Here is a 57,671-nt window from a genome sequence, read left to right as displayed (position 1 = left end):
TACACTTCCATCGGCATTAATGACATTAGGAGCTAGGTTTTTGGCATTGGAAAAGATCACGGTTAACGGGTTCTCTGCATACTCAATTAAATCATAAGCAACATCTGGAATTTCCGTAACGTAACTTTGCAGTTTATTATCCGTGTCGAGCAATACAATCAGGCTTTTTTCAGCAGGGCGATTCTTGATTTTAAGTAATTTGTCTACCGCTGCGGCATTGGTAGCATCACAGCCTAAGCCCCAAATGGTATCGGTAGGATAGAGGATTACCCCGCCCGATTTCAGCACTTCCAAAGCCTTGTTTATTTCTTCTTTAAGCATGTACAAAGTTAATTTTTTAAGTTCAAATGTTAAAAATGGTTAATCCATTGTAATAAAGGTATTAAGATGAAACAAATGGCGAATACCAATCGTTTTTTAACAAAGAAATAAGTATATTTATTTAGGTTATTAAAATATAAATTACACATAATGAAAACAGCTCACAAATTGTTAATGCTCATTGCAGTTGTAATGACATTAACTGCATGTACCACATTACGGACATCGTCTGATTACGACAAGAAAATTGACTTCACAGGTTATAAAACTTATAACTTCTACGATAAGGGAATTGCGAGGGTAAAATTAAATAACCTGGACAAAAGGCGTATGCTTTCAGCCATTGAAGCCGAAATGAATGCCAAAGGATTTACTAAAGCTGCCAAGCCCGATTTACTGGTAAACCTGGTCGTTGTAGCGAGAGAAAGAGTTGATGTTTATAATTACGGACCTGGTTATTATGGCTGGGGCGGCTGGGGCTGGGGTTGGAGATCTCCTTTCTGGGGGCCAAGTATGAACAGCGTGGATCAATACATGGAAGGCACCATCATTATCGACTTTCTAGATCCTAAGCAAAAAATATTAATCTGGCACGGAAGAGGAAGTGGCTTCAACTTAGATAATATGAGCAAAAGAGAAGAACGTGTACAAAGCGGAGTTAAAGAGATTCTTGCACAATATCCACCAAAATAATTAAGCGATTGGTTTTAATAATTGTAGATAACAATTCATTAACTGATCAGTAACCAAAGGGCTGTTGAATTTTTGAACAAATTCCAGCCCTTTTGCTTTCATCTCTTTTTGCTTTGCAGGCGAACTTAAAACGTCATTGATGGCAATAGATAATTCTTCGGCATCTTCGGGGTGTACGTAGAGGCTATTTGGGCCACCAGCTTCTTCCAGACAAGATCCTGTAGCCGCGATTACTGGAACCTGAGAATATAAAGCTTCGATAACAGGAATGCCAAAGCCTTCGTAAAATGAGGGGTAAACAAATAATTTGGCCATTTGATAGATACCGGGAAGATCTGCAAAGGGGATATTTTTTAAGAAAATAATTCTATCCTTTAAATTTAATTGCTCAATCTCTTTTTCTACCGTCTTATAATATGGGGTGGGTTTGCCAATAACAACCAATTTATAATCTGTGGGTACATTTTTTAATGCCGTAACTAAAAGCTTAAGGTTCTTGCGCTCCTCAATAGTGCCTACATTTAAAATGTATTGTTCGGGCAGTTTATAGCGGTGACGAATTTTACTTAACCGTTCGGCTTCAAAGGCTGTTTTGAAACTGTCGTCGCAACTTTGGTAAATCACTTCAATTTTATCCGGATCGGTACCAAAATAGGAAATAATATCTTGCTTTGTCTTCTCGCTGATAGCGATAATTTTATCTGCATTTTTACATGCAGCCTTACTTTTGATGTGATAAAATTTCCGGTCAATAAGTTTGTAATATCGCGGAAAACGCAGGAAGATTAAATCGTGTATGGTAACTACAGATTTGATGGTGGTATGTTGAATAGCAAAAGGAATCTCGTGGCTCAGCCCATGATAAAGCTGTATGCCATCCATGGCCATATCTTTCAATATGCCGAAACTCCGCCATAGAAATCCTCCGGTAATGGGGAGCTTTAATTTCAGCTGATCGTTTTCAAGAAAAGAGTCGATTTGCCTGGCCGATTTGACTTTTGGCGTATAAATGAAATATTCATTTTCGGGGAAACGCGTTGCTACCTGTCCAATTAAGAATCTGCTATAATTACCCAATCCGGTTAGGTTATTGGCTGCTCGTTTGCCGTCGAATCCGATTTTAAAGCTAAAAGCTGAAAGCATCGAGCTTGATTTTTCAAGCTCGGTACTTTCGACTTTATCAGTATGATCTATGCTTTCAGCTTTCAAATTTTTATTCTTTTAGCTTACACCGCTACGTTATTTTCTCTCAACGCGTCGTTAAGGGAAGTTTTCTTATCTGTACTTTCTTTACGTTTGCCAATAATTAAAGCACATGGAACCTGGAAATCTCCAGCAGGGAATTTCTTAGTATAGCTTCCAGGGATCACTACCGAACGTGCAGGAACAATTCCTTTATATTCTACTGGTGTAGGACCAGTTACATCAATAATTTTTGTTGATGCTGTTAAAACTACGTTTGCCCCTAATACCGCTTCTCTTTCTACTTTAACCCCTTCCACAACAATAGCTCTCGAACCCAGGAAAGCATCATCTTCAATAATTACGGGAGCAGCTTGAACAGGCTCTAATACACCACCAATACCAACACCACCGCTTAAGTGAACACGTTTTCCAATTTGTGCACATGATCCTACAGTAGCCCAGGTATCAACCATTGTACCTTCATCTACATAAGCACCGATGTTTACATAAGAAGGCATCATAATAACACCTTTAGCTAAGAAAGAGCCGTAACGTGCACTTGCCATTGGTACTACACGAACACCTGTAGCTTTATAATCGGTTTTCAAATCCATTTTATCGTGGTAAACAAATGGGCCGCTTTTAATTTCTTTCATCTCACGGATTGGGAAATACAAGATTACGGCTTTTTTTACCCACTCATTAATGCCCCAAGAGTTTAGAACAGGTTCTGCAACACGGATTTCACCTTTATCTAAGCCCATAATTACGGCTTCGATGGCTTCACAATAGTTGCTATATTTCAAAAGACTTCTGTCTTCCCAAGCGGCTTCAATTAATTTCTTTAAATCTGAATACATGATGTTTTTAAATTTTACGCAAAATAAATCAATTTTTATCTATTTGAAAGGGAATATTGTTATTTAAGTCGAAATCGAATGTAGGTGGCTATTGATTGCTAAATGGCCTTATTTTTCTATCGTTACTATACTGGCGGCCAAGTATGCAGAATCATCAATCAATGCGCCTGAAACAATTGAACAATTCAATAGTAAGCAATTCAACAGTTTCAAGTTCTCATTGCTGAGTGGCTTTATTGTTCAATCGTTACCAAACTAGGGGGTGAAGTCTACAGAATCTTCAATCAGTGACCTCAGCAATTGAACAATTAAGCAATTGAACAGTTAAACAATTCAACAATTTTAGCGCCCCCCGACAATTTAACAGTTTAGCAATTGAACAATTAAACAGTTAAGCAATTAAACTATCCAGCAATTAAACAGTTAAACAATTCAACAATTACCCAGTTCAACAAGACCGTCCTGAAGTCCCAGATATTTATTAATTTTGGCTGTCATGGGAGAAGTAGAAAAACTTAGGATAGATAAATATTTGTGGGCGATAAGGCTGTTTAAGACGAGGAGTTTAGCCACTGATGCCTGTAAGGCCGGGCGGGTAAAGTTGAATGGTCAGAACATCAAACCATCTGCAATTGTTAAGATTGGCGATGTTTATCAGGTTTCGAAAGGAATTGAGAAGAAGATAATCGAAGTGGTAGATTTCTCTTACAACCGAACAGATTCGCCAACGGCCCTAACGAAATATAAAGATTTAACACCTCCTGAGGAAACCCATGCCTTTAAAAGTGCTTTTCATTCACCTGTATTGAAGCGTGATCGGGGAGCAGGCCGCCCCACGAAAAAGGATAGGAGGGAAACTGATGATTTAATCACTGGAATGTTTGAAGAGGAAGATTAAGTGCCTTGGAAAGACAGCTTAGTTTTTAATTTGCAAGGGTTTCGTTTCCTGAATCGTTTGCATGTTAAAATAACGCATCCTGTAACTCATCATTGCTGTTTTTCCTAATTTTTCAATTAATTTATAATTGGCAACGGCCCCAACCGCTGCGCCAACAAAGGGCAAAAGCTGTGCAAGCTTAGCCAGATCGATATAATCACGATATTGTTGTTGAAAGGTTAGCCAATCAAATTCATCAATATTTGTAGGTAACAGATGTGCTTTATTATCCCAATCCTGCATTTTTATGAAAACATTTTTGCTTTCTTCCTTACTGGAAAAGGCGAGTTGGAAGATATGTAGGATATACAAACGCTCCCGGTAATCTTTTACATCGTAACCGTAAATTGCGGCGATATCAAAAAGCATTTTCATTTTAATGCCCAGTAAGATAGGGAAATCGGCCATGCTCATTAAGAAACCTCCCGCTCCGGTAATACCTCCCTCGGCAGCCCCCGTTTTTTTAAAAGTCTCTATTTTTTGTCTACTAAGCGATTCCCTATGCATGATACTTAGATCACTGAGGGCCTTTGAGGTAGTAAAGGTTGATCCGAAGAGTACTGCCTTAACCATTTGTTTAATGGTTGCAGTAATGCCCTGATGTATTTTGTCAGGAATATAACTATTGATCTTTTTTTGAACCTTATCGGTAACCTTATTCAATAGAGAGGGTTTTTGCAAAATCTTAAATTTCCAAAAATCCAGTTCGGTAGCTATTTTTTCGTCATAGGTCATAACATTAAGACGGAATGCAAGCTTTATTGTTTCAAACAATGGCTAATATTCGATTCTCATGGGGGAGGTTTCCCATAGCTTAAAGGCTTCAAGTCCTTCTTTACGCATCATTTGGATAACAGGAAGCGTTCTTTTTTGCATTGGCTTTTCCAGTTCATCGTAAATAAACTTATCACTGAAGCCGATTTCCTCTGCATCATTTTTAGTGTTGGCGTAATAAATGGTTTCGATCTTTGCCCAGTAAATAGCACCTAAACACATGGGGCAAGGCTCGCAACTGGTGTAGATCACGCAGCCACTTAAATCGAAAGTTTGCAGGGCAGAACAAGCCAGTCTAATGGCAGATACTTCTGCGTGTGCGGTTGGATCGTTGGTTGTCGTTACTTTATTGGCCGATTGGGCAATAACCTTCCCGTCTCTAACGATAACGGCACCAAAGGGCCCACCAATATTTTCTTGTACATTATTTACAGATAGCGCAATGGCCATCTTCATAAAATCTTCGTGTGTATGTTCCATGTGAAAAAAAGCACAAAAAAAATGCCCCGATTTTTACGGGGCATCATCTTAATTGTTGTTAAAATTATTTTTTGCTGTATTCAGCGTTTAATCCCTTAATTACATCGGTGGTAACGTCTAAGCTCTCATCAGCGAATAGAATTGCACTGTTGCCTTTAGAATACGTTAAAACCATTTTGTAGCCTTTTTCTTTAGCATAAGTTTTAAGGTAACCCGCAACTTTATCATACAATTTTTCAGTTTCTACTGCTTGCTCGTTTTGCAAAGCACCACCTGCATTTTGTTGGTAAGTTTGCAATTCTTGTTGTTTACGGGCTAAGCGTTCTTCTGTTTCTTTACGTTGATCGGCAGATAGATTGCCAGCAGTTTGTTGGTATTGTGCAACTTCTCTTTGGAAAGCTTGCCCTTTAGCCTGCATATCAGACTGAGCACTTTTAGTTTTTCCTTCAAATTTAACTTTAAGATCTTTATAGTATTCGTATTTGGTTAACAATGAATCCTGGTTTATAAATACAATCTTATCAGTAGAGGAAACAGCTTGAGTGCTATCTGTTTTTTTAGTTTCTGTGGTTTTAGTCTCTTTGTTTTGGCACGCAGAAAATGCAGTAATTAATGCTGCCGATGCGAATAAACCAAAGGTTTTAAAGGTTTTTCTTTCCATTATTGTTTAATAAATTTTAGCAAACTTATATAAAATTGGCATCAATCGCAATTTTATCAATGGGTTAAAGCGATCATATCCGCATTAATAATTTTAAATCAGACTTAACCCGAAAAGGTAATGGTCTTTTCTTTATCGATGCATGGCAACTTAGCTCCTGTGAAATGAGAAGTGTAAGCCATAGGTTTGATAATCTACTCAGCATGCCAGCTGATTATCAGGATTTAAAGCTTTTTAATTTATGATCGGATCTATTTACGTTAAACGTTTTTTTTACTCATTTTTAACGCTTTTTATCGTGTAAAACTTATCCACATATTGGGCTATATGGCTAAAATTTCGTATTTTTGATACTTATTGTTTTATCATTATTTATGAGCGAAGAATTAGAACAGAAGTCGAATTATTCGGCGGATAATATACAGGTTTTAGAAGGATTAGAAGCGGTGCGTAAGCGCCCTTCAATGTATATAGGCGATACTGGTGTAAAAGGTTTGCACCATTTGGTTTATGAAGTTGTAGATAACTCTATTGATGAGGCTCTTGCAGGTTACTGTACCGATATTTTTGTAACCATACACGAAGGCAACTCTATCACAGTGGAGGATAACGGTCGTGGTATTCCTACAGGAATTAATACCAAAGAAGGTAAATCTGCTTTGGAAATTGTAATGACGGTTTTACACGCCGGTGGTAAATTCGACAAAGACACTTATAAGGTTTCTGGTGGTTTGCATGGTGTGGGGGTAAGTTGTGTGAACGCTTTATCTACCCATGTTAAAACGGTAGTACACCGTGAAGGTAAAATCTTTACCCAGGAGTATGAGCGTGGTAAACCGATGTTTGATGTTAAAGAGATTGGTGTTTCTGATCGTACTGGAACTATTCAAACCTTCCAGCCGGATGCAGAGATTTTTACGCAAACTTTAGAGTATAAGTACGATACACTTGCAAGCCGTTTACGTGAATTAGCTTTCCTGAATAAAGGAATTAAATTAAGCTTAACCGATGAACGCGAGCAACTGGCTGATGGTTCTTTCTTATCTGAAACTTTTCATTCTGAAGGTGGATTGAAAGAATTCGTTGCCTTTTTAGATGGAACCCGTACTTCATTTTTAGCCGAGCCGATTTATATCGAAGGTATCAAAAATGGTGTTCCGGTTGAGTTGGCTTTCCAATACAACGACAGTTATTCTGAAAACGTTCACTCTTATGTGAACAACATTAATACACATGAAGGTGGTACCCATATTGCAGGTTTTCGTCGCGGTTTAACCCGTACGCTTAAAAACTATGCAGATAAAGAGGGCTTACTGAAAAATGTAAAAATGGAAATTACCGGTGATGACTTCAGGGAAGGCTTAACTGCAGTAGTTTCGGTAAAAGTAGCAGAACCTCAGTTTGAAGGACAAACCAAAACCAAGCTGGGTAACAGTGAGGTAATGGGCTCTGTAGATGTTGCAGTAGGAGAAGCATTAGGTAATTACCTGGAAGAAAACCCGAAAGAAGCCAAGTTGATTATCAATAAGGTAATTTTAGCTGCTACAGCCCGTGCCGCTGCGCGTAAAGCTCGCGAGATGGTTCAGCGTAAGAGTGTAATGGGCGGTTCAGGTTTACCTGGTAAGCTGGCCGATTGCTCTGACAGTGATCCTGAAAAATGTGAGATTTTCTTAGTAGAGGGTGACTCGGCAGGTGGTACTGCTAAACAGGGTCGCGACCGTAACTATCAGGCTATTCTACCACTAAAAGGTAAAATCCTGAACGTAGAAAAGGCGATGGAGCACAAAATCTACGAGAATGACGAGATTAAGAATATGTTTACCGCTATTGGGGTGAGCATTGGTACACCAGAGGATGATAAGGCTTTGAACTTAACTAAACTGCGTTACCACAAGATCGTAATTATGACGGATGCGGATATTGATGGTTCACACATTACCACACTGATCTTAACTTTCTTCTATCGTTATATGCGTGCGTTAATCGAAGCTGGCTATGTTTACATCGCTTCTCCACCACTTTATCAGGTGAAGAAAGGTAAAGATTTTGAATATTGCTGGAATGATGTACAGCGTGATGCTGCGGTACAACGCTTAAAAGGGGCAGGTAAAGAAGATAGTGTACACATTCAACGTTACAAAGGTTTGGGTGAGATGAACGCTGAGCAGCTTTGGGATACTACCCTAAATCCTGCAACCCGTACATTAATGCAAGCAACTATTGAAAGCGCTGCAGAATGCGATCATACTTTCTCTATGTTAATGGGCGATGAAGTTGCTCCTCGTAGAGAGTTTATTGAACGTAATGCCAAATATGCTAAAATTGATGCTTAGTAAGCTGAGTCTTCAAGGCTTCACGCTGGAAGACTAAAGCACAAGCTGACCATAAAAAAAGCTCTTCAAGGTTTCCTTGAAGAGCTTTTTGTTTAAAAGATAAAATTATAGGATGTAATAAGAGCCAACCTGGGCCAATTCGGTTTGAGGTTTATCCTCATACAATTTATTATCATCTAACATTTGACATAAATCCCTTTCTATGTTTCTGCAAATGGTGGTGGTTGGTGTATCAGTTGGTTTGTTTTCAAACGGATCCTGAAGGTGAACAGCCATTTTTTCTACCAGTAGAAAGAATGCGGCAATGGCTACTACCAACGGGATTTCCATATAGCCAAAGTACTCAATCAAACCAAAAGGTAAAAGCACAATAAACAAGTGGATAGACATGTTGATGTACTTGCTATAGGTAACGGGGAATACTGTATTTTTAATCCTTTCAGATCCACCCATGTGGTTACATAATGCTGTAATCGTTTTATCGATCTCAATTTGCTGATATTTATTAATCCAGCCCTCGTTCAGCGCTTTTTTTAGATCCATGCCGTGGAGTTCTAAAATAGAAGTAGTTACATTTTTGCGCTTCTTTAAGAAGGCAAGTTCTTCTGCATCTAAATACCTTTCGAGTCCTTTTGTTGCCGAAAAGCCTCTCAATGCTTGACTTAGGGCATAACACCAGGCAATTTGTCGTTTAATGAACTTCTCCTTGAACTCGTCTACTTCCTCTAAACCATATGGGTTTTCAACAAAAGACAGGATTTGGCGGGAAATTGATCTTGAGTCGTTTACTATTGCACCCCATAGTGTTCGGGCTTCCCACCATCTATCGTAAGCCTGGTTAGATCGAAAGGCTAGCAGTAGAGAGATTATCGTTCCAAGTAATGCTGGTACCGCTACAGGTATTGAAATACGGGTAACGTGAAAGTTCTGGTATAAAACTACTATGCCGATAGAATACGCTATGACAAAAAGTAGCTCTTTTTTAATTTTTCCAAAAATATAGGTGAGCGGAATATTATTTCGTAACAGCATAATATAAAGGTTTTAAGTGATTAATTAAGCATTTGCATCCTGCAATTGCTTTTCTTCAATGCGAGTATCAATTAGATTTTCTTTTCTGCGGATGTTAGTGGTATCCAATACTAATAATTTGCATCCTGATCTTTCGGTTAAATACTTTGGATCAATGCTGAACTTGTTGATAGGTTTAAAGTTGTAGTTTTTGGGATAACCAATATATTCTACCTCAAAGTGTTCAATAAAGTTTTTAAATGCGGCAACAGTGCTCCCATAAAAGTATTCTATGCCTACGCGGCTTAACTGATCCTGGTACTTACTTTTGTAATCGTTTAATGATTGATAAAACTCATCGCTAACATTTTCATAATCTCTGCTTCTTCTGTTAAGCATTAACATGTCTGTTATCGAATCGGATATTTTGAAAGCGTGAATGAAAATGATATTGAAAGTTTCATGAGGTTGATCCTGGATTAACGCATCTATAATTTGAACACTTTCTAAGTTGAAATCTGTTGGGACAAGTACTGTTTTCATAGCTTTTATCTTGTTTAAATAATTAATTTATACAAGTTTACATCGATGAAATAAGAGTAGAATAAGAACAGGATTAAAATGAGATTAGAATTTACCTCATTTTAGGCTGAATGCAGCCTGGATGGTTATAAATTGTAAAATAAGTGATTTATTTTGACATTGAAACCATTTAAGATAAATTTTATCGCAAAATACCTGTAAAACTTATGGCAATTAGAAAAAAATGAGCGCTCGAACTGCTTTTTTGCTTGATAGCTAGATGGGTGAATTAGCTTGAGGTGAAAAGCCATCCCGAGTGGGGTAACAGGATTTTAATTTCTGTTCCAATACCTTCTTGCGACTTGATGGCAATGCTCCCACGATGAAGCCTGATAATATTTAATGATAAGGGGAGGCCTACACCGTAGCCTTTATAGTCGTTGGTATTTGAAGCACGGAAAAAAGGTTCGAAAATATGCTGAACATCTGTTTGTGGTATTCCAATTCCCTGATCTGTTACTGCAACGGAAATGGTGTTCCCTGTATTTTCTATGAGTACATGTACGGGTTTGTAGTTAGAATACTTGCAGGCATTACTTACAATGTTGCTGATGGCCAGTTTGATCAGGTTTTTATTTACGCGAGCCGTTAACAGTTCCTCATTTTCTGGAAGCCTACTCAGGTCTATATCTATGATGCTATCCGGATGTACCTGATGTACAGATTCTTTTATCTCCCAAAGCAATTCATCCATTCTCACTTCTTCCCAGGGCTGATTTTTTCCATTGAAACCAGATTGTGCTAAGCCCAGCAAACTGGTTAAAATGTGTTCTAACCTGTCTGCCTCATCTTTAATTTTGTTAAGAGCAAGTTGTTGCTTGGCTGGATCCTGGTTTGATTTGATAGCCAGTTCCACTTCTCCGCTAATAATGGTGAGGGGTGTTCTTAATTCATGTGAGGCGTTGCTGATAAAATTGTTTTGAGTTTCGAAGGCCGTTTCCAACCTGTTTAGCATATTGTTGAATGTTTCTGCCAGTTGCGACATTTCATCGCTACCTTTCTTTACATCTAATCTTAAATGTAGGTTCTCTGCCTTTATCCTTTTAACACTTTTAATGATGTTTCTTAAGGGCATGAGCATGTAATTAGAAAAACGCCAGCCTACCCAAAAGGATAAAACGACAGAAAGAAAAAAACCGATAATTAAGATTTTTTGCAGATCTTTTAATTCTCTAAAACCAAAGGGATCGTTTGCAGAAACAATAACGATGTAGTCTTTATTTCCTATTTTGAAATATTTTCCTGCATAAAAGTGGTTCTCTATCCTATAACGAGCGGTTTTGCCAGAATTAATACTTTGTACAAAAGTTTTAGGTAATACAATGTCTGCTTTTAAGCTATTGTTTTTTTTAGGATTAGCTTCAATTATAAATGCCCTTTCAGCGGGTAATCTTTCCAGGTACTGGTTTCGCATTTGTGCATAGGCCTTATTGTTTTCGTCTTCATAAAGCTTAATTTGAGCCGTGATTTTTACCCTGGCTTCCAATCGCTTGTAAAAATCTTCGAAAGCAAAATCATTAGCAAAATACCATACAAAACCACTGAGAAGTGAAATAATAATTGCGGAAAGAATGGCAAATAACAGGGTGATCTTCTTGGCTATTTCCATTATTTTTCTTTTAATACATAGCCTAATCCAACAGCCGTATGGATAAGTTTTTGTGTTGCATTTTTATCTATTTTCTTCCGCAGGTAATTAACATATACATCTACTACATTGGTGCCTAAATTAAAATCAATGTCCCACACACTTTCCAGGATATCAATTCGGGATAGGATTTTGGATTTGTTTTTGGCCATAAACTCCAACAAACGATATTCTGTTGCCGTTAGAATAATATCTTCCTGGGCTCTTCTTACCGATTTCGCCGTTAAATTGATTTGTAAATCTGCAATATTGATGATCTGATCCTGGTTCACAATTCCGCTATATCTTCTCAGTAACATTCTGATTCGTGCGAAAAGTTCGGCAAATTTGAAGGGCTTAATCAGGTAGTCATCTGCCCCGTTATCCAGCCCGTTTACCACATTTTCTGTAGTGCCCAGGGCGGTAAGCATAATAATAGGGGTATTGGGTTTTTCCTGCTTAATAATTTTGCAAAGTTCCAACCCGTTTATCCCCGGAAGCATAATATCGAGTATAATCAGATCAAAATTGTTTTCGAGCGCCATTTGTTTACCTGTAGAACCATCAGGAGCAATACTCACGGTGAACCCTTCTTCAGTTAATCCTCTTGAAATTACTGATACCACATTGGGCTCATCTTCTACTAGTAATAAATTCATTTACTGCAAATAATCTAAAAAATGGCAGATAACAAAATTCTAAAACAAACTTGTGTAAGTTTTTACCCCTTTTTAACCAAACTATGAGATAATTGTTTGTAGTTAGCTGCTGTATGATGATTTTGAAACAGGAACTTCCTTTAGATGTAACATGTAAGAATGGATGACCTGGTGAATATTGGTTCATCTGACTTCGAAAAAAAATGCCTGAAACATAGGTATTTCAGGCATTTGAATGTTAAGTGAACAGGAGTTTTAACTTCCTTTTTCAGATTTTTCCTTTAGTGATTTCAATCCATCTTCAAAATCTTTACCAATCATTTTATCCATGCTTACAAAAACGCCCATCCATTTGCTGATTAGATTATTTTCACCAGTCATGCTCCAGGTTACTTTATTGCCAGCTCCATCTGGTTGAATGGCAAATTTTGTATCTGCAAGGCTTTCAAAAGGCTTAATGAATTTCAGTTCAATGTCAATCATTTTGTCTGGCTCAACTTTAACAATTTTCATCTGGCCGGTTCCGGTTTCTTTACCTTCCCATTGATACAAATGCTCTGGCTGAGCAGTTGGTCCGGAAACTGTGATTTTAGCAGAAGGTTCCATTTTAGACCAGGGATTCCATTTTACGAATTGGTTAAAATCTGCAATGTTCGTGTAAATGGTGCTATCTGGAGCATTGATTACAGCGCTGCGACTAACGGAATAGGTTTCGGGTAAAAACAACCCTCCAATTACAAAGATTAAGAGTAGTATGACAATAATGCCACCGAAGATTTTTAGGAATTTCATAATAAGTTGATTTGGTTTACTTAAAGTTAAAAAATAAACCTCGAATTAATATCAAATTCTATACTAAATTATGGGGAACTTAGGCTTTGGTGAATTGATTTTGAAATGCATGAGGTCTGCAATAGATTGGGCTTTTTGCTTAATGGTATCAGCATTTTCACCTTGAAATAAATCATCTACGGTAGTAAAGAAAATGTCTTTCCAGGCCTCAAACTGAGTAGCCTGTAATGGAGCTTTATCGTTAATATCAAAGTGCCTGATCATTGGGTTTCCCTTATAAACAGCCTTGCCAAAAAGGATACTTTCCCAAAAATCGTACATTTTAGGTAAATGGTGCGCCCAGTCCACTTTGGCGATATCGGTGAAAATTGGGCCAATTACAAGGTTTTCTTGTACTCTGCCGTAAAAAGTATCTACCAGTAAAATCAGGTCGTTGCGATCATTAATGTCTTTTTTCATGGGAATCTTTAAGGTTTAAAAATCCTAAAATGAGAAGCGCTAAGAGCTTAATGCTTTCGAAAATGATGTAGAGGATATGGTGATAGCTCGCTTTTACTGAAACTCCTTTGAGTACTAAAATGGCTCTTTTATCTAACAAAGGTAACAACCAAAAGGTGTCAAACAGCATAACGGCTAATAGAATAGCATATAAAATACCTTTGTAGTTTTTTAGGTTCATTCCCAGCATACAACAGGAGAGCACAAGGAAGAAAGCAATTTCAATTTTATTTAAAGCTTGAAATACCAGCTGGCCAATTCCAAGTCCGAGGGGAATGGTTATGCCTGGTGCCTGAAATTTTAACGGTGCTTCTAGAAAGCTGATACCAGCAATTAAACCCGCCCAAAAAAAAGTGCAAAAAACAGCTAAATATCTTTTCATTTTCAAAGACAAATATCCAATTAACGGGCAGTTAAAAAATGATGGAGATCAGAAAAATAAATTATTTTCTTAGCAGCAGTTCCATTTTTTCATAATCGATAATGGCTTTGTATTCCCAAAGAATATCGCCGCCAATGATACTGGAAATAGGGGGGTGACCAAACTGCAGATAGGTTTCGCTAACGGATTGCAAATCAAAGGCAACAGTTTCATAGTCTTTAATTTTTAGCTTACCAATTTTTAATTCAGGGATGGTGGCCTGTATGGTTGTAGTGGTGGTAAATAAGGTAGCTGCATTGATTTCTTCGGAGGTTTGCAAGGTTTCTGAAAGATGCTCCTCAATCAAAGCTTTATCGAAAACACTTCTTGATGCCCCTGTATCTACTACGGCAAAGTGCTTTTGTTTAAAAACAACAACTTCCACCAAAAGATGGAAGCCGTCGTCTTGTAAGTTAATCAGTTTTAAAGGTATTGAAATGGTTTTCATGGTTACTTATACCAGATTCATTTCTGCTAAAACATTATTCATATTTCTAACCGCATCAGCGCTCTTGTTAAAGGCTGCCTGCTCGTCGTCATTCAATTTAAAGTCAATGATTTTTTCCCAACCCTTGCGACCAATAATTACAGGTACGCCTAAACAGATATCGTTTTGTCCGTATTCGCCTTCTAATGATATACAACAAGTAAAAAGTTTCTTTTCGTCGCGTAAAATCGCTTCAACTAATGCTGCTCCTGCTGCTCCCGGTGCATACCAGGCAGAGGTACCAATAAGGCCTGTTAAGGTTGCGCCCCCAACCATCGTATCGGCAGCTACTTTATCCAGTGTTGCCTGATCTAGTAAATGGCTTACTGGTAAGCTTTGATAGGTAGCTAACCTGGTTAGTGGAATCATAGTGGTATCACCATGGCCTCCAATAACAAAACCTTGTAAATCGCCTGGGTTGCAATTTAGTGCTTGTGAAAGATAGAATTTAAAACGAGAACTATCCAGTGTTCCACCCATACCAATAATACGGTGTTTAGGTAGTCCAAGAGATTTCAATGCCAGGTAAGTCATCGTATCCATAGGGTTACTGATGATGATAAAAATGGCTTCGGGTGAAAATTTTAATATGTTTTCTGCTACTCCCTTAACAATACCAGCGTTAATCCCGATCAATTCTTCGCGGGTCATTCCTGGCTTACGTGGCAAACCGGAAGTAATGACCACTACATCAGAATTAGCGGTTTTACTGTAGTCGCCGGTTACGCCTGTAATTTTGGTATCAAAGCCTAAAAGCGTAGCGGTTTGCATCATATCAATGGCCTTACCTTCGGCAAAACCTTCTTTAATATCTAACAAAACCAGCTCATTCGCTAATTCTTTCCGGGCAATATTATCTGCACAGGTTGCGCCAACTGCGCCTGCGCCAACAACCGTTACTTTCATATATCTGTATTTAAGGTGTGCTCATCCTATCCCAAAATGGGATTAATTTGTTGTTTAAATATTAATCGAAGGTAGAAATAAATATAAGGTTAAAAAATGCTTTTCAAAACTTTATCCACAGCTTGGCTAGCATAGTCTTTTTTATGCGACATAGGGATGCTGGATTACGAAATGATAATCGCATTTGTGAATTATTTTTTGTGTATTTTTTTGGGTTACGCATTAAAAAGTACACCAACTAGTAACATAATTTCTTGTAACATTTTTTTATGTTACAAGAAAAAGGTTACAAAACTTGTAACATATTTTTATGTAACACTTTTTTATGTTACGAGAAAAAAGGTTACAAAACTGTAATCTTTTTTTATTTCTCAAGAAAACAGGTTACCAAACTATTTTAAAGCATTTTCGCTTGAGTATGCGCTAGCGCAGTAAACTAAGTTCAAGTAAGAAAAACTTTTCGGTCTGAAAGCAGGTTGTTTAGTTAAAGTAAACGCAATATGGAAAATAAGCCAATTCACAACCTGGACCTTAAGGCATTTGAAGGCAAGTGGTATTCTCTTTATTCTATTCCAACTTTAATGGATAAGCACTGGAAAGAAACAACCGAAACCTATACTTTGAAAGATGGAGGCCATTTTGATGTACTGACAACCTATCATAAAGAAGGTAAAACGGAAGAAAAAACGATTACCTCGAAGTTATTTTTTGATACGGCGCAACCTGATGGTGATATGAAGGCCCAATTTTTCTGGCCCTTTAAAATAGGTTATTGGATAATTGAACTGGCAGAAGATTACAGCTATGTAGTGGTTGGCCATCCTGACGAAAAATACCTGTTTATTATGGCCAGAAAGCCAGAAATGGATCCGGAATTATTGGTGGATATTATTGAAAGGTGCAGGCAGAAAGGTTACAAGGTAGAAGAGTTGGTAAGCCAGGAGCATTTTTAAGTTAAGGTTAGAAAGTAAGGCAGAAGTAAGCTAGCCCTGATTGACGGGAAAGCCCCCGGTTCTTCGCCGGGGCTTGTACAGAAAGCAGGACTGCTGTGGCCGAAGTATTACTGTAATTGCGCTTCAAAACAATTGGTAAACATTACAATCCCTCAGCATCAGGTGGTTGAGTAGTTGCGAATTCTGAGCACTGTTTTTGTTGATAAAATGTGACAAAATCCCTTTCCAAAATCCTTATTTTTGAAGAACCGTTCATATTCTGGAACGGCTAATTCTTTACAATAGCTTATGTACTTAATTTTTGATACTGAAACTACGGGTTTGCCTCGTAATTACAATGCACCGATTACCGATACCGATAACTGGCCGCGTTGTATACAAATTGCCTGGCAGCTACATGATGAGATGGGGAGGATGATTGAGCATCAGGATTATTTAGTTAAGCCAGAGGGATTTAACATTCCATATGATGCAGAGCGTATTCACGGAATTTCTACAGAATTGGCCACTGAACAGGGAATAACTTTAGCAGAGGTTTTAGAAAAATTCAATATTGCACTGTCTAAATCGAAGTTTATAGTAGGGCAGAATGTGGGCTTTGACGTGAACATTATGGGCTGTGAATTTCATCGTTTTGATGTGGCCAACGCCCTCGCCGAGCTTCCTGTTTTAGATACCTGTACGGAAGTTACCGCAGATTTATTGAAACTGCCCGGAGGTAGAGGCGGGAGATTCAAATTGCCTACACTTACCGAGCTGCATTCGTACCTTTTTGGTGTTCCGTTTAGCGAGGCACACAACGCAACTGCCGATGTGGAAGCAACTACCCGTTGCTTTTTGGAATTGATAAAAAGAGAGGTTTTTAAAAAGGAAGAATTACTGGTTGATGCGGAGTATTTTCCACGTTTTAGGGATGTTAACCCGGATACGATTGGAAGTTTCGGTATTCAGCATATTAACTTAAAAGCTGCTTCTGAAGAGATCCGCAAACGCATTCAAAAAGCCGAAGGTGGTGGCGTTTCTAAAAAGGAACTGGAAGAAAACAGGCAGGAACTGGCTGCGGCAACCTTTGTGCACTTACACAACCACACACAATTTTCGGTTCTTCAAAGTACCACCAGTATTTCTGATTTGGTAAAGGCGGCGGCTTCGCAAAAAATGCCTGCCGTGGCAATGACCGATCATGCCAATATGATGGGGGCCTTTCACTTTGTAAACCATGTTTTAAATCACAATAAAGCTGCGGAAGCTAAAAATGCAGCTGCTATTGAAGCAGGAGAACGCCCTACTGAAATAGTGATGAAACCGATTGTGGGTTGCGAGTTTTTCGTTTGTGAAAACCATACCGATAAAACCCGGCAAGACAATGGCTATCAAATGGTATTGTTGGCTAAGAATAAGAAAGGCTATCATAACTTGGCTAAAATGTCGTCAATTGCTTATACCAAGGGTTTTTATTACGTTCCGCGTATCGATAAAAACGTAATTGAACAGTATAAGGAGGATATTATTGTACTATCGGGTAACTTGTATGGTGAGATTTCCAACAAGCTCCTGAATATGGGTGAAAAGCAGGCAGAGGATGCATTGCTGTGGTGGAAAGGACTTTTTGGGGAAGATTTTTATGTGGAGGTGATGCGCCACAACCAGGAAGATGAGAACCGTGTTAATACTGCTCTTGTTAACCTGGCCAGGAAACATAATACGAAGTTAATTGCGACCAACAACACCTATTACATTAATAAAAAGGATGCCAACGCACATGATATTTTATTGTGCGTAAAAGATGGTGAAAAGCAAGCTACGCCAATTGGTCGGGGTAGAGGTTTTCGCTTTGGTTTGCCTAATCAGGAATATTATTTTAAACCTGCAGATGAAATGAAATCGCTTTTTACCGATTTACCGGAGGCGATTTTAAACATTCAGGAGATTATAGATAAAATTGAAATTTATAAACTCGCACGTGAAGTATTGTTACCTAAGTTCGATATCCCTGAAGAGTTCCAGGTAGAAGAGGATTTAGCTGACGGTGGAAAGCGTGGTGAGAATAAATTCTTACGTCACCTAACCTATAAGGGAGCAGAAAGACGTTACGACGAAATTACAGAAAGTATTAGAGAGCGACTTGATTTTGAGTTGGCTACGATTGAAAAAACAGGTTACCCGGGTTATTTCCTTATTGTACAGGATTTTATTGCCGAGGCCAGAAACCTGGATGTATCAGTTGGGCCAGGAAGGGGATCTGCCGCCGGATCTGCGGTAGCATATTGTTTAGGGATTACGAATATCGACCCGATTAAATATGACCTCCTTTTTGAGCGTTTCTTAAATCCCGACCGTGTGTCTATGCCCGATATTGATATCGATTTCGATGATGAGGGCCGTGGAAGGGTAATGGATTATGTAATCAATAAATATGGTTCTAATCAGGTAGCACAAATTATTACTTATGGTACGATGGCTGCAAAGTCATCTATTCGCGATACTGCCAGGGTATTGGATTTGCCACTTTTTGAAGCCGATAAGATTGCCAAGCTGATTCCGAATATGAAGCTGGCCAAAATCTTCAATCTGGATGAGAAGAGTTTGAAGGATGCTTTGCGACCTGACGAATATGAGCGTGTACTGGAGCTAAAAGCACTAGGTAGCGCCAAAGATTTAAGTGCAGAAACCATTCAACAGGCGCAGGTTTTAGAAGGATCGGTACGTAATACCGGTATTCACGCCTGTGGGGTAATTATTACGCCCGATGATATTACGAATTTCGTACCTGTATCTGTAGCTAAGGATTCTGATTTATATGTTACCCAGTTTGATAACTCCGTTGTAGAAAGTGCCGGATTATTGAAAATGGACTTTTTGGGGCTTAAAACCCTTACCTTAATTAAGGATACCGTTAAGCTGGTCAAAAAACGATACAACATTGATCTGGATCCGGATAAAATTCCGATTGATGATGTAATGACTTATGAACTCTTCCAACGTGGTGAAACCATCGGAATCTTCCAGTACGAGAGTCCGGGTATGCAGAAATACATGAAGGAGCTTAAGCCTACAGTGTTCGACGATTTAATTGCCATGAACGCCTTATATCGTCCGGGACCAATGGAATATATTCCGAGTTTCGTTCGCCGTAAAAATGGAGAAGAAGAAATTCAGTATGACTTAGATGCCTGTGAAGAATACTTAAAGGAAACTTACGGTATTACCGTTTACCAGGAGCAGGTAATGCTTTTGTCGCAGAAGTTGGCTGGTTTTACCAAAGGTGAGGCCGACGTTTTGCGTAAGGCAATGGGTAAGAAACAGAAGGAAGTATTGGATAAGATGAAGCCTAAATTTGTTGCGCAAGCAGCAGAGAAGGGTCATGCACCAGCTACTTTAGAAAAAATCTGGAAAGATTGGGAGGCCTTTGCATCTTATGCCTTCAACAAATCGCACTCTACCTGTTATGCATGGATTGCTTATCAAACCGCCTACTTAAAAGCACATTATCCGGCAGAATATATGGCTGCGGTACTTTCCAATAACATGAGCGATATTAAGCAGGTAGCTTTCTTCATGGAAGAGTGTAGGCAAATGGGCGTAGTGGTTTTGGGGCCTGATGTGAATGAATCTGATCTTAAGTTCTCGGTAAACATGAAAGGCGAAGTTCGTTTTGGTATGTCGGCAGTTAAGGGGGTTGGAGAGAAAGCCGTAGAAAGTATTATAGAAGAGAGAACGGAGAAAGGACCATATCACAGTGTTTATGATTTTGCAAAACGATCTAACACGCGTATCGTAAATAAAAAGGCTTACGAGAGTTTTGTGTATAGCGGTGCCTTTGATGCATTTGGCAACCATAGGGCACAGTATTTTTATATCGGGCCCAATGATAAGATGAATGGGATAGAAAAGATCATTAAGTATGCTAATGATTTTCAGAATAATGAAAATACTTCTCAGGCATCATTATTTGGGGGCTCAAAGGCCGAACTCATTTTGGAACCAACACTACCTGTTTCGCCAGAGTGGGCTTTGATTGACCGATTGAAATATGAAAAGGATGCCATCGGGATTTTCCTTTCCGGCCACCCTTTAGATAACTACAAGTTAGAACTGGATCGGTTCTGTACGCATAGCGTGAGGCAGCTGAGTATCATTAACAAGGTGCGTATGGGCGATACCAATGAAGAAGTACTGGCAGAATTTAATAAATTAACCAATAGGGAGCTTTGTGTGGGGGGCTTGGTAAATACAGCTTCACAACGAATCACTAAAACAGGTAAGCCATTTGGTACTTTTGTTTTTGAAGATTACGACGATAGTTGTGAGATGGCCTTATTTGGGGAAGATTTCTTAAAGTTTAAATCATTTTTAACTGAAGGATACTTCTTGCAGATTCGTGGCCGCGTGGGTGAACGTTTTGGTAAAGCCGGCGATTGGGAGTTTAAAATTACAGCCATTAACCTGATGTCCGAACTGAGAGATAAACTGGCGAAGAGCATTACCATTCAGGTGCCGATAGAACGGGTAAATGAAGAGCTGATGCGGCAAATAGAAGAGATTTTAGCAGACAATAAGGCGAATTCTGAACAGCAAAACTGTCAGCTGAATTTCGCGATTTATGATAGGGAAAAGGAATTTATGCTTGATCTTCCATCTAAAAATTTAAAAATAAATCCAAGTAATAAGTTTCTGGAACAATTGACAGGATTAAATGTTGTTAATTACAAGTTAAACTAGGTTTTTCTGTGCTGTTGATGTCGATTTAGATTTATTTCCATCACTCCATAGGAGAGCAGTAGAAATTTGATTATAAACCTATCGCAGTAGAAGAGTTTCCTAAATGTCAAATTGGCATTATAATTTAGCTGGCATTACAATTGAATACCTATATTTGAACATAAAAAATTAATTATGGCATTAGAAATCACAGATGCAAACTTCGAGGAAGTTGTATTAAAATCAGATAAACCCGTATTAGTAGATTTTTGGGCAGAATGGTGTGGCCCTTGTCGCATGGTTGGTCCGGTAGTAGAAGAAATCGCAAAAGAATATGATGGTAAAGCGGTAGTTGGAAAAGTTAACGTAGATAACAACCCTCAGATTTCTACGCAATTTGGTATCAGAAATATTCCTGCTTTATTGTATTTCAAAGACGGTCAGGTTGTAGATAAGCAAGTTGGTGCAGTTCCAAAATCAATTTTAGCAGAAAAATTGAACAAGCAATTAGCTTAATCAAGCTGAAATAGTACACCACAGCCTCAGGGCTTGTAACATATTTAAAACCCGGATTCATTTCGTGCATCCGGGTTTTTTATTGTCCTATTTTTTTTGTTGTTTTAGATAAAACTAACATCCCATGAAATTAAATAATCAGCAAAATATTAGATTGCTAACAGCAGGTTTATTGCTTACCTGTGCAAATGTGTTTAGCGTGTCTGCCCAGGTAGAAACTGGAGCAGCATCTGCAGATTACAAACCTGCATTTGCAGGCCAAACCCGAGTTGCAGCGGTTAAAACTAAAACGCCATTAAATATTACAATAATAAACAGTAAGCTCGAAAATCCCTGGGGAATTTCGGTTATGCCTGATGGCCGCTTTTTCATCACTCAAAAGCAAGGAACAATGGTTATCCTTGGTGCTGATGGAAAGTTGCTAAAGAAAATTACAGGCTTACCAGAAGTAGATGCATCAGGGCAGGGCGGGCTTTTAGATGTTACCCTGGCACCTGATTTTGCTAAAAGCAGAATGGTTTACTGGGCATATTCAGAAGCTCAGCCTAAAGGAGTGTTGCTAGCCATTGCTAAAGGAAAACTTTCTGCTAATGAAACCAGTATCGAAGATCAGAAAGTAATCTATAGGGCAACACCAGCATACAATGGCAAGCTTCAATATGGTTCGAGGATTGTTTTTGATAAAAATGGAAATCTTTTTGTAAGTACCGGCGAAAGGTCGGGTTCGGATATTAGAATTCAGGCGCAATACTTAAATTCTTCATTGGGTAAGATTCTTCACCTCACTACAGATGGAAAACCCGTTGCTAATGGCCCTTTTGCGGGTAAAGCAAATGCCCGTCCGGAAATTTATGCTTATGGATTACGTAACCCCGATGGCTTAGCCATTAATCCTCAAACAGGTGATTTATGGGAGGCAGAATTTGGACCTAAAGGCGGTGATGAGGTAAATATCATTAAACCAGGTAAAAACTACGGTTGGCCGATTATCACTTATGGAGTTGAATATAGTGGCAGAAAAGTGGGCGATGGTATTCAGCAAAAGGAGGGGATGGAACAACCGGTTTATTATTGGAATCCAAGTATTTCTCCTGGAAGCATTGCTTTTTATAATGGTGATGCACTGGCAGAATGGAAAGGAAACCTTTTCGTGGGCGCTTTAAGTGGCTCTCATATTATCCGATTGGTAATAAAAGACAATAAAGTTGTAGGGGAAGAAAGAATTCTTGAAAATAAGGGAGAAAGATTTCGCGATTTAGTAGAAGGAAAAGATGGTGCCTTATATGCTGTTACCGATAACGGGAATCTGTTTAAAATTTCCAAAAAATAAATTTATTAAGCCCTGTAAGTTATCATTACAGGGCTTATTTTATTATTCCCCAAATTTGTAGGTTAAGCCTACACCTAAGGTTTCTTTTAACTGAAGTTTGCCAATCTGATTATCATCATAAAATAAATCGGCTGTAATTTGAGTAGAAATAAAGCGATTTACTTTCATATCCAGCAGGGCAGAGTAGGCGAGAACCAAATTTTGCGGATCTTTTAGGTAATTGCTAAAAACGCCAAAACGGTTATCCAATACTATGTTTTCCATTAATTTGGCCCTGTAACGTCCCCCAACATAAGCACCTAGCTGGTACACAAAATGGTTTCCGGGTGTAACACCGAAAGCATCAGTGAGGATGCCATTTTGATCTGGATCAAAAACCATTTTATCCTTTACATACGTTAGTCTCGAAGTTAATGGGTGCAAACTAATCTGAAAACGATCGTTTGGAATATAATCTACACCAAGGCCCAGTGCTAAATAACCCGGAGACAAGAAGTTTGAAAGATAACTTTGACCGGGTTTACTGTAATCAAAGCCTTTACTGAATTGAGTTTTCAGATTTATAGCGGCAGTAGCAAACCAGTTGCTTTGCTTAATTTGATAGCCGTACTTGGAGGTCAGGTCTATCAGGTCTTCTACCTTCGTGGTTCGGTTTTGTTGCTCTGAGCGTAGGCCATATCCCGAAAGGACACGGTTTTCCCAAAGATTTTTTCCGCGCTTCAGATTAAATTCATAATCCGCTCTGGCGGTTAAGGCTACAGCATTAATTCCTCCTGCCACCCAATTGGAAAATGCAGCCTGATTAAGTAAGAGTGTATTGGAACCTCTGATGGTCCAGCCCTCTCGTTTTTTAGCAGTGTCTATTCTGCTCAACATTTTTGTACTTTCTGTGTTTAAACCTCCGTTTTTTAAGTTTTGACCAAAACTATTATAACTGATCAGGGATGATAGTGATAATAATAAATACTTATTCATTTTTTTTGGTTAAGCAATAAAGGTAATCAAATCGATTAATTTTTTAGATTTACATTATGCAAGCAGTAAATTACGAGAACGAAACCAGTTATGGCAATTTAGAATTGTTAGCTAAACAAGTTGTAGAGGGATTTATTACTGGCTTACATAAAAGTCCATTTCATGGTTTTTCGGTAGAATTTGCAGAACACCGTCAGTATAATAATGGTGATAACGTTAAAAATATCGATTGGAAGTTGTATGCGAAAACCGATAAGCTCTACAGCAAACGTTTTGAAGAAGAAACCAATCTTCGTTGTCAGTTTGTTATCGATGTTTCATCATCGATGTATTTTCCTGAACCGAAGAATAATAAACTTACTTTTGCTATTCAGGCCACAGCATCTTTAATGTATTTGCTTAAAAGGCAGAGAGATGCTTTTGGGTTGAGCTTATTTACCGATGAGATTCTATTGAATTCGCCTGCTAAATCAACTACTGTTCATCAAAAATATTTGTTCACTCAATTAGAGGATCTTTTGCAAAAGCCCAAGGTCAATGCAACAACTAATTTGAGCGAATCGCTCCATCAGGTTGCCGAATTAATTCATAAAAGGTCGTTGGTTATTATTTTTAGCGATTTGTTTAATACCCAAACCAGTCCAGAAAAAACTGATCAGTTTTTTGATGCCCTTCAGCATTTAAAATTCAATAAGCATGAAGTAGTAGTTTTTAATGTTGTGGATCAATCCAAGGAGGTTGAATTTAATTTTGATAATCGACCTTATCAATTCGTTGATATGGAGACTGGAGAAAGCATTAAGGTTCACGCCAATCAGGTTAAGGAGAATTACGTAGAGGCTATCAATGCTTATCGCCAGCAAATTGAGATGAAGTGTAATCAATATAAGATTGATTTGATCAATGCAGATATTAACCAAGGCTTTTATTCCATTTTACAGGCATACTTAATCAAAAGACAAAAACTGGGATAAGTTTTGATCTGCTTTTGCGATAAACATTTGTCTATGACAAACATCTCGCTGATTAAGCTGTTATTTTTAAATATCATTTATTTTAAAGGTTCGTTATGTTAGAAAAAGGCGCAAAGGCACCAAATTTTGAGTTAAATGCTACTCCAGATCAAAGAGTAAGCTTAGCAGATTTTAAAGGCAAAAATGTAATATTGGCTTTTTATCCTGCAGATTGGAGTCCTGTTTGTAGCGACCAGATGGCGCTTTATAATGAGACCATGAAATTTTTTAGTAAATATAATGCACAGGTAATTGGCATTTCTGTCGACAGTGTTTGGTGTCATTTGGCATTTTCCCAGAACCGGAACCTTCATTTTCCATTGTTGGCAGATTTTGAGCCTAAGGGTGAGGTGTCTAAGGCATTTGGCGTATATGATGAATTGGTAGGGGAAAGTAAGAGAGCTCTTTTTGTAATCGACAAAGAAGGGAATATCGCCTGGAGCTATTTATCGCCAACCGCTATAAATCCTGGAGCCGATGGCATTTTAGATGCACTAGAACAATTAGAAAAAGACTAATATGAGCACATTAAAACCAGCAGTAAATAACGATGATCATATTGAAGGATCATTGTCAGCACCCGTAGAAATAGTTGAATTTGGTGATTACCAGTGTCCATATTGCAGGCAGGCTTATCCCATTATTAAGGATATTCAAGTGCTTTTTGAGGGGCAGATAAAATTTATTTTTAGAAACTTTCCTTTAGCAGAACTCCATCAGTATGCTTTTTTGGCTGCACAATCTGCCGAAGCAGCAGCATTGCAAGGTAAGTTTTGGGAAATGCACGACGCTATTTACGAAAATCAAGCTCGATTGAGTGACGATCTTTTTTTGGAATTGGCTGGTGGGCTGGGATTAGACCTGGAAAAATTTAAGCAGGACGTAGCATCTGCCGAAGTAAAAGAGAAAGTGGAGGGTGATTTTGAAAGCGGCGTTAGGAGTGGAGTTAATGGTACCCCTTCGTTTTATGTTAACGGAGAGAAATTTGACGGCGGTGCAATTGATTTGCGCAACATGCTAAACGAAAGCGCTGAGTAGTTAATGAAAAAACCTCATGTATTTTTCAATACATGAGGTATCAGATAAGGGTAACCGGAAAACTAAAAAACTAATTATGAGTTTTTAGAATTTAACAAAACTGAAATCGCTTCTGGTGTTTTGTTAATCAAAGATGCACTTCAATTATGAAGTTTTAGTGAAGAAAATTCATCTTCAGCTAAATTGATGGAAAGCTATTTTTCCAGTTCAGGCATTTATGATTAATGCCATATTCAACAATAAACAATTTTGCCTCAATCTTCCTTTGTATTTCAATCCTGTCCGTCGAGTTCCGCAGGAGTTCTACGGATTGTTTAATGGAGGAGAGTCTTTGACTCGGTTTAAGTAATGTTGAGTTCTGAAACTCAACGGTATGTTGTAATCCGTAGAGGCGCTGCGCTTAACTCTACGGACAGGGTAGAAATTAGTCCTTAGTCTGAAGTCCTTAGTCCAAAGTCTGGACATAGCAGACTCCTGACTCAGTGTTGTCCAGTAAAATCAATCCTGTCCGTCGAGTTCCGCAGGAGTTCTACGGATTGTTTAATGGAGGAGAGTCTTGGACTCGGTTTAAGTAACGTTGAGTTCTGAAATTCAACGGTATATTGTAATCCGTAGAGGCGCTGCGCTTAACTCTACGGACAGGCCAGGAAGAAAATTCATCTTCTGGCTAAATTGATGGAAAGCTATTTTTCCAGTTCAGGCATTTATGATTAAATGCCCATATTCAACAATAAACAATTTTGACTCAATCTTTCTTTGTATTTCAATTACTCCAATAGCTTTTAAGTTTCAGCATCTCCAAAAGCCTGTCCCTTCAATTGAGCAAAATATTTTTGTCAGCAATTTATATTTATTTGATTTTAGAATAGAGTTTATTTAGGTGATTCAAAGCTGCAACTAACTTTTCTTCATCGCCCGAGAGACAATAGTATTTTAAACTATTATGTGTAGAAAATTCATTTTTTTTGATCTCGATAATGGGATATATAGTGCTTAATGATGTACTGTTTTTATCAGGTATAATTTTGAACCCTTTCCAGTCACTTATAACAGTAGTACTCGTAATTTCTTCTTTGTTGGGATTACCATAGTTTTTGGCTACTTTAAAGAAGCCATAGTTTTTTGAATCATCAACAGAAAATGAATTTTTGGTTAGCTTAAACTCCATTTTAGTGCCATTAATAATAGCACAATCTTTTTCCCCAACGGCTTTGGCCAATAGTTGGTTAATGGTTTTGATGGTTTCCTCCTTGCTTTGAGCAAAGCATTTAAATGAAACTACGCAGAACAGAATTACGATCAGTTTAATTTTCATGATTCTAAGTTTAAGTGTTTACCTAATTTAAGAAATTAAAAACAATTAAACGAAAGAGTTTGAAACTGAAAGTCATTCAGAAGCAGATTGTGAAATTTATTGTCTGTAGTAGCTTTTCATTATACTATTTGCCCCCTTTTACTAAAATATAGGCCTAAAATAAATATAGGGTGACAACCATCATACAGGAATGTCACCCTAAAGGGATTTGAAAAAAATAACTTTATGCTTCGAATACACTTCCATATTACATCAGGAAGTTGAATATAGCCTGCTTCAGAAGTGTAATTGTATCACTTCCATAATGAAGCAACTACAAATTACCTCTCAATTCCTGCTCGCGTTCAAGAGATTCGAATAGTGCTTTGAAATTTCCAGCCCCAAAACTCTGAGCTCCTTTTCGTTGGATGATTTCAAAGAAAAGTGTTGGTCTGTCTTCAACCGGTTTGGTGAAAATCTGAAGTAAGTAACCTTCTTCATCACAATCAACCAAAATACCCAGGCTTTCCAGTAAGGCGATTTCTTCATCAATCTTTCCTACACGTTCTGGCATCATTTCATAATAGGCTTCTGGTGGAGCACTTAAAAACTCTACACCTCTTGATTTTAGTTCTTTTACGGTATGCACAATATCACTGGTTGCTACTGCGATATGCTGTACACCCTCACCTTCATAGTATTCTAAATATTCTTCAATTTGTGATTTCTTTTTTCCTTCGGCTGGTTCGTTAATAGGAAATTTAGAATATCCGTTGCCGTTACTCATTACCTTACTCATTAAAGCAGAATACTCAGTATTGATCTGTTTATCATCAAATGAAAGGATATTTACAAAACCCATTACATCTTCATACCACTTAACAGCATCATTCATTCTGTTCCATCCTACGTTACCTACGCAATGATCAATGTATAACAAGCCTGTTTGTGTAGGTTGATAGTCGCTTTTCCAGGGCTGATAGCCTGGCATGAAAGTACCGCTGTAATTTTTTCTTTCAATAAACATGTGGATCGTTTCGCCATAAGTGTAAATACCACTCATTTTTACTTCACCAAATTCGTCGGTTAAAGTTTGAGGTTCTAAATATGGCTTCGCACCGCGTTTGGTTGTTTCTTCAAAGGCACTGTAAGCATCATCTACCCAAAGCGCCAATACCTTTACACCGTCGCCATGTTTTTTAACGTGCTCGGAAATAAAATGATCAGATTTGAGCGCTGTGGTGAGTACCAATCTGATTTTTCCTTGTTGTAAAACATAAGAGGCACGATCGCGAACGCCCGTTTCAGGACCAGCATAGGCCAGGCTCTGAAAGCCAAAGGCTGTTTTGTAATAGTGCGCAGCTTGTTTCGCATTACCTACATAAAATTCGATATAATCTGTTCCGTTAATTGGCAGAAAATCTTGTGCTTTAGATATTTTTTCTGCAAATGTTAATGATTCCATATTGTGGGGTTGATTTATTTTTTGTTTAACTGTGTAACTGGTTTGTTGGTTAGGATTTAGCTGCTGAGCTGGCTAGGGATTTAGTTGTTTAACTTTCAACTGTCTAACTGTCTAACTGGTTAGTTGGTTAGGGTTTAGTTGGTGAGCTGGCTAGGCATTTAGTTGTTTAACTGTTAATTGAAAACTGTCAACTGCTAACTGCCATCTGCCATCTGCCAACTGAACTACTCAATATTTTCCTGCCAGCTTTTGTGATAATTTTCATCTTCAATATCTAAGGCCTCCTGAGTAAGCATTAAAGGTTGGAAAGGGTCGATCATGACTGCTAGTTCGTCAGTTTTTTCTTTTCCAATAGATTTTTCAACGGTTCCAGGATGAGGTCCGTGAGGAATCCCGCCCGGGTGAAGCGTTATCTGTCCTTTAACTACACTTTTCCTACTCATAAAATCGCCATCTACATAGTAAAGTACCTCATCACTATCTACATTACTATGATTGTAAGGGGCTGGTATAGAATCTGGGTGATAGTCGTACTTTCTGGGTACGAATGAACAAACGACAAAGTTATGCCCTTCAAAGGTTTGATGAACTGGGGGAGGTTGATGTAAACGGCCTGTAATGGGTTCAAAATCGTGAATAGAGAAAGCGTAAGGATAATGATAGCCATCCCATCCTACATAATCGAATGGGTGTGTGCCGTAGGTATAAGGATAAATTAAGCCTTGTTTTTTTATTAGCACTTTGAAATCTCCATACTCATCATAAGTTTTTAGATTTTCAGGTAATCTCAAATCACGCTCACAATACGGTGCATGTTCCATCAATTGACCGTACTGATTTAAATACCTTTTCGGCGAACGCAGCGGACTAAAACTTTCAACGATAAACAACCGGTTTTCTTCTGTATCAAACTCAATTTGGTAGATAGTTCCCCGTGGAACGATCAGATAATCACCATATGAAAATTTAATTTCCCCGAAACCAGTTTTAAGTTTGCCAGATCCTTCGTGGATAAAAATCATTTCATCGGCCTGACTATTTTTATAGAAGTAATCGGTCATTGATTTTCTTGGCGCTGCCAAAATAATGTGAAGATCACTGTTTACCAGAATAGGTTTCCGGCTTTTTAAGAAATCGTCTTCAGGTTTAATCTTAAAACCAATTAAACTGGTGTGTTTTAAATGTTTTTCGCGGGCAATTTTAGGCTCAACGCTATAAGCTTCCCCTAAATGCTTCACCATGGTTGGCGGATGACAATGATAAACCAAGGAGTATAGACTTGAAAAGCCTTCGGTGGAGACCAGTTCTTCCGCATACAATTTCCCGTCAGGTTTGCGAAAAACCGTATGTCTTTTTGCTGGTATCTGCCCCAATTTATGATAAACAGGCATAATGGATAGGTTAGGTTAGAAAAAAATCTAATTAATAAACAATTCAAACGCGAATGCGTTTCAACTCAAAAGAAATAAGCAGGTATTAAAGAGAATATTGAGCCATGATCAGCTTGGATAGCATTTTATAGCGACGTACAGCGATTGCGTCGTTCACTAAATCAATATGTAATGCTTTTAAGATCATGGTTTGAATGGGACCAAGTTAGGTATTTTATTTAAAAAACTAAATTTTATTTATCTGGCCATTTACATACGCTAAATTAAAAACTTCTAACTGCCCCTTTTATTTTGCTTAATTAATTCGCTGATGTTTAGTGTAATGTGTTTTGTAAATATAGTCTGTAGAAATACTCGCCTTTAAAATTTTCTTTTGACTGCTTGTTTTTCACATGCTTAAATCACTAGCTTTACCCCGAACTTTTTAACCAATAGATTATGAAATTAGTATCCTACAAAACCGAAGATAGAGAGCATTTGGGCATTTTTGTAAATGGACACATTTACAATTTAAACAGTTGTGATAAACTACTTCCCGATAATATGAAGGACTTTTTAGAAGGGGGAGAGGTGCTAATGGAAAGGGCTAAAAGGGTAGATGATCAAATTAAAGAGGGAAGTTTGGAGGCAAAGGAAGAAATCTTCTATGAAATTCTGGCTCCAGTTCCGCATCCAACCAGTTGTAGAGATGGCTACGCTTTTAGGCAGCATGTGGCTGCAGCACGTAGAAACCGTAAGGTAGATATGATTCCACAATTCGATGAATATCCCATTTTCTATTTTACCAATCACAATGCTATTCAGGGACCAGGTGAAATTGAATGTATGCCCGACCATTTCGAAAAGCTCGATTTTGAATTGGAAGTAGCGGTTGTTATTGGTAAAAAGGGAAGGAATATTAAAGCTTCAGAAGCAGATGATTATATTGCCGGATTTATGGTGATGAATGATATGAGCGCCCGAACTTTGCAAATGGAAGAGATGTTATTGAATTTAGGTCCGGCAAAGGGAAAAGACTTTTCTACCGTGATTGGCCCCTGGTTAGTTACTCCAGATGAATTATTGCAGTATAAAGTTAAGCCAAAGGAAGGCCACACGGGTAATAGCTACGATTTAAAAATGACTTGCCGCGTGAACGGGATTGAAGTTTCTAAAGGAAATGTTGCTGATATGGACTGGACCTTTGCCGAAATCATAGAGCGCTGTGCCTATGGCGTAGATATTCTTCCCGGTGATGTAATTGGTTCGGGCACTGTAGGAACAGGTTGTTTTCTCGAACTTAATGGAACCGGTTTGTTAAACGATCCAAATTATAAACCACAGTGGTTGCAAGACGGCGATGTGGTAGAAATGGAAATTACAGGCTTAGGTGCCTTAAGTAATATCATAAAAAAGGCAGATAGCGATTTCTCTATCCTTGCACTAAAGAAATAATTTAAGGAATTAAGAAGATGCTCACGCTTAAAGCTGCTGATTTAAGCGCAGTGCAAATGCAGGATTACCTGCAATATGCCATTGCGCCCAGACCTATCTGTTTTGCTTCTACAATTGATGCTGAAGGGAATGTTAATTTAAGTCCTTTTAGTTTTTTCAATATGTTTAGCACGAAACCTCCAATCTGCATTTTCTCACCAGCAAGGAGGGTTCGCGATAATACTACCAAGCATACATTAGAAAATGTAAAAGAGGTTAAGGAGTGCGTAATCAATATTGTAAATTACGATATGGTTCAGCAAATGAGCCTGGCCAGTACAGAGTATGCTAAAGGTATAAATGAATTTGAGAAGGCGGGCTTTACCATGTTGAAATCAGAATTGGTAACGCCTCCAAGAGTTGCAGAAGCTCCTGTTCAATTTGAATGTGTAATTAATGATGTGATCTCTTTAGGAGAAAACCATGGTGCCGGTAACTTAATTTTGGCAGAAATAAAACTCATTCACATCAATGAGGCCATCTTAGATGCACAGGGAAAAATTGATCAGCAAAAGATAGATTTAGTAGCCCGCCTGGGTGGCGACTGGTATTGCAGGGTTACCGAAAATAATCTCTTTAAAGTGGCTAAACCCTTGGCCAAACTAGGAATTGGCGTAGATAGTTTACCTAAATCGGTTAGGCTTTCTAAAGTGTTAACAGGTAATGACTTAGGGATGTTAGGGAATATTGAGCATTTGCCAACAGATGAGGAAATTGATCTTGTTCGCACATTACCAGAAGTAAAGGAAGTTTTAGACGCAACCATTGGCGATGCGACTAACAGAGAGCGGGAACTCCATCAACTGGCTCAACAATATTTGTTACAAAACGAGGTTATACTTGCTTTAAAAATTGTTTTGCTCTAAATTTAGGTAAGCCTAATTTCCTTACCATGAATACAATTGTACAGGTAGATCAATACATTGCAAATTCGGCAGAATTTGCAATTCCTATTTTAGACCATCTTAGAAGTCTTGTTCATCGGGCAGATGCCAGAATTGAGGAAAAAATTAAATGGGGAATGCCCTTTTTTGATTTTAAAGGAACAGTCTGCCACATGGCTTCATTCAAAAAGCATTGTGTTTTTGGTTTTTGGAAAGCTTCCATTATGCAAGATGATCTCGGAATTTTTAAAGATAGTGCAGAGGCAATGGGTGGCCTGGGGCAGATAAAATCTTTTGATGATCTTCCAAGTGATGAAGTATTGATCGATTACATTCAACAAGCGATAAAATTGAATGAAGAAGGGGTAAAGCTACCCTCAAAGCCCAAAACAACCGAGAAAAAGGAAATCGCTACTCCACAATATTTTTTAGATGCCCTGCAGGAAGATCCGTCGGCTTTATCAACCTTCCAGAATTTTAGCTATTCGAATAAGAAGGAATATATAGAGTGGCTGGAAGAAGCTAAAACCGAAGCTACAAAACAGAAAAGGTTAGATACCGCCGTAGAATGGATCGCCGAAGGCAAAACCCGTATGTGGAAATACAAAAAGTAAATTAAAGAATAGTGACCGCTTTGATGAAGCGACTTTTGTAATAACCATCTAGTGAAGTGATGGTTACACCATGTGCTTTTCCAGATGAAGCATGAATAAATTTAATCCCATCACCGTCAATAGAATAGATAATTCCGACATGGCCAATTCTTCTTACCCGAGGGTTACTGCCCGTGAAAATAAGTACATCGCCCACTTTGGCGTTGTCTAAGCTCACTTCTTTACCGGTACTGCTAAATTCTACCGATGATCGAGGTACTTTAAAGCCAAAATTACTAAACACGTAGCTCACAAAACCCGAACAATCAAAACCTACTTTTGGATTGCTGGTTGCATAACGATAGGGAATACCGAGCATACTTTTGGCAAAATCTATTAAGCTGGTTGAACTGGTTCCTGAATGATTGGACTTGTCGGCATCTTTAACTTCTTTCGGAAGATTGGCGACCAATTTTTTTATTACCTCCTGATACTGTGCCGGAATAATTGTTTGTGATTTTCCGGTAGTGGTAAATAAAATGAAAAACAAAATCGGGACTATAATTTTCTTCATTGATTCCAAAGATAGAAGAAAAAATATAATCTCATTAAAATGTTGAAAATGAGTTGAAACAAAAAGCCCTGATCACTGATCAGGGCTTTTAACTTATTTTTTGTTGATGGTTAAATTTGCGGGAAAATGCTTTGAGCTTTTTCACCAACCAGGGGAATTGGTTTTTTCTGACCATTAACCGCACCAATAAAGCCTATAATCCAAAGTACAAAAAGTACAAGGTAGAGGGCGTAGAAAATGTAACCGATTGAAACTGATGCAGTGATAACAAGTAAGATGTTGCTTAAAACACCAAGGCCAATGTTAATCAAATGAAGCAACAAGGTTTGTCTCAACTGGTAACTACCCAAATCAGTTTTTTTGTCTTTGTGCATTGCAAAAAAGGCTATTAACCAGCCAATAATGGTGAAATAACTTACAATGCTTGCGGTTTTTCCGTCTTCCGTTGTGGTAGTAAAATTGTTTGTTTCCATAGGTTATTAAATTAGATTTCTATTCACAACAAATAAATAGATAAACTGTTGTAAAAAAGTTAAAATAATTTAAACAAAAGAAAAACTATGGTGTTGTAACCGCAACCGGAAGTATCTTACCATTGAAAAATTTGTGTGCCGTTTTAGCGAAATCAGCAATGTATTTGCCCATTTCAAATGCCATTACAGGGCTTTGGTAGCCTGGAAAAGCAGCTTCAAGCATCTCGGTTTGTGCTGATCCTAATGCCAGGCAATTTACTTTAATTTCCTTATCGGCCAATTCAAAGGCTAAACACTCTGTAAGGGTATGTAATGCCGCTTTACTTGCAGAATAAGCAGATAAGCCCGGAAACTTAACGCTTCCCTGAAAACCGCCCATACTGCCAATATTAACAATATGACTTCCAGCCTTCATCAATGGTAAAACATTTTGAATCATCCTGAAGTGTGAAATCACATTGCTTTGCAGCATTTCTCCCAAATCCATTTCAGTGGTTTCTAAAAAAGGCTTGTTAATTAAAGCTCCTGCATTATTAATCAATATATCAATGTTGCCTAACCTTTCTTGTAAAAATGGAATTAATGCGGCATAATCATCATTCACAATGTCAAATTCTACAGGTAATAGAGTACAGTCAGGGTTAATTCCCCTTGCTATTTCTAGTAATTTACGGAGTTTATCTGCAGACCTCGCAATGGCAACAACCTTATTTTCTTTTTGTAAGCTAAACTCTAAAGCGGTTTCAAATCCAATTCCGCTACTGGCACCGGTAATAATGATATTCATCTAAATATTTTAAAAACTGTAAAGTTAAAGGTTTAAGCTTTATTTTTTATTCCTCAATTAATTGGTTAACCGGATTCTTAATCACATGTAAACCATCGTTAATTAACTTCGTGTGATCTGCTTCCTTGCTGGCTTTAATCTCCAGGTATACTTGTACCTCTTTCTCCAGTTGTTTATTATTCTGCTGGTGATATAAAATTTCCAGTATTTCCAGCGCGCAAAGCCAGTCTCCACGGTGATCAGCCTTAAGCTGCCCGAAAATATTTTCAAGCTCATCTAAATGCTCAGCACTTTTTCTAATTTCCCTAACTTGCTTGTACAGGTTGTGCAGGGCAATAGTTTTGTCGCTATAATGATAATGATGGGTTTTTTCATCACTAATAAGGGTAATTTCTTCGAAAGCATCCTTATCTGCTGCTCCATTATAAACAGAAACTATTTTTAATCCCACGGCCATATCATAAGTTCCCCACTCTGGCTTAAATAAAATGTTGCCCTTGCTTTCTTTTACGGTACAATTATCAAAAACAATCAGGATAATTTTATCTGCTTTCTTAAGAATCTGTTTTACAATTCCATTTACCGATATTCCACTTTCAAAAGTAATATCAACGTTTTTATAAACTATAATTCCTGCGTCGTACAAGTCTTGGTCTGTGTAATCTTCCAGGGCTTTGCTTTGCTTGTTCAATTTGCCCACTGGCGACGAAAAACCATCTTTATGGTAATCTTTCCCATGGCTGCTAAGCTGCTTTCCTTCAAAAGCCAGGGCAGTTGGTCCACTTGTTTTAATAAAAGTTACATCGTCATTCGGTGCCAGGCCTACATCAGTAAACACACCGCTTACCTGCAAACCAGAGCTATAAACTGCGGTAGCAACATTTTTGCAGGCTATCGCTTTCATAATTCCTTCAGCTCCACCACGCCTGAAAGCCATGGTATCGGCAAATTGTTCTAAAACATCAATTAAATTTTGAAAATTGGGCGTTACAAACAATTGTGGTTGTGGCTTGGTAATATCGTATGGATAATTTATTGTATCAATGTTATACCATAATTTTTCCACATCTCTGTTCATACAACTAGCACTTTCTCCAATAGAAGAGAGGAGGCCCGCACCATAAATTTTGGGATCTTCCAGTGTGCCTATAAGACCATACTCTACCGTCCACCAGTGTAAGCGCCCTAATAAAGCCATTTCCGATGGTTCACCCATATTCTCACTAATGTATCTCAGTTCTTTTTCGGCTTTAACAATCTCTGCCTCCGCTGTATCATGGGCTTCTTTTAAGATGGATAGCCTTCTAATGGCCTCATAAAGCTCAAAATCTTTGGCCGAGAACATCGCTTTCGCTCCAATGGAGCCAAAGTAACTGAGGTAATTGTTGTAGTCGGTATCGGCTATAATGGGTGCATGGCCGGCACTTTCGTGTATGATGTCGGGTGCAGGCGTATATTCAATGTGATTAATCTGTCTAATATCGGCGGCAATAACCAATACGCGATAGGCTTGGTATTCCATAAAGGCAGCAGGGGGGATAAAACCATCTACGGTTACTGCACCCCAGCCAATCTTACCCAGGTTATCGTTCATGGTTTGTAAATCGGGGATGTACTCAATACTTAAGCCCGCTCTTTGCAAACCTTTTATGTAGGGGTAGTAGGCTACATTTTTTAGGTAACTATAATTTTGTCGCATTACGTAACGCCACACCGCCTGATCTATAGGCGTATACTTTTCGTAATTTTGGGCAACAATAAATTGCTTTAAATGCTTGGGCAACTTGGCCACCTGCGCATTGTTAAAATCGCTCATGGGTATTATAATAGTTAGTTGGAGGCTAAGTTAGGATGTTGGTTCAATCAAAGCAAGGAGCTTACCGTTATATTTAACAGGACCAGGTAAATAAAGTTTAATAAAGGTTTTAAAATATTCTGAAAAGCAAGGGCAGTGCTTTTCGGTTTCGTTGGGTCCCGCTTTCGCTGCAATCTTTTTGTGAGCATGCACCATTAGAAGAACAAGAAATACAACAAAAAGTATTTTCGCTACAATCGGGTTTATGAACGTAAATTAAGTGCAAATGGGACAGTAAAACGCTTCTCAGTATTAATGTTTATTTTTCTTTCCGAATTTTTTAACACTGAAAGTAAAGTAATGCTGATAGATATAGCTAAATCCTGCAATACTAACCCCGACAATTAATCTGGAGATGGTTGGATAAATATTAAGAATATCGGTAAATCCTTTCATCAACACATAATTTAACAACATATTAATGAGTTGTAGGTTTAAAAAACGAAATAACTGAACCCGTGATTTTACCTCGCTATGCGTAAATATGATGTACTTGTTTAAAATGAAGCTATATGGAATAACCACAGCAAATTCGACGGCCAGTGATATCGAATTACGACTTATAGTAAAGTCTAGATATTTTAAGTCGTTTAAAAATAAATAGTTATAAGCAATATAGAAAATTACCTGCCCTAAAACGAATGTACTGCCACCAGTAGCCAGATACCTGAAATTATGAAGGGAAATATATTTTTTAAAAGGAGGGTAGAAAAAATCTATAAAGGCTAAAATGGCTTTGCGCATTGATTATTCTTGATGTTTGGGCAAAGGTAATTGTTTAAAGCTAAAAAAGCGTCTTGAAATTTAAAGACGCTTTTTTAGCTGATGTAATTTAATGGTTCATGCTTTCCATTGCTTTCTCTAAATTGAGTTCTAAGCCTTTTGCAATCGCTAATCCTAAGCTCATGTCGGCCCTAAACCAATGGCAAAGCTGACGATTGATGATTTCATCTTTCTTTGGCCCTGTAATTCCGCCCATGGCGCTTACAATATTCTTAACGGTATGCTGTTTTGCCTCAAAGTCCATCAAACGATACAAATTTCCCGGTTGGGTGTAATGGTCGTTTTCTCCTTCGGCATTTCTATCGTAATGATCGGCTAATAAAGAATCTAGCGGCCAGGCAGCTTGTTTATAGTGGCTGTCGGCTTCAATATTGTCGAAACTGTTCGGGAAATAATTGGGATTTGCGCCGCCATTTCCATCTACACGCATTAAACCATCCCTTTGATAGTTGTTTACGGCAAACGGACAACGGTTAACCGGAATTTGCTCATAATTTGCCCCTAAGCGATAACGCTGCGCATCTGGGTAAGATAATATTCTGCCCTGCAACATTTTGTCTGGCGAGTAATATATGCCATCCACCACATGTGCTGGAGCAAATGCAGCCTGCTCTACATGTGCAAAATAATTATCTGGATTTTCATTGAGTTCTAATTCTCCAACTTCAATCAGTGGATAATCGCCATGCGGCCAAACCTTTGTTAAATCGAATGGATTAATGTGGTAGGTTTTGGCTTGCTCGAAAGGCATAACCTGTATGTAAAGCGTCCATTTTGGAAATTCTCCGTTTTCAATGGATTCAAACAAATCGCGCTGTGCATGATCGGGATCTTGCGCTTTCATTTGCGCCGCCTCCTCATTGCTGAAGTTTTGTATCCCTTGTTTCGTTTTAAAATGAAACTTTACATAAAAACGTTCCTGCTTATTGTTGTAAAACGAAAAGGTATGACTTCCAAAACCATCCATATGGCGGTAAGAAAATGGCGTTCCTCTATCGCTCATCAAAATTAAAACCTGGTGCAAACTCTCCGGATTTAAGCTCCAAAAATCCCACATCATGGTGGGGCTTTTCATATTGGTTTGAGGATCGCGTTTTTGCGTATGAATAAAATCGCCAAATTTTTTAGGGTCCTTAACAAAGAAAACCGGGGTGTTGTTACCAACCAGGTCCCAATTGCCATCCTCAGTATAAAATTTAACTGCAAATCCTCGGGGATCACGTTCGCTATCTGCAGAACCTTTTTCTCCACCTACGGTTGAAAACCGTAAAAATGTTTTTGTTTGCTTTCCAATTTCAGAGAAAAGTTTTGCTCTGGTATATGGCGTAATATCATGGGTAACCGTAAATGTACCATAAGCACCAGAACCTTTAGCATGTACCACCCGCTCCGGAATACGTTCACGATTAAAGTGAGCCATTTTTTCGTGCAGAATGAAATCTTCAATCAATATCGGTCCGCGGGGTCCGGCAGTTAAGCTATCTTCGTTATTGGCATAGGGAATACCTGAAGCAGTAGTGAGTTTTTTCTTTTCGCTCATATTTAAGGAATAAGTTTTGCGCTGGTAAAATTGGGCTTATAAAGCGGTTAAAACAAACAGTTATTTTCTATTATGGTATCGATATTAGTGATAAGACTGAATGTTTTACCAAATGGTTGAATTTAAGAAATTTTACTGATTCTCGGTGTAAAATATAGGTTGCGAAACAAAATCAATTACCGCACACCAGCTGTAAGATGGATGCGGCTGAATGCTTACGCCAACCGTATTCAATTTATATTTTTGATCAAGGAGGTTAAATCTATGCCCCAAAGAAGGCACTCCACAATCCAGCAAGAGGTGGCACACAATATCAAGACTATTGGAATAGCCAAAATCAATATTTTCACTCATGGCCTTGTTCGGGAAATACCTGGACAGCCTTTTGTTAAATTTATCTCCATTACTACTCTCATGACTTTCTAAATTATTTCGATTAAGATCTGCCGCATGATTTCGGCTTAACAGGCTAAGTCGCTCGTCTGGGTAGAACATCGGAAGATTTTTTACCCCACGTAAATGTTTGAGAAGAGATATATAATAAGGGTTATTACGCGTAATTCGAAGTTCATTATAGTTTCTGTACTTTCTCACCTTGGCGTTGTAAGTATTAAAATAATCTTCTAAAAAAGTGTAATAAAATTTCTCGCCATCCAGGCGGATCAGGTTCATGTATAAAACAATATTCTTTTCCTCATTAGTTAAATAAGAAGCATTGGCCGCGGTATTGGCCTTACGGAATTCTGCATCAGTCCACCTTTGTGCAAACACAGTAAAACAAGAAGATAAGATTATAAAAAACGGGAGGAGAAGCTTAAACATGGGACGATTTTCAAGAATAACGCCAAAGGATACCTTTTTATTTTCGTCGGGTTTAAAATTAGTTAGGAGTTGCGTGTTGTAGGTTAAGTGTTTAACCACTTACCGTTACAGCGCTTTAGCTACATATAAAATTGCAAGTTGCGGGTCGTGCGTTAGATTTTTGGAAAATACCATTCCGGCCTTTGCCCCATAACACTCAACCCGCAACCCAATTACAAAAACATACCACCCGAAGCCTCAATGCGTTGAGCATTGATCCATCTTGCATCTTCCGTGCATAAAAATGCAATTACACCGCCAATATCATCTGGTAAACCTACACGGCCCAGGGCAGTCTGGCTGGCAATAACCTTATTTAAATCTGCATTATCCCGAACCGCGCCACCACTGAAATCCGTTTCAATTGCACCCGGAGCCACAATGTTTGATCTAATGCCTCTTGAACCCAGTTCCTTCGCCTGGTATTTAGTTAAGGTTTCCATTGCACCTTTCATTGAGGCATAAGCGGCATAGCCAGGAAGTGAAAAACGGGCTAATCCGGTAGAAATGTTAATAATAGCCCCACCGTCATTGAGCATGGCAAGCGCTTTTTGGGTTAAAAAGAAAGCACCTTTAAAGTGAATGTTCACCAAATGATCAAATTGTTCTTCAGTAGTTTCGGCAAATGAAGCATGCGCACCAACTCCGGCATTATTAACCAGGAAATCAAACTTGTCTTTGTTAAATACAGATTTTAAGATCGCCTTCAATTCTTCAAAAAAAGAACCAAAGCTTTTAGCATCAGCAACATCTAGCTGCAGGGCTGCAGCATTGGCACCAAGTTTTTTAATTTCCTCAACAGTGTGTTCAGCCTCTTCTTTTTTGGATTGATAGGTTACAATTACATCAATCCCTTTAGCCGCAATTTTAAAGCAGCATTTTTTCCTAATCCCCGGCTTCCACCAGTTACAAGGGCAATTTTATTTTGTGTTTCCATTGTCTTTTAATTTAATAACAAAATTAGACGACAATGGCTAGGAAAAATGGTGAGTAGTTAAGTTAAAATGGTGACAGTTTAAGTTTTATATGGTGACAATTTCCTTTTTTGATGCTAAAGATTGGAAATAGCTTTCTCTATACTGCTTTGGCGTTTGGCCTGAAAAGTGCTTAAAAAACTTGGTAAAATTAGAAGGATCGTAAGTTAGTGTTCTGGCTATTTCTGCAATAGGCATACTTACATTTTGTAGCATTGATTTTGAAATTTCCATTAAACGCTCTTCGAAAAAGTAACAGGGAGAATGGCCTGTAGCAGATTTAATCGTATTGCTTAAGTGAGTAGGATGAACATGTATCAGATCAGCAAAATCTCTAACTTCAAACATTTCTGTGGCTCTTCCCGAAACAATATCATCAAGGTGCTTATCTAATTCCTTTAAAAAGTCAGCAGCAATTTCGTGTTGGCGTGCAAAGAATTTCTGTGGGATTTTCATTGTTGATGGATTGACGTTTAAACAAATATAACCTGGCAACAAATGAATAAGAAATTTGATTGCTGTTTATGACGCTGGCATTATGAACTTTTTGATCGTTTCCTGCAATAAAAAAGCCGCTGATTTAGACAAATCAACGGCCGGTTCTATAAGTTGCTATTTCTTGCTGAAGGGCAAGTCAAAAGTACCATCAGTAACATTTACTGTAGTTTGTATCCTATAATCTTCGTTAGGAGCTTTAAATGAAAATGTTCCTTTTATCTTGCCACCAGCATCACTGGAAACTACTAAAGTCCCTGTTTCTGCTGAAAATGAGCCTGTAGCCGTTTGATCTTTCATATAGGCACCAGTTCCATCATTGGCAAGGTCATATGTGCCGGCTCCTTTATACCCTATAACCGATAGTATTATTCTCTTCTCTCCATTTGCAGTCACAATAGAAAGTAAGTTGCCTACAGGAGAAGCAGTAGATATCCCTTCGCCGGTAAATCCGGTTGTTACCCCATCTATTTTCGCACTTAAGTTATTGGTGCCGCTATTGGTTTCCGGAATTTTTACAGGTACCAGGTTGATGGTAAACTGCCCTTCGGTAATGTTTTTGGTATTTAAACTTACTATATTTTGTCCTTTAAATTCAAAAACACCTTTAATTTGCTTCTCTGTGTAACTGGTAATTTTTACCGATCCGGATGAACTACTTAAATATGCATCTTGCAATCCTGAAGTACCTAAAAGGTAAGTTGCCAGATTTTGATCAGATAAATTATAAGTGCCTGCCCCTTTGAAATCATCAATCATAATGCTGAAACCACTGCTACCCTTATTGCCAATTATTTGAAGTGTTTTTTTTGCTCCCACAACAAAAGTTTGTGCCGATGCAGATGAGCATTGTAATAATACTCCATCAACTTTTCCACTCATAATAGATACATCCCATTCAGGGTGATAATCGATCTTTTTATTACAAGAAGTGGTAAATAAAAGGCATAAAAATGCCATTAGTAAAGATTTTGGCTTATTCATGAGCGCAATAAATGTTTGGTTAGCACGAAGATAAGGAGATTTTTTTACAATAACTTATCCCTTGCTTACAGCAATAATCTGCAATCCCTTTATTAAGCTATTTCTCTACAGGCGGGTAAACGTTTTTGATGTAAACTTTCTTGCTGTAAACTTTTTTTGTGCCCGCACTAAATAGTTTACAAAGAGTGTAAACTATTTTACTGTAAACTTTTTTTATAACCGCGCTAAATAGTTTACAAGATCAAGCGCTTCTAACGAGCATGAGGTTCAGAAAGCTCAAAATCATATAGCTTTCTTACAAATTCCGCTCTTTGATACCAATCATTATGTACCAGCTCTATTTTTTTTACCTCAAAGGTTCCAAAGTCAAAATCTCTATATTTTTCTAGTACCTGAAGAAAGTGGGGTATGTTTTGAAGGGCTTTGCGAAAGCGAACCACTGTAGAATGAGCAGTTTGTATAGTGTAGCGTGTATCAATGCTTTGCTGAAGCGTAGCATTTTTAAAAGTAAACCGAAGTTTGTCTCTGATCTCGTTTAGCGTTTCCGTTAAAAAACCTTGAATTAAAATGCAGGAAGGGGAGGCAGTAATACCTTTAAATTGGATTTTAAAAGCTTCTTGTTTACCAATGGCTACTTTAATTAGTTTGATATAATCGTCAATTAAAATATCGTTAACGTTAAAGCCATCATAACAGGAAATGATAGACATCAGGGTGATATGAATATCTTCGTTGGTGTAGAAATATTGATTCGGATCAATATTTTTAAGTTCGGTTAAAAATGTTTGTATGTTGTTTTTTGTATGTTCATCGGGTCTGATAACCAGGGTAATCCCAAAGCGATTATCTGATTTGGAATCAATTAACTGATCTGTTTCATAGTTTTCTGAAGCAATTTTGGCAACAGAATCAGCGTAAAGTTTATCGTAATGTTCAGTGAGGTTCATTATTTTATTTGGCACAAAAAAGTCGCAGGTTTTGCCTGCGACTATATCCTATATTAATGCTGAACATGATTCAGCGTTATTTTATGATTTAAGCTAATAAAGTTCTCCAGCTTACAGCTTTGCCCACAATGTTACCTAAATCGGCAATGGCAATACGTTCTTGCTCCATGCTGTCGCGATGACGGATGGTTACCGTATTATCCTCTAAACTCTGATGATCTACTGTGATGCAGAAAGGGGTGCCAATGGCATCCTGACGACGATAACGTTTACCAATAGCGTCTTTTTCTTCATAAATACAGTTGAAATCAAATTTCAAAGTATCCATAATTTCACGCGCTTTTTCTGGTAAACCATCTTTCTTGGTTAACGGGAAAACAGCTACTTTGTATGGTGCCAGTGCAGGGTGTAAACGTAATAAAGTACGACTATCCTGTTTTTCTTCAGTGCTTAAATCTTGTTCTTCAAAAGCATTAATCATCGTTAACAAGAACATACGGTCTAAGCCGATTGAGGTTTCAATGACGTAAGGAACATAATTTCCATAAGGTTTGCCTTCTTCGTTTAAATCATTATCGAAATACTGAAGTTTCTTGCCAGAATACTCCTGGTGTTGTGTTAAATCGAAATCTGTACGGCTGTGAATTCCTTCAACTTCTTTAAATCCGAATGGGAATTCAAACTCAATATCTGTTGCAGCATTAGCGTAGTGTGCTAGCTTAACATGATCATGGTAACGATATTTTTCAGGTGAAGTACCTAAAGCCTGGTGCCATTTCAAACGGGCTTCTTTCCAGTATTCAAACCATTTTTTGTCCTCACCTGGGCGAACAAAAAATTGCATTTCCATTTGTTCAAACTCACGCATACGCATAATGAACTGGCGGGCAATTACTTCGTTTCTAAACGCCTTACCAATTTGCGCAATACCAAAAGGAATTTTCATCCTTCCAGATTTTTGAACATTTAAAAAGTTAACGAAAATACCCTGTGCAGTTTCCGGACGAAGATAAACTTCATCACTGCCTTCTGCCATAGCACCAAATTGGGTGCTAAACATCAGGTTAAACTGACGAACATCTGTCCAGTTTGAAGTTTTTGAAATCGGGCAAATTACTTTGTAATCAACAATTAAATCTTTCAGCTGCGCTAAGTTTTCCGATTTAAGTGCAAGATTCATTTCCACTTCAAGTGCTAAACCTTTTTTAACAAATTTCCAGCTTGCTTCTTCAACGAAAGGATATTGGGCTTGATCTAAGGCTTCAGTTTCATTTTTGAAACCAGAAATCCACTTGGCCTGATCTTCATCGCTAAAAGAAAGAATATTTTGTTGGAAAGCCTCAAATTTTGCTCTGTTTTCTGCACTGAAATTGGCTAATTCTGAATATAATTCATCAATCTTATTCTCCAATAACTGGTCGGCACGATAACGTTTCTTAGAATCTTTATTGTCGATCATCGGGTCGTTAAAACCATCTACGTGACCGCTGGCTTTCCAAACTTTAGGGTGCATAAATATAGCAGAATCAATACCTACAATATTTTCATGCATCTGCACCATGGCTTTCCACCAATATGTTTTAATGTTGTTTTTTAATTCGGCACCTAATTGTCCGTAATCGTAAACAGCACTTAAGCCGTCATATATTTCACTGCTTTGGAACACAAATCCGTATTCTTTGGCATGGGATATTACATTTTTAAATTGTTCGTCGTTATTCTTTTGAGCCATAGTGCAGCAAAGATAATTATTTTGAGTTGAAAGACTAGAGGGAAAAATAGCTGGAAAGTACGGGGTAGGAAAGTCGGAGGTCCGGGGTCTGGGGTCGGAAGATGAAGTTGAAAGTGAAAAGTTGAAAGTGAAAAAGTCGGAGGTCCGGGGTCGGGAAGTCAGAAGATGAAGTTGAAAGTGAAAAGTTAAATTCAAGGTTCAAAACCTACTTAGGTGTCTAAGGTGCCTTAGGTGGTGAAAAATAGTCGGAAAGTCCGGGGTCGGAAAGTCGGAGGTCCGAGGTTAGGAAGTCAGAAGGTGAAACTTAAAATCAAGGTTTAAAAAGCTTCTTAGGTGCCTGAGGTGGTGACCAATTAGCCGTCTATGCGGTTTGCAATTAAACAATTAAACAGTTAAGCGATTAAACACTTAAACAATATTTCCCTTACTTTTGGTTCATGAAATTTCATCAGATTCTATTTTTATCTGCTATTGCACTCTTTGCATCTTGCAAACAGGAAGAGAAAACCCATCATTACATTCAGTTTAATGATACCAAGGAATTATATCAATTTTTAAAATGGACGCCTGAAGGTCGCTTTCCACTCATCAGTGCCCATCGCGGAGGCCCAATGCCTGGTTATCCGGAAAACTGTATCGAAACTTTTGAAAATGCAACTACTTATAATCCGGTTGTGATAGAGTTTGATATCGCTTATAGTAAAGATTCGGTAATGGTGATTATGCATGATGATAAGCTCGACAGAACATCTACAGGGAAGGGAGCAATTGGTAATTATACTTATGAAGAATTGAAAGCCTTCAATTTGAAAGATAATGAGGGTAAAGAAACTGCTTTCAAGATACCTACCTTAGATAGTGTTTTAAGCTGGAGCAAAGGAAAGGTGTTACTCACGATTGATTTAAAGAAAGGTGTTTCCTATGCAAAAGTAATCGAGAAAGTAAGGCAATACAAGGTAGAGAGCAATTCAATCATTATTACTTATAATGCCAATCAGGCACAGGAAGTTCATCGTTTAGCCCCAGATTTAATGATCTCAGCCTCTGTACAGAAAAAATCAGAGTTGAAGCGGCTTAATAATCTAGGTATCCCTGATAACAGGATTGTGGCTTTTGTAGGCGTAAGCGCTCCAGATAAAAAATGGTACCAATTTCTCCATGAAAGAGGGATTACCACTATTTTAGGTACTATGGGTAACTTAGACAGAAGTGCAAAAACTAGCCCTGCAAAAATGGTCTATTATCATTTGGTTAATAATGGGGCCGATATGTTATCGGGTGATAACTTGCCACAGGCAGCAGAAGAATTAGATAAATTCAGGTATAATAAAAAGTTAAGTTCAACCCACGTAATTAGTAGAACTATAAAATGAGTATTTCAGTAAAAAATCTTTCTAAACATTACGACAAACAAAAAGCCGTAGACGCTATTAGTTTCGAGGGTAAGCCAGGTCGTATTTTGGGTTTTTTGGGACCAAATGGTGCAGGGAAATCCACCACTATGCGAATGCTAACGGGCTACCTAGAGCCTACATCAGGGGAGGCATACATTTCTGGAAAGGATGTTCAAAAAGAGGCTCTCGAAGCTAAAAGGCACATCGGTTATCTTCCAGAAAATACCCCTCTTTACCTGGATATGTATGTGAAAGAGTTTTTAAAATTTATTGGACAAACTTATAATGTGCCTAATTTAAACGCCAGGGTAGAAGAGGTGATTAAAACAGTGGGCCTGACACCCGAACAGCATAAAAAAATTGGTGCTTTATCTAAAGGATATAAGCAGCGTGTTGGTTTAGCCCAGGCCATTATCCATCATCCGGAAGTACTGATCTTAGATGAACCTACCTCTGGTTTAGATCCCAATCAACTGGTAGATATCCGGGCTTTGATTAAAACCTTAGGAAGAGATAAAACAGTGATTATTTCTACACACATTATGCAAGAAGTAGAAGCGATTTGCGATGATATTATTATCATTAACAAAGGAAAAATCGTAGCCAATGATTCAATTGAAGGAATCAAAAAAACACATCAATCTAATTCTTTAGAAGACATTTTTAGAAAACTTACGGCATAATTCAATGATCACAAGATTAACCAGCACTTTTACCCTTTGTATTTTATTCGTTATTTCATTTCAGGTTAACGCCCAAAACACCGCTAATATTGGTGTTTCAGCAGAATTCGGTCTTCCTTCAGGCAATTTTTCAAACGTATCCGGGATTGGTTTAGGTGCTGCTGTGAAAGCAGACTTGCCAGTAAGTGAAACATTTACTTTGACGCTAAATGGTGGGTTAATGAATTTTTTCGGAAGAAGTAGCCAGGTAGTAAGTTTGCAGGACCTGACTTATCTGCCAGCCAAAATAGGATTGAAATATCAGGTAAGTGATGGATTCTATGCTGAAGGACAAGTGGGGGCTGCGGTTCCGCTAAAAAATGGACAAAAAACTCTTTTTGTGTGGTCTCCTGGTATTGGCAATTTTTTTAAATTGACGAATGGAAATAAATTAGACCTGGGCATACGTTATGAAGCCTGGTCTGGTCAAACTGAACGTGTTTCTGTAATCAATTCTGCCAGTTCTAAAGGATTTGTGGGTATTCGCTTTGGCTATGTGTTTGGACTGTAGCCGCATTACTTTTATTACATTAGTTTAGAGGGATTTTATTTCCCGAATAGAGTAATCATCTCCCCATATTTTATAATTTAATTATTTTGACTCTCCTATTTGATTTTTTGTTGTGGATGTCTTGTTTTGAGTTTGTTAAGAACAGCTCAATGTTTGATTATATGGTCCTCGTTACATTTGTAGCAGGGATTTTTTATTTATTCCCCTTAATTGTGTGGCTGTCCTATTACATAGACGTTTTTTTATTTCGGAAATGATTTTGTTTCTTTAATAACGATCGTTTTATGTGTGTAATATTATGTATTTCAGTTGGTTAGTTGCGTTTTCGGGCGTGCTTGTAACTTTTTGGCATGAGTCTTGTCAAAATAGCCGAAATATATAATTTTAAACATCAATAATTAACAAATCACAATGAAAAAAGTATTACTTTCTCTATTAATGGTTGCAGGTTTAGGCTTTGCAGCTTCAGCTCAAACAGAAGGCGCAGTTAACAAAATTAGTGTTGGACCCGAATTTTTATTTCCTGTAGGAGATGCTGGCGAAGCTTTCAACTTAGGTTACGGTGGTTCTGTACAAGCAGAATTTAATGTAGCTCCTTCTTTAAATTTAACAGCATCTGCTGGTTATATTTCATTAGGTTACAAAAAGGAATATAAAGATGCATTCAAAGCATTAGGTTTAGAAGTTTCTAATCCAGGATTTGTTCCCGTGAAAGCTGGTGCGAAATATTATTTTGGTGGTAACTTCTATGGAGCTGCAGAGCTTGGTGCTGTATTCGGTACAGATGAAGGTAGTGGTACTGCATTTGTATATGCACCAACTTTAGGAACATCATTCGCAGTGAGCGATAAATCAGCACTTGATTTAGGTGTTCGTTATGAAGGATGGTCAAAAAATGGCACATCTTCATTCATCGGCATCCGTGCAGCATTTGCTTTCGGACTATAAGAAAAACGAATTTTAGTTTAAGAGCCTCCAAGAAATTGGGGGCTTTTTTTATGAAATTTATTTTGCAGTAATAATTGAGTAACTTCGGCATTTTTACCGCCTATGTACGCAGTTTTTAAACGCGAGTTATTCAGTTTCTTAAGTTCGATGGTAGCCTATATTACTATCGCTGTCTTTCTGCTGGTGTCAGGCCTTCTGCTTTGGTTTTTTCCTGATACTTCACTACTGGAGTATGGTTATGCTGATTTAAGCGGCTATTTTAGCCTGGTACCTTATTTGTTCATGTTTTTAATCCCTGCCATTACCATGCGGTCGTTTGCAGAGGAAAGAAGAGAGGGAACTTATGAACTATTGGTTACTAAACCCATCACGCTCTGGCAAATTGTACTGGCAAAATACTTATCCAGTTTAACGCTGGTTCTTTTTGCATTAATCCCAACCTTAGTGTATTATTTTTCAGTTTCACGATTGGGCTTTCCGGAAGGGAATGTAGATACCGGAGCCGTAATTGGTTCATATGTCGGCCTTTTTTTACTTGGATCATCATTTACTGCCATTGGGATTTTTTCTTCAGCATTAACTAAAAATCAGATTATATCCTTCGTGATTGCTGCCGCTTTATGTGCCTTTGCTTTTCTAGGCTTCGACTATTCGAGCCAAATTTTAAGCTTGCAGTATATCGAAACTACTATTACCAATCTAGGTATTAATGCACATTATTTGTCCATCAGCAGGGGGGTGTTAGATACTCGCGATTTAATTTACTTTATCACCTTTGCGTCGCTATTCCTGTTAGCTACACAACTGATTATGGGAGGGAAAAGGTAATGATGAAAAATAGGAAATGGGTAAATCCTTTAGCTGTAATCATAGCATTATTTTTAATTAACCTATTGGGAGGTTACTTTTATCACCGCTTCGATTTTACAAGTGATAAGCGATTCACTTTAAATGACAAGACAAAAAAGCTACTGGAAAATAATCAAAAACCGGTCACCGTTACCGTATTCTTAGATGGAGCACTTCCACCCCCCTTTAAAAGGCTTCAAAAAGGTGTGCGAGATCTTTTAGCAGATTATAGTGCTTATTCTTCAAAGGAAATTAAAGTTGTTTTTGTTGATCCCCTGAAAGGATTAAGCGCCGCAGACCAGGATACGGTTATCAATAATTTATACGAACAAGGGATTGAAGCTACCAACTTAAGCGTTAAAACAGAAGCAGGCTTAACACAAAAGCTTGTTTTCCCGATGGCCATGATAGAAAGTGATGGTAAGTTGCTACCTGTTAAACTGCTTCAAAATTTAGATGCTGCCGGTAGTTATGAAAATAATATCAATCGCTCCATCGAAAACCTGGAATATGTTTTTACTTCGAGTTTAAAGAAGGTTATTACCGGAAATAACCCACGCATTGGCTTTTCGGAGGGGAACGGCGAACTCAGCGATATGCAGTTATTTGATGCCATTAGAAGCCTTTCCAATGGTTATCTAGTAGGGAGAGTAGATTTAAAAACCATTGATAAAGAGGGGCTTGATAAATTGAAAGTGCTGGTAATTGCTAAACCGAAAAATGCATTCACCGAAACAGAAAAGTACAAGATAAACTATTTCGTTATGAATGGCGGAAGAGTGTTGTGGAGTATTGATCAGGTCACTGCAGAGCTGGATAGTTTGAGGGGAAAAGCTGGCCAAATGGTAGTTAACCAGAATTTAAACCTGGATGATATGCTTTTCATGTATGGAGCAAGGATTAACTATAATGTAATTGCAGATCCGGCAAATTGTGCAGAGATTCCTGTATCCACGGGAGCAGTTGGGGGGCAAAGCCAGATTCAGTTGCTTCCCTGGTTTTATTATCCTATCGTATTGCCAGATACCGCTCAAAGTGTTGTTAAGAAGCTTGATGGGGTGAAAACAGAATTTCCAAGTACTGTTGACACCATTGGGGCAAAAGGCCTATCTAAATCTTACCTGCTGAGTACCTCAGCATTTAATCGCGTTTTTGAGCTTCCTAAAATGTTCAGTTTGCAAATGGTTGCAGAACAACCAGACCCCAGGTTATTTAGAAATGTGCCTAAAAATGTTGCCGTATTGCTGGAAGGTAGCTTCCCTTCGGTTTTTGCCGGCCGACCATTACCGGCGGGAATTACCGCACCTTATACCACAGTGGCATCGGGTAAATCCGCAAAAATGATCGTAATTGGGGATGGCGATGTGTTTAAAAATCAGGTTGTAGAGAAAGATGGCTCGCCTTTGCCGCTGGGATATGACCGTTACACCCAAAGAACATATGGAAATAAAGCCCTTTTGTTAAATATAATTGACTATTTTACCGATGAAGATAATTTAATCAGCCTTCGAGATAAAGAAGTGAAGATTAGATTAATGGATAAAGGCAAAATTAAGATCGAAAAGACGAAATGGCAGTTTATAAATGTAATCGCTCCTTTGCTTTTGTTAATATTCTTTGCAATTTTTCAACATTATTACCGCAAGTACAAGTACGCTAAATAATTTTTATATTTTTGAAGAAGACTTAATGATATCATGAGATTTATTGTATCCACATCAACTTTATTAAAACATCTACAAACTGTAAATGGTGCATCAAGCAGCAGTACGGTTTTACCAATATTAGAAAATTTTCTATTTGAGATTAAAGACGGAAACTTGACTATCTCTGCAACCGACTTGCAAACCAGCATGACTACAGCTTTACCTGTAGAATCAAAGGAAGAAGGCAAGGTAGCTGTTCCATCAAAAATTTTATTAGATACTTTAAAAACTTTACCAGATCAGCCTATAGCTTTTAACATTGATGATAGCACTTTCGCTATCGAGATTAGTGCAGGTGACGGTAAATATAAGTTGAGTGGAGAAAATGGAGATGATTTTCCAAAAATTCCTGTGGTAGAAAACGCTTCATCAGTTAATTTGCCTGCATCAGTACTTACTGAAGCGATTACCAAAACAATTTTTGCGGTAAGTAATGATGAGCTTCGTCCGGCAATGACAGGTGTTTTCTGTCAGTTGTCTCCTCAGCATATTACTTTTGTTGCAACAGATGCACATAAACTGGTACGTTACCGCAGAATGGATAGCAAAGCTGATAAAGCTGCATCGTTTATTTTACCTAAAAAGGCATTAACACTTTTAAAAGCTGCGTTACCTTCAACAGACATTAATGTTTCCGTTGATTATAATGCTACAAGTGCATTTTTTAAATTTGAAAATATTAACCTGGTGTGTCGTTTAATAGACGAACGCTATCCAGATTACGAGGCGGTTATTCCTCAAAACAATCCAAACAAGTTGGTGATTGACAGAGGATTATTCTTAAATACTTTGCGACGTGTAGTTATTTTTGCAAATAAAACTACACACCAGGTAAGGTTAAAAATTAACGGAAGTGAACTGAATATTTCTTCAGAAGATCTAGATTTCGCGAACGAAGCACACGAACGTTTAAGTTGTCAATATGACGGTGAAGATTTGGAAATAGGCTTCAATGCACGTTTCTTAATAGAAATGCTAAACAATTTGAGCGGAGAAGAAGTTACTTTAGAACTTTCTACGCCTAACAGAGCGGGCTTGTTAATTCCACAAACAAATGACGAGAACGAGGATGTATTAATGTTGGTAATGCCTGTTATGTTAAACAACAGTTACTAATAAATAAACTACTCTTTTAGTTTTTTAACATAAAATGGCTTGGTTTTTGACCAAGCCATTGCTGTTTACAACCAAATACAACAACCTATGAAAATCTTTACTAACTGCTCAACTCAAATTATTATCTGTTTAATTATAGCCTCCATACAGCTTAGTTCGTGTAAAAAGCATGATCCTGATGTTGTGGTGAAAGGAGAAACCAGAGTGAAACTGGTTAACGCCGTGTTAACAGAATTTCATCAGGATGTTTACGTAGATAGTGAAAAGAAAACGACCACAGCACTTGCATTTGGTGAATCCAGTGAATATGTAAAGCTTTTTTCTGGAAGCAGAAATCTTTCTTTTATGGGTGCTAATAACGTAGCGACTACCGGAACCTTAAATTTTACGCCATCAATTGTTTACACGGTTTTCTTAACCAATAATAGGGCTGGAGAACGTGAAATTGTGAGCTACGAAGATAATTTAAGCAACACGGAAGCCGGGAAGGCCAAAATAAAGCTCATTAATCTCACACCCACATTTGGAACCGGTATTAATGTGAGCGTACAGGCAGGCATACAATTTGTGAATGCGCTGTTATATAAAGAAGCTTCAAATTATTTTGCGGTAGAGGCCGGCAGCAATCTAAGATATACTGTAGTAGGTTCGGGTAATGTTAAAACTATAGATGGTACGCTGCTGGAGGGAGGAAAGATTTATACCATTTGGTTTAGTGGTAATACTTCTGCCACACTGGAAGCACACATCATTACCGATAATTAATTTAATAACTTAATATGCTTTGTGCTATCTTTACGTTTTTATAGTACACAGACTTTTTATGAAAAGCAGATCATTTATATTTACCAGCATATTTTCATTATTCGGATTAGCCTTATGTTTTGTAGCGTGTAGTAAAAATGAAAATTTTATTGCTGGTGATGCAAAAGTCAGGTATTTTCAAATTGCGATAACTGATACCACTCAAAATTTTTACTTGAATGGAATTCAGTCAGGAAACTCTACAGTATACGGATCTAATAGTAATTACATAGTGGTTGCCGGCGATTCAACCTATAAAATTACTTCAAGGAGGATTAATACAACTCCTGTTGTGGCATCTGTTGATCAAAAGTTTGACATTGGGGCACATTATTCGATTTTTTATACCCGAAAATCACCAACAGACTCGGCTTCATTACTTGTTTTTAAAGATGATGTGAAAAAAGATTTAGATTCTGCTAAACTCACTTTCATAAATCTGGGTTATATGCTGGGATCTAATACTATTCAAGTAAAAGATGCAGGAAATGCATTTGCTCCCTTTACTTTGGCTTATGGAAATAGAGTAACCTATAAAATAAAGGTTACCAAAGCAACAAAAATATTTTTTGATTTAACGAATCCTATAGCCACGCAGAAGCCGGTAGATTCCTTAGACTCTGCAGGAACCACTGTGAAGAAAATTGCCATTAGTAAAGGAAGAGTTTATACTGTTTTGCTTGATGGTAATAAAGCGAGTGAACTTCAAATGCGCTTAATTCAGTCTAACTAATATATTTACTTACCTGTGAATTAAAATCCTTTTCATATTCATACTTTTGCCCAAAATCAGATAACTTGGAATTACTACAGCAGCTTTGGGATTTTATAGCCCATATCGATGTTCACTTAGCCGTAATCGTTCGCGATTATCAAACCTGGACTTACCTTATTTTATTTCTAATCATTTTTGCAGAAACTGGATTTGTTATTACACCGTTCTTACCGGGCGATTCATTGCTTTTTGCTATGGGTGCTTTAATTGCAGGCGGAAATACTGGTCTTAACATTTGGTTAATGCTATTGATTCTAATTGTTGCCGCAATAGCTGGAAATACACTCAATTACAAATTGGGTAGTGTGTTAGGAGCGGGTGTTTTCAAAGAGAAAAATAAGATCTTAAAACTTAAATACTACCACCAGTCTCACGAGTTTTTTGAAAAACATGGTGGTAAAGCAATTATGTTGAGCAGATTTTTGCCAATTTTCAGAACCATTGCACCTTTCGTTGCGGGTATTGCTAAAATGCCTTTTGGAAGATTTACTTTCTTTAATGTAATTGGTGGAATTACCTGGATTTTTGCCTTATTGGTTGGTGGATTTTTACTTGGACAAATTCCAATTATTAAAAATAATTTCGAAGTGGTGATTATTACCATTGCAGTGGTAACCTTTGTACCTGCAATTTGGGCAGCCATTAAGAGCAGAATGCAACCTAAAAAAATAGAAGAGATTTTAGAAGTTAAAGATTAATTTTTAAACTTTTTCCATCAAAAGCCTAATAGTGTAATCATTATTAGGCTTTTTTATTAATGGAAAATATTAAAATTCTCGCCCGATAATTTTGTCGTTTTTAAACTTCTTATCTAGTACTGATGCCTCTTTTATTTCTTCAGAAAGAAGTTCAGTTTTAATTAGTCCTTTTAAGGTGGGCTGTCCGCCATCTACCCAGGCCGAAAACCAAAAGGAACCTATGGCAATTATAGCGGAACGCATTTGTTTCTCAACCATATTCTTCATCTTATCATGATAAGCTTTGGAATAGGCAACTGAATATTGTTTCATTACCTGATTGTTTTTTTCGCTGAAGCTATATTTTTGATCGGAGAGGAAAGATGAATTTAACTCGGCTTCAAAGCGGAGCACAGTATCTACCAGCTGGTGGGTATGTTTAAGGATTTTCCAGGCTTCTTTAAGCGGGTTTTCTATGTAAACTGCTTTTCCAACTACAAAATTATAACGATCTGAAAATAATTCGGGTAATCTGCTTTCCCAAAAGGCATGGATACCAACCTGATTTGTTAATTGCCCATTGTGATTAGCTGTGGTGTGTAGTGGTACATGTGCATCGCCAATGTAATGACCTAAATCTGCTGAGTACTTTAATATTTTAATGGAATCTCTTGTTTGAAATGCCTTAACTAGGCTGTAATAAGTTCTTTGAATTTGCCAGGGTACTATACCATTTGCCTGGAGTCGCTTTTGGCCATACCTGGCCAGTGCATCTTTCCATTTTTCAGGTATGCTGTCTATATTTTGCTCGTAATTTTCAACATCGAGATAATGCCGTGGCGCTTCCAGTGAATCAGCATACCGCCGCTTGTCGGGATCTACAGCATGTTCGGTAATATATTTTGCCTGCTGCTTATAAAAGGCAATCATACCCGATGGAAGCGTAAAAATAGCCAGTTTATTAATCCTTTGGTGAGCAAAGACCCCCCATGAGGTACAAAAAAATAGTGGGATGATTAACGTAATACAGCGCGTTAATCTTTTCATGATTGAAGATAGGGAAAAAGTTAGAAGTTTGAGGTTGAAAGTGAAAAAAGCCAATGCCCACCCCGATGGAAAAATAGTCCGAAAGTCCGAGGTCGGAAAGTCAGAAGTTTGGGTGCAAAGTAAAGGGCGGAAAGACCACCGCCCAAAACATCCTTAAGTGCCTAAGATGCCTTAGGTGGTGAGATAGTCCGAAAGTCCGAGGTCGGAAAGTCAGAGGTTAGGTGCAGATTAAGAAGTGGAATGTTGAAAGTTTAAAGTTGAAAGTAAAAAGACCACCGCCCAAAACATGCTTAGGTGTCTAAGATGCCTTAGGTGGTGAGATAGTCCGAAAGTCCGAGGTCGGGAAGTCAGAAGTTTGGGTGCAAAGTAAAGGGCGGAAAGACCACCGCCTAAAACATCCTTAAGTGCCTAAGATGCCTTAGGTGGTGAGATAGTCCGAAAGTCCGAGGTCGGGAAGTCAGAAGTTTGGGTGCAAGTAAAAGGCGGAAAGACCACCGCCCAAAACATCCTTAATTGCCTAAGATGCCTTAGGTGGTAGAAAAATTAGCCCCCACACAATTTTCAGTTAAGCAATTAAACAATTCGGCAATTAAACAATTAAACCACCTCAACCCCCAGTGCCTTTCTAACCGCAGGGACTATTTTCGTTCCAAAAATTTCAATTGATTTCATCATCGCAGCATGAGAAGGGCCACCAACATCCATGTGGGCTGAAAATCTGGTTAAGCCAAAAGTTTCCTGCATGGCCAATATCTTGTCGATAGCTTCATTGGAATCTCCAATAATCAAAGCACCACCGCTACCTCTGCCCATATCAAACTGGCTGCGTTGGTAAGGTGGCCATCCTCGGCTTTTGCCAACCCTGTTCATTTGTGCAGCATAAAGCGGATAATAATATTCGGATGTTTCTGCGCTGTTTTCGCCAAATAGGGAGTGCATGTGAACACCCACTTCGAATTTATTCATATCGTGGCCGTAAGCTTCATAAACGCGTTTGTAATAATCGAATAACGGTTTAAATTGTATGGGTTGACCACCAATAATGGCGAACATTACGGGTAGCCCCAATCTACCAGCTCTTTCAACAGATTCTGGTGTGCCCCCAACAGCTACCCAGATTTTTAAATTGTTGTTAACAGGTCTGGGTAAAACTTCCTGATTAACCAGTTCCGGCCTGAATTTACCTTTCCAGGTAATTTTAGGTTCTTTATTTATTTTTAGCAGTAAATCTAGCTTTTCCTCATACAGTTGGTCGTAATCTTGAAGGTTAAAGCCAAATAATGGAAAAGATTCAATAAAACTTCCACGGCCAGCCATTAACTCTGCTCTGCCATTGGATATAAGGTCGATGGTAGCAAAGTTTTGATAAAGTTTAACAGGATCTGATGAACTCAATACAGAAACGGCACTGCTTAGTTTAATGTTTTTGGTAACGGTAGCGGCAGCTGCTAAAATAATTTCAGGACTGGATACAGCATAATCCGGACGATGGTGTTCTCCGATGCCATAAAAATCTAAACCCACTTCATCCATGAGTTTAATTTCTTCAATAATCTCTTGTAATCTTTGCTGAGCGGGCTGAATTTCGCCTGATGCACTCACCTGCAAATCGCCAAACATACCAATACCTAATTCCATACGCTTAAATAATTTTAACAAAAATAAGGATTGAGGTTTGATTTAATTTTGATGTATGGTAAGAAAAGGCGGATAGTTTATTTAACTGCATACTGCTCCTTTCTGGTTGTAGCGTCTCCAATGCTATTAACTCAAGGAGAAAACTAAAATGGATTGTCATCCTTGTAGCATGTCGAAGGGTAATCCATTTTAGTTTTCAACTTATCAAGAAGGTCTTCGACAGGCTCAGACAGCGTTTAGCTTAAGTTAATAGCATTGGTAGCGTTTCGCTACGACCTAATAGTTTCCTTTTCCTCACCGCCGGAAGGGCTCTTTCTTTTGGCTTGGGTGGCCGTTGCACAACATTAACTAATCATCCCAACCTTTTATGTCTCTGGTTCATTTGTTTTCAGTTTGATTATTTATTAAAGGTGTACTATGGAAATAAATTGGTATTTACATACATCCAAAGTATTTAATACGCGTAAATAAATTTTCTCTACACTATTGCTTATGTTTTTTGCCAAAACGGCTTTAGCCACATACTTAAGCTGGTTTTTACGTACTGTAAACCTTAATAGTTTTTTAAGATTGTAAGCGACTGCTGCCATTATCATACATTTATTTGCTTGTATGAGTCCCTTTGT

At 38.0% G+C, this 57,671-nt stretch carries 56 protein-coding genes and 1 pseudogene (1 of these 57 running past the window's edge); 23 read left to right on the top strand and 34 right to left on the bottom strand.

The window, feature by feature from the left end; all coding sequences use genetic code 11:
• Positions 1-321, bottom strand: the 5' portion of a protein-coding gene (locus BMX11_RS10830; RefSeq protein ID WP_090884098.1) for an L-threonylcarbamoyladenylate synthase. It extends 246 nt beyond the left edge of the window; 321 of the gene's 567 nt are visible here — the first part of the coding sequence; the start codon lies at positions 319-321; the stop codon falls past the left edge of the window.
• A gap of 150 nt (positions 322-471) precedes the next feature.
• Between BMX11_RS10830 and BMX11_RS10825 the strand changes: the two genes are divergently transcribed.
• Positions 472-1,014: a DUF4136 domain-containing protein gene (locus tag BMX11_RS10825; RefSeq protein ID WP_090884096.1), complete on the top strand. Its 543-nt coding sequence runs from the start codon at positions 472-474 to the stop codon at positions 1,012-1,014.
• Here the strand turns inward: BMX11_RS10825 and BMX11_RS10820 are convergent, their stop codons facing one another.
• Complete coding sequence (locus tag BMX11_RS10820; protein WP_090884094.1) at positions 1,015-2,223, bottom strand: glycosyltransferase family 4 protein; 1,209 nt, start codon at positions 2,221-2,223, stop codon at positions 1,015-1,017.
• A 17-nt stretch (positions 2,224-2,240) separates the two neighbouring features.
• Positions 2,241-3,059, bottom strand: coding sequence for a 2,3,4,5-tetrahydropyridine-2,6-dicarboxylate N-succinyltransferase (locus BMX11_RS10815; RefSeq protein WP_175474533.1), 819 nt, complete (start codon positions 3,057-3,059; stop codon positions 2,241-2,243).
• 496 nt (positions 3,060-3,555) lie between these two features.
• Here BMX11_RS10815 and BMX11_RS10810 point away from each other — a divergent pair, with 496 nt between their 5' ends.
• Entirely contained in the window at positions 3,556-3,957 is a 402-nt protein-coding gene (locus BMX11_RS10810) for an RNA-binding S4 domain-containing protein (RefSeq protein ID WP_090884090.1), read from the top strand.
• An 18-nt stretch (positions 3,958-3,975) separates the two neighbouring features.
• Here BMX11_RS10810 and BMX11_RS10805 read toward each other — a convergent pair whose 3' ends face one another.
• The 3 genes from BMX11_RS10805 to BMX11_RS10795 form a co-directional block, all read right to left on the bottom strand.
• Positions 3,976-4,731 (bottom strand): EcsC family protein, encoded by a 756-nt coding sequence (locus BMX11_RS10805; RefSeq protein WP_090884088.1) that lies wholly within the window; start codon positions 4,729-4,731, stop codon positions 3,976-3,978.
• Positions 4,732-4,773: 42 nt separating this feature from the next.
• The gene (locus tag BMX11_RS10800; protein WP_090884086.1) at positions 4,774-5,250 is read right to left on the bottom strand and encodes a nucleoside deaminase; all 477 of its coding nucleotides are present in this window, start codon (positions 5,248-5,250) and stop codon (positions 4,774-4,776) included.
• A gap of 64 nt (positions 5,251-5,314) precedes the next feature.
• On the bottom strand, positions 5,315-5,911 hold the full coding sequence (locus BMX11_RS10795; RefSeq protein WP_090884084.1) for an OmpH/Skp family outer membrane protein: 597 nt from the start codon (positions 5,909-5,911) through the stop codon (positions 5,315-5,317).
• A 374-nt stretch (positions 5,912-6,285) separates the two neighbouring features.
• Here BMX11_RS10795 and gyrB point away from each other — a divergent pair, with 374 nt between their 5' ends.
• Positions 6,286-8,244, top strand: coding sequence for a DNA topoisomerase (ATP-hydrolyzing) subunit B (gyrB, locus tag BMX11_RS10790; RefSeq protein ID WP_090884082.1), 1,959 nt, complete (start codon positions 6,286-6,288; stop codon positions 8,242-8,244).
• Positions 8,245-8,349: 105 nt separating this feature from the next.
• Here gyrB and BMX11_RS10785 read toward each other — a convergent pair whose 3' ends face one another.
• The 9 genes from BMX11_RS10785 to mdh form a co-directional block, all read right to left on the bottom strand.
• Positions 8,350-9,276 (bottom strand): bestrophin family protein, encoded by a 927-nt coding sequence (locus tag BMX11_RS10785; protein WP_090884080.1) that lies wholly within the window; start codon positions 9,274-9,276, stop codon positions 8,350-8,352.
• Between the two features lie 24 nt (positions 9,277-9,300).
• Entirely contained in the window at positions 9,301-9,798 is a 498-nt protein-coding gene (locus tag BMX11_RS10780; RefSeq protein ID WP_090884077.1) for a hypothetical protein, read from the bottom strand.
• Positions 9,799-10,066: 268 nt separating this feature from the next.
• Complete coding sequence (locus BMX11_RS10775) at positions 10,067-11,446, bottom strand: sensor histidine kinase (RefSeq protein WP_090884075.1); 1,380 nt, start codon at positions 11,444-11,446, stop codon at positions 10,067-10,069.
• Positions 11,446-12,123, bottom strand: coding sequence for a response regulator transcription factor (locus BMX11_RS10770; RefSeq protein ID WP_090884073.1), 678 nt, complete (start codon positions 12,121-12,123; stop codon positions 11,446-11,448). Before BMX11_RS10770 ends, BMX11_RS10775 begins: the two co-directional genes overlap by 1 nt.
• Positions 12,124-12,378: 255 nt before the next feature.
• Positions 12,379-12,915 carry an SRPBCC family protein gene (locus BMX11_RS10765; protein WP_090884071.1) on the bottom strand — a complete coding sequence of 179 codons (537 nt, stop codon included), beginning with the start codon at positions 12,913-12,915 and terminating at the stop codon, positions 12,379-12,381.
• Between the two features lie 63 nt (positions 12,916-12,978).
• Positions 12,979-13,374: a group III truncated hemoglobin gene (locus tag BMX11_RS10760; RefSeq protein ID WP_090884068.1), complete on the bottom strand. Its 396-nt coding sequence runs from the start codon at positions 13,372-13,374 to the stop codon at positions 12,979-12,981.
• Positions 13,358-13,795 carry a hypothetical protein gene (locus BMX11_RS10755; RefSeq protein WP_090884066.1) on the bottom strand — a complete coding sequence of 146 codons (438 nt, stop codon included), beginning with the start codon at positions 13,793-13,795 and terminating at the stop codon, positions 13,358-13,360. The genes BMX11_RS10760 and BMX11_RS10755 overlap by 17 nt, the downstream gene beginning before the upstream one ends.
• Before the next feature lie 61 nt (positions 13,796-13,856).
• Positions 13,857-14,282, bottom strand: a complete 426-nt coding sequence (locus BMX11_RS10750; RefSeq protein WP_090884063.1) for an aspartyl protease family protein — start codon at positions 14,280-14,282, stop codon at positions 13,857-13,859.
• A gap of 6 nt (positions 14,283-14,288) precedes the next feature.
• The gene (gene mdh, locus BMX11_RS10745) at positions 14,289-15,227 is read right to left on the bottom strand and encodes a malate dehydrogenase (RefSeq protein WP_090884061.1); all 939 of its coding nucleotides are present in this window, start codon (positions 15,225-15,227) and stop codon (positions 14,289-14,291) included.
• A 500-nt stretch (positions 15,228-15,727) separates the two neighbouring features.
• Here mdh and BMX11_RS10735 point away from each other — a divergent pair, with 500 nt between their 5' ends.
• The 4 genes from BMX11_RS10735 (at position 15,728) to BMX11_RS10720 (ending at position 22,727) form a co-directional block, all read left to right on the top strand.
• Positions 15,728-16,180 carry a lipocalin family protein gene (locus tag BMX11_RS10735; protein WP_090884057.1) on the top strand — a complete coding sequence of 151 codons (453 nt, stop codon included), beginning with the start codon at positions 15,728-15,730 and terminating at the stop codon, positions 16,178-16,180.
• A 288-nt stretch (positions 16,181-16,468) separates the two neighbouring features.
• Positions 16,469-20,902 carry a DNA polymerase III subunit alpha gene (dnaE, locus tag BMX11_RS10730; protein ID WP_090884055.1) on the top strand — a complete coding sequence of 1,478 codons (4,434 nt, stop codon included), beginning with the start codon at positions 16,469-16,471 and terminating at the stop codon, positions 20,900-20,902.
• Positions 20,903-21,076: 174 nt separating this feature from the next.
• Positions 21,077-21,397, top strand: coding sequence for a thioredoxin (trxA, locus tag BMX11_RS10725; protein WP_090884053.1), 321 nt, complete (start codon positions 21,077-21,079; stop codon positions 21,395-21,397).
• Between the two features lie 124 nt (positions 21,398-21,521).
• Complete coding sequence (locus tag BMX11_RS10720; protein WP_090884051.1) at positions 21,522-22,727, top strand: PQQ-dependent sugar dehydrogenase; 1,206 nt, start codon at positions 21,522-21,524, stop codon at positions 22,725-22,727.
• 42 nt (positions 22,728-22,769) lie between these two features.
• Here the strand turns inward: BMX11_RS10720 and BMX11_RS10715 are convergent, their stop codons facing one another.
• On the bottom strand, positions 22,770-23,702 hold the full coding sequence (locus BMX11_RS10715) for a DUF3078 domain-containing protein (RefSeq protein WP_090884049.1): 933 nt from the start codon (positions 23,700-23,702) through the stop codon (positions 22,770-22,772).
• Between the two features lie 56 nt (positions 23,703-23,758).
• Here BMX11_RS10715 and BMX11_RS10710 point away from each other — a divergent pair, with 56 nt between their 5' ends.
• From BMX11_RS10710 to BMX11_RS10700, 3 genes are all read left to right on the top strand, one after another.
• The gene (locus BMX11_RS10710) at positions 23,759-24,676 is read left to right on the top strand and encodes a DUF58 domain-containing protein (protein ID WP_090884047.1); all 918 of its coding nucleotides are present in this window, start codon (positions 23,759-23,761) and stop codon (positions 24,674-24,676) included.
• A gap of 95 nt (positions 24,677-24,771) precedes the next feature.
• A complete protein-coding gene (locus BMX11_RS10705; protein ID WP_090884045.1) occupies positions 24,772-25,233 on the top strand; it encodes a redoxin domain-containing protein in 462 nt (153 codons plus the stop codon).
• A 1-nt stretch (position 25,234) separates the two neighbouring features.
• The gene (locus BMX11_RS10700; RefSeq protein ID WP_090884042.1) at positions 25,235-25,753 is read left to right on the top strand and encodes a DsbA family protein; all 519 of its coding nucleotides are present in this window, start codon (positions 25,235-25,237) and stop codon (positions 25,751-25,753) included.
• An 850-nt stretch (positions 25,754-26,603) separates the two neighbouring features.
• Here the strand turns inward: BMX11_RS10700 and BMX11_RS10695 are convergent.
• The 3 genes from BMX11_RS10695 to BMX11_RS10685 all read right to left on the bottom strand — a co-directional run bounded on the left by BMX11_RS10695 (position 26,604) and on the right by BMX11_RS10685 (position 29,903).
• Positions 26,604-27,068 carry a hypothetical protein gene (locus BMX11_RS10695; RefSeq protein ID WP_090884040.1) on the bottom strand — a complete coding sequence of 155 codons (465 nt, stop codon included), beginning with the start codon at positions 27,066-27,068 and terminating at the stop codon, positions 26,604-26,606.
• 313 nt (positions 27,069-27,381) lie between these two features.
• On the bottom strand, positions 27,382-28,512 hold the full coding sequence (gene hppD, locus BMX11_RS10690) for a 4-hydroxyphenylpyruvate dioxygenase (protein WP_090884038.1): 1,131 nt from the start codon (positions 28,510-28,512) through the stop codon (positions 27,382-27,384).
• 224 nt (positions 28,513-28,736) lie between these two features.
• The gene (locus tag BMX11_RS10685; RefSeq protein ID WP_090884036.1) at positions 28,737-29,903 is read right to left on the bottom strand and encodes a homogentisate 1,2-dioxygenase; all 1,167 of its coding nucleotides are present in this window, start codon (positions 29,901-29,903) and stop codon (positions 28,737-28,739) included.
• A 438-nt stretch (positions 29,904-30,341) separates the two neighbouring features.
• Here BMX11_RS10685 and BMX11_RS10680 point away from each other — a divergent pair, with 438 nt between their 5' ends.
• The 3 genes from BMX11_RS10680 to BMX11_RS10670 are packed head-to-tail and all read left to right on the top strand — an operon-like array spanning position 30,342 to position 32,874.
• Positions 30,342-31,337 (top strand): fumarylacetoacetate hydrolase family protein, encoded by a 996-nt coding sequence (locus BMX11_RS10680; protein ID WP_090884034.1) that lies wholly within the window; start codon positions 30,342-30,344, stop codon positions 31,335-31,337.
• Between the two features lie 17 nt (positions 31,338-31,354).
• Positions 31,355-32,242, top strand: a complete 888-nt coding sequence (locus BMX11_RS10675; RefSeq protein ID WP_090884032.1) for a flavin reductase family protein — start codon at positions 31,355-31,357, stop codon at positions 32,240-32,242.
• A gap of 26 nt (positions 32,243-32,268) precedes the next feature.
• Positions 32,269-32,874 carry a YdeI/OmpD-associated family protein gene (locus BMX11_RS10670; RefSeq protein ID WP_090884030.1) on the top strand — a complete coding sequence of 202 codons (606 nt, stop codon included), beginning with the start codon at positions 32,269-32,271 and terminating at the stop codon, positions 32,872-32,874.
• 1 nt (position 32,875) lies between these two features.
• Here BMX11_RS10670 and BMX11_RS10665 read toward each other — a convergent pair whose 3' ends face one another.
• From BMX11_RS10665 to BMX11_RS10610, 12 genes and pseudogenes are all read right to left on the bottom strand, one after another.
• Entirely contained in the window at positions 32,876-33,427 is a 552-nt protein-coding gene (locus BMX11_RS10665) for a C40 family peptidase (RefSeq protein WP_090884028.1), read from the bottom strand.
• Between the two features lie 110 nt (positions 33,428-33,537).
• Positions 33,538-33,900 (bottom strand): magnetosome magnetite crystal formation protein family, encoded by a 363-nt coding sequence (locus BMX11_RS10660; protein ID WP_090884026.1) that lies wholly within the window; start codon positions 33,898-33,900, stop codon positions 33,538-33,540.
• Between the two features lie 85 nt (positions 33,901-33,985).
• Positions 33,986-34,687, bottom strand: coding sequence for an SDR family oxidoreductase (locus BMX11_RS10655; RefSeq protein WP_090884024.1), 702 nt, complete (start codon positions 34,685-34,687; stop codon positions 33,986-33,988).
• A gap of 46 nt (positions 34,688-34,733) precedes the next feature.
• On the bottom strand, positions 34,734-36,503 hold the full coding sequence (locus BMX11_RS10650; protein WP_245738634.1) for an aromatic amino acid hydroxylase: 1,770 nt from the start codon (positions 36,501-36,503) through the stop codon (positions 34,734-34,736).
• Between the two features lie 291 nt (positions 36,504-36,794).
• Positions 36,795-37,286: a GtrA family protein gene (locus BMX11_RS10645; protein ID WP_090884020.1), complete on the bottom strand. Its 492-nt coding sequence runs from the start codon at positions 37,284-37,286 to the stop codon at positions 36,795-36,797.
• A gap of 88 nt (positions 37,287-37,374) precedes the next feature.
• A complete protein-coding gene (locus tag BMX11_RS10640; RefSeq protein WP_090884018.1) occupies positions 37,375-38,865 on the bottom strand; it encodes a catalase in 1,491 nt (496 codons plus the stop codon).
• A 132-nt stretch (positions 38,866-38,997) separates the two neighbouring features.
• A complete protein-coding gene (locus BMX11_RS10635; protein ID WP_090884287.1) occupies positions 38,998-39,687 on the bottom strand; it encodes a CAP domain-containing protein in 690 nt (229 codons plus the stop codon).
• A gap of 212 nt (positions 39,688-39,899) precedes the next feature.
• Positions 39,900-40,663, bottom strand: a pseudogene (locus BMX11_RS10630) (SDR family oxidoreductase).
• Between the two features lie 85 nt (positions 40,664-40,748).
• Positions 40,749-41,156 carry a helix-turn-helix domain-containing protein gene (locus tag BMX11_RS10625; protein WP_090884016.1) on the bottom strand — a complete coding sequence of 136 codons (408 nt, stop codon included), beginning with the start codon at positions 41,154-41,156 and terminating at the stop codon, positions 40,749-40,751.
• A gap of 156 nt (positions 41,157-41,312) precedes the next feature.
• Positions 41,313-42,155, bottom strand: coding sequence for a DUF6252 domain-containing protein (locus tag BMX11_RS10620; protein ID WP_139180166.1), 843 nt, complete (start codon positions 42,153-42,155; stop codon positions 41,313-41,315).
• 275 nt (positions 42,156-42,430) lie between these two features.
• Positions 42,431-43,126 (bottom strand): 2'-5' RNA ligase family protein, encoded by a 696-nt coding sequence (locus BMX11_RS10615; protein ID WP_090884012.1) that lies wholly within the window; start codon positions 43,124-43,126, stop codon positions 42,431-42,433.
• A gap of 88 nt (positions 43,127-43,214) precedes the next feature.
• On the bottom strand, positions 43,215-44,858 hold the full coding sequence (locus BMX11_RS10610) for a glycine--tRNA ligase (RefSeq protein WP_090884010.1): 1,644 nt from the start codon (positions 44,856-44,858) through the stop codon (positions 43,215-43,217).
• 437 nt (positions 44,859-45,295) lie between these two features.
• Here BMX11_RS10610 and BMX11_RS10605 point away from each other — a divergent pair, with 437 nt between their 5' ends.
• The 10 genes from BMX11_RS10605 to BMX11_RS10560 all read left to right on the top strand — a co-directional run bounded on the left by BMX11_RS10605 (position 45,296) and on the right by BMX11_RS10560 (position 54,381).
• A complete protein-coding gene (locus tag BMX11_RS10605; RefSeq protein ID WP_090884008.1) occupies positions 45,296-46,231 on the top strand; it encodes a glycerophosphodiester phosphodiesterase family protein in 936 nt (311 codons plus the stop codon).
• Entirely contained in the window at positions 46,228-46,935 is a 708-nt protein-coding gene (locus tag BMX11_RS10600; RefSeq protein ID WP_090884006.1) for an ATP-binding cassette domain-containing protein, read from the top strand. Before BMX11_RS10605 ends, BMX11_RS10600 begins: the two co-directional genes overlap by 4 nt.
• A 4-nt stretch (positions 46,936-46,939) precedes the next feature.
• Positions 46,940-47,485, top strand: a complete 546-nt coding sequence (locus tag BMX11_RS10595) for a hypothetical protein (RefSeq protein WP_090884004.1) — start codon at positions 46,940-46,942, stop codon at positions 47,483-47,485.
• A 411-nt stretch (positions 47,486-47,896) separates the two neighbouring features.
• Positions 47,897-48,433: a hypothetical protein gene (locus BMX11_RS10590; RefSeq protein WP_090884003.1), complete on the top strand. Its 537-nt coding sequence runs from the start codon at positions 47,897-47,899 to the stop codon at positions 48,431-48,433.
• A 102-nt stretch (positions 48,434-48,535) separates the two neighbouring features.
• Entirely contained in the window at positions 48,536-49,261 is a 726-nt protein-coding gene (gene gldF / locus BMX11_RS10585) for a gliding motility-associated ABC transporter permease subunit GldF (protein ID WP_090884002.1), read from the top strand.
• Positions 49,261-50,946, top strand: a complete 1,686-nt coding sequence (gene gldG / locus BMX11_RS10580) for a gliding motility-associated ABC transporter substrate-binding protein GldG (protein ID WP_175474532.1) — start codon at positions 49,261-49,263, stop codon at positions 50,944-50,946. Before gldF ends, gldG begins: the two co-directional genes overlap by 1 nt.
• Positions 50,947-50,979: 33 nt before the next feature.
• Entirely contained in the window at positions 50,980-52,104 is a 1,125-nt protein-coding gene (gene dnaN / locus BMX11_RS10575; protein ID WP_090884001.1) for a DNA polymerase III subunit beta, read from the top strand.
• A gap of 87 nt (positions 52,105-52,191) precedes the next feature.
• The gene (locus BMX11_RS10570; RefSeq protein ID WP_139180165.1) at positions 52,192-52,869 is read left to right on the top strand and encodes a DUF4397 domain-containing protein; all 678 of its coding nucleotides are present in this window, start codon (positions 52,192-52,194) and stop codon (positions 52,867-52,869) included.
• Positions 52,870-52,927: 58 nt separating this feature from the next.
• Complete coding sequence (locus BMX11_RS10565) at positions 52,928-53,641, top strand: DUF4397 domain-containing protein (protein ID WP_090883999.1); 714 nt, start codon at positions 52,928-52,930, stop codon at positions 53,639-53,641.
• 65 nt (positions 53,642-53,706) lie between these two features.
• Entirely contained in the window at positions 53,707-54,381 is a 675-nt protein-coding gene (locus BMX11_RS10560) for a VTT domain-containing protein (RefSeq protein WP_090883998.1), read from the top strand.
• A gap of 69 nt (positions 54,382-54,450) precedes the next feature.
• On the opposite strand, the gene BMX11_RS10555 is transcribed toward BMX11_RS10560, so the two are convergent.
• The 3 genes from BMX11_RS10555 to BMX11_RS10545 all read right to left on the bottom strand — a co-directional run.
• Positions 54,451-55,407, bottom strand: a complete 957-nt coding sequence (locus BMX11_RS10555) for a zinc dependent phospholipase C family protein (protein ID WP_090883997.1) — start codon at positions 55,405-55,407, stop codon at positions 54,451-54,453.
• Positions 55,408-56,004: 597 nt separating this feature from the next.
• Positions 56,005-57,045: an LLM class flavin-dependent oxidoreductase gene (locus tag BMX11_RS10550; protein WP_090883996.1), complete on the bottom strand. Its 1,041-nt coding sequence runs from the start codon at positions 57,043-57,045 to the stop codon at positions 56,005-56,007.
• A 404-nt stretch (positions 57,046-57,449) separates the two neighbouring features.
• The coding region (locus BMX11_RS10545) for a hypothetical protein (protein WP_217643820.1) at positions 57,450-57,671 on the bottom strand (222 nt) is incomplete at its 5' end.

Source organism: Pedobacter rhizosphaerae (genome assembly GCF_900111155.1).
Lineage (GTDB): Bacteria > Bacteroidota > Bacteroidia > Sphingobacteriales > Sphingobacteriaceae > Pedobacter > Pedobacter rhizosphaerae.
This window is presented reverse-complemented; position numbering and strand designations above follow the sequence as displayed.

Bases quoted from the DNA above. Each gene is read 5' to 3' on its own strand.
- gldG (WP_175474532.1), top strand. From the start codon at position 49,261: ATGATGAAAAATAGGAAATGGGTAAATCCTTTAGCTGTAATCATAGCA.
- BMX11_RS10675 (WP_090884032.1), top strand. From the start codon at position 31,355: ATGCTCACGCTTAAAGCTGCTGATTTAAGCGCAGTGCAAATGCAGGAT.
- BMX11_RS10640 (WP_090884018.1), bottom strand. From the start codon at position 38,865: ATGAGCGAAAAGAAAAAACTCACTACTGCTTCAGGTATTCCCTATGCC.
- BMX11_RS10625 (WP_090884016.1), bottom strand. From the start codon at position 41,156: ATGAAAATCCCACAGAAATTCTTTGCACGCCAACACGAAATTGCTGCT.
- BMX11_RS10665 (WP_090884028.1), bottom strand. From the start codon at position 33,427: ATGAAGAAAATTATAGTCCCGATTTTGTTTTTCATTTTATTTACCACT.
- BMX11_RS10805 (WP_090884088.1), bottom strand. From the start codon at position 4,731: ATGACCTATGACGAAAAAATAGCTACCGAACTGGATTTTTGGAAATTT.
- BMX11_RS10710 (WP_090884047.1), top strand. From the start codon at position 23,759: ATGCAAGCAGTAAATTACGAGAACGAAACCAGTTATGGCAATTTAGAA.
- BMX11_RS10650 (WP_245738634.1), bottom strand. From the start codon at position 36,503: ATGAGCGATTTTAACAATGCGCAGGTGGCCAAGTTGCCCAAGCATTTA.
- BMX11_RS10670 (WP_090884030.1), top strand. From the start codon at position 32,269: ATGAATACAATTGTACAGGTAGATCAATACATTGCAAATTCGGCAGAA.
- BMX11_RS10570 (WP_139180165.1), top strand. From the start codon at position 52,192: ATGAAAATCTTTACTAACTGCTCAACTCAAATTATTATCTGTTTAATT.
- BMX11_RS10600 (WP_090884006.1), top strand. From the start codon at position 46,228: ATGAGTATTTCAGTAAAAAATCTTTCTAAACATTACGACAAACAAAAA.
- BMX11_RS10615 (WP_090884012.1), bottom strand. From the start codon at position 43,126: ATGAACCTCACTGAACATTACGATAAACTTTACGCTGATTCTGTTGCC.
- BMX11_RS10635 (WP_090884287.1), bottom strand. From the start codon at position 39,687: ATGTTTAAGCTTCTCCTCCCGTTTTTTATAATCTTATCTTCTTGTTTT.
- BMX11_RS10715 (WP_090884049.1), bottom strand. From the start codon at position 23,702: ATGAATAAGTATTTATTATTATCACTATCATCCCTGATCAGTTATAAT.
- BMX11_RS10655 (WP_090884024.1), bottom strand. From the start codon at position 34,687: ATGAATATCATTATTACCGGTGCCAGTAGCGGAATTGGATTTGAAACC.
- BMX11_RS10825 (WP_090884096.1), top strand. From the start codon at position 472: ATGAAAACAGCTCACAAATTGTTAATGCTCATTGCAGTTGTAATGACA.
- BMX11_RS10590 (WP_090884003.1), top strand. From the start codon at position 47,897: ATGAAAAAAGTATTACTTTCTCTATTAATGGTTGCAGGTTTAGGCTTT.
- BMX11_RS10720 (WP_090884051.1), top strand. From the start codon at position 21,522: ATGAAATTAAATAATCAGCAAAATATTAGATTGCTAACAGCAGGTTTA.
- BMX11_RS10565 (WP_090883999.1), top strand. From the start codon at position 52,928: ATGAAAAGCAGATCATTTATATTTACCAGCATATTTTCATTATTCGGA.
- BMX11_RS10770 (WP_090884073.1), bottom strand. From the start codon at position 12,123: ATGAATTTATTACTAGTAGAAGATGAGCCCAATGTGGTATCAGTAATT.
- BMX11_RS10800 (WP_090884086.1), bottom strand. From the start codon at position 5,250: ATGGAACATACACACGAAGATTTTATGAAGATGGCCATTGCGCTATCT.
- BMX11_RS10660 (WP_090884026.1), bottom strand. From the start codon at position 33,900: ATGGAAACAAACAATTTTACTACCACAACGGAAGACGGAAAAACCGCA.
- dnaN (WP_090884001.1), top strand. From the start codon at position 50,980: ATGAGATTTATTGTATCCACATCAACTTTATTAAAACATCTACAAACT.
- BMX11_RS10780 (WP_090884077.1), bottom strand. From the start codon at position 9,798: ATGAAAACAGTACTTGTCCCAACAGATTTCAACTTAGAAAGTGTTCAA.
- BMX11_RS10705 (WP_090884045.1), top strand. From the start codon at position 24,772: ATGTTAGAAAAAGGCGCAAAGGCACCAAATTTTGAGTTAAATGCTACT.
- BMX11_RS10555 (WP_090883997.1), bottom strand. From the start codon at position 55,407: ATGAAAAGATTAACGCGCTGTATTACGTTAATCATCCCACTATTTTTT.
- gyrB (WP_090884082.1), top strand. From the start codon at position 6,286: ATGAGCGAAGAATTAGAACAGAAGTCGAATTATTCGGCGGATAATATA.
- BMX11_RS10795 (WP_090884084.1), bottom strand. From the start codon at position 5,911: ATGGAAAGAAAAACCTTTAAAACCTTTGGTTTATTCGCATCGGCAGCA.
- BMX11_RS10785 (WP_090884080.1), bottom strand. From the start codon at position 9,276: ATGCTGTTACGAAATAATATTCCGCTCACCTATATTTTTGGAAAAATT.
- BMX11_RS10620 (WP_139180166.1), bottom strand. From the start codon at position 42,155: ATGGCATTTTTATGCCTTTTATTTACCACTTCTTGTAATAAAAAGATC.
- BMX11_RS10755 (WP_090884066.1), bottom strand. From the start codon at position 13,795: ATGAAAAGATATTTAGCTGTTTTTTGCACTTTTTTTTGGGCGGGTTTA.
- BMX11_RS10815 (WP_175474533.1), bottom strand. From the start codon at position 3,059: ATGTATTCAGATTTAAAGAAATTAATTGAAGCCGCTTGGGAAGACAGA.
- trxA (WP_090884053.1), top strand. From the start codon at position 21,077: ATGGCATTAGAAATCACAGATGCAAACTTCGAGGAAGTTGTATTAAAA.
- BMX11_RS10685 (WP_090884036.1), bottom strand. From the start codon at position 29,903: ATGCCTGTTTATCATAAATTGGGGCAGATACCAGCAAAAAGACATACG.
- BMX11_RS10695 (WP_090884040.1), bottom strand. From the start codon at position 27,068: ATGAAAATTAAACTGATCGTAATTCTGTTCTGCGTAGTTTCATTTAAA.
- BMX11_RS10760 (WP_090884068.1), bottom strand. From the start codon at position 13,374: ATGAAAAAAGACATTAATGATCGCAACGACCTGATTTTACTGGTAGAT.
- BMX11_RS10765 (WP_090884071.1), bottom strand. From the start codon at position 12,915: ATGAAATTCCTAAAAATCTTCGGTGGCATTATTGTCATACTACTCTTA.
- BMX11_RS10775 (WP_090884075.1), bottom strand. From the start codon at position 11,446: ATGGAAATAGCCAAGAAGATCACCCTGTTATTTGCCATTCTTTCCGCA.
- hppD (WP_090884038.1), bottom strand. From the start codon at position 28,512: ATGGAATCATTAACATTTGCAGAAAAAATATCTAAAGCACAAGATTTT.
- BMX11_RS10595 (WP_090884004.1), top strand. From the start codon at position 46,940: ATGATCACAAGATTAACCAGCACTTTTACCCTTTGTATTTTATTCGTT.
- BMX11_RS10735 (WP_090884057.1), top strand. From the start codon at position 15,728: ATGGAAAATAAGCCAATTCACAACCTGGACCTTAAGGCATTTGAAGGC.
- BMX11_RS10680 (WP_090884034.1), top strand. From the start codon at position 30,342: ATGAAATTAGTATCCTACAAAACCGAAGATAGAGAGCATTTGGGCATT.
- BMX11_RS10750 (WP_090884063.1), bottom strand. From the start codon at position 14,282: ATGAAAACCATTTCAATACCTTTAAAACTGATTAACTTACAAGACGAC.
- BMX11_RS10610 (WP_090884010.1), bottom strand. From the start codon at position 44,858: ATGGCTCAAAAGAATAACGACGAACAATTTAAAAATGTAATATCCCAT.
- gldF (WP_090884002.1), top strand. From the start codon at position 48,536: ATGTACGCAGTTTTTAAACGCGAGTTATTCAGTTTCTTAAGTTCGATG.
- BMX11_RS10810 (WP_090884090.1), top strand. From the start codon at position 3,556: ATGGGAGAAGTAGAAAAACTTAGGATAGATAAATATTTGTGGGCGATA.
- mdh (WP_090884061.1), bottom strand. From the start codon at position 15,227: ATGAAAGTAACGGTTGTTGGCGCAGGCGCAGTTGGCGCAACCTGTGCA.
- dnaE (WP_090884055.1), top strand. From the start codon at position 16,469: ATGTACTTAATTTTTGATACTGAAACTACGGGTTTGCCTCGTAATTAC.
- BMX11_RS10700 (WP_090884042.1), top strand. From the start codon at position 25,235: ATGAGCACATTAAAACCAGCAGTAAATAACGATGATCATATTGAAGGA.
- BMX11_RS10645 (WP_090884020.1), bottom strand. From the start codon at position 37,286: ATGCGCAAAGCCATTTTAGCCTTTATAGATTTTTTCTACCCTCCTTTT.
- BMX11_RS10605 (WP_090884008.1), top strand. From the start codon at position 45,296: ATGAAATTTCATCAGATTCTATTTTTATCTGCTATTGCACTCTTTGCA.
- BMX11_RS10550 (WP_090883996.1), bottom strand. From the start codon at position 57,045: ATGGAATTAGGTATTGGTATGTTTGGCGATTTGCAGGTGAGTGCATCA.